The organism is Ochrobactrum sp. WV_118_8 (assembly GCF_039631535.1).
Classification (GTDB): Bacteria; Pseudomonadota; Alphaproteobacteria; order Rhizobiales; family Rhizobiaceae; genus Brucella; species Brucella anthropi.
The window spans coordinates 935,421-993,091 of sequence record NZ_JBDIUZ010000002.1; the positions used below are offsets into that span (position 1 = coordinate 935,421).

Consider the following 57,671-nt stretch of genomic DNA (forward strand, 5'->3'; position numbering starts at 1 on the left):
CGTCTTTTCGCTGGCGCTTGTCTGCCTGTCGCTGGCCGCCTTTCTGGTCCAGCGCTGGATACTGACGCGCCGCTCCTATGTGACGACCGGCGGCAAGCCGCAGGCAAAGGACAAGCGTCCGCTTGGAGCCCTCACAATTCCCGTGGTGGTTCTGTTCGCCATCATCGCCTTTGCTGCGACTGGCATTCCTCTGCTGGCCATTCTGGCGACCGCTCTTTCCAAAACCGTATCTGGCGGGCTAACCCCATCGAACCTCGGCTTCGACAATTTTGCAGCCATTGCCGAAGACAGCGCAGGTGGCATGCGTGCACTGGTCAACAGCCTGTCACTCGGTGTTGCGAGTGCCCTGCTGACAGGACTGCTCGGCGCGGTTGCCGCCTATGCCGTCGTGAAGATGCGCTTTCGCGGGCGTTTCTGGCTCGATATACTGACCGTCCTGCCAAATGCTTTGCCCGGTGTCGTCGTCGCAGTCGGTCTCATTCTTGCATGGAACCAACCCATGCTGCCTGTCTCGCCCTACAATACGCCGCTGATCCTGCTGCTTGCCTATTGTTGCATTCTTCTGCCGCAGCCGATCCGCTATGCATCGGCTGCCTTCCACCAGATCGGCGACAATCTGGAAGCTGCGGCACGTGTTTGCGGCGCAAACAGCTTCACCGCTTTCCGGCGCATCATGCTGCCTCTGATCGCCCCCAGCCTGATAACGGCGATGTTGCTCGTCTTTGCCGTCGCCACGCGGGAACTCGTCGCATCGATACTGGTGGCTCCAGTTGGAATGCAGACCATCTCGATCTTCATCTGGCGTCAGTTCGAGCAAGGCTCAGTCGGCCTCGGCATGGCCATGGCATTCATCGCCATTCTCATCACCACGCTTTTGCCCTTGGTTCTGATGGGGTTGTTGAAGCGCTCCGGTCTCGTTAGAATTTGACCTTCCGTTCCCAATCGGGAAATGCCAACAGCAGGGTCGAAATTCCAGTGCCTTGAAAAGCCGGGAGAACCGTTTTGACGAAACAGGCCGTTGTCTTGAAAAGAGAAGAATGGGCGAGGCGTGATGATGCCTGGTCTGGGCGCGTCGAAGGCAAGAGATTTGGTACTGATGCGTCGATCATATTCTTCTCGACCGATGTTGTAGGGCATGGTCCCAAACTGCACCGGCACCCCTATGACGAGATTTTCATCGTCCGTCAGGGAAATGCCCTGTTCATTGTTGACGATGAACAGATCGAGGTGACGGAGGGACAGGTTGTCTTCGGTCCGGCAAACATACCGCACAAGTTCATCAATCTCGGGCCCGGGCGTCTGGAAACAACCGATATTCACGTTACCCAACATTTCGAGCAGGAAGACCTCGAATGAAATAGGGGCAACGTCTCCCCCGCATTTTGGTAGAATTATCTTGTCTTCGCCTTCAAAGATGATAATTTTAGTCATATTAATGCGACGGTATCCGGACGCATTTCTCACGAAACATGTCCGGCCATGAAGCCGGAATTCCAATGAAACGCTGTCGCATACGGATCGGAACGTTTTGGGCTTCTGGCATTCGATGATCTGGCAAGCCGAAGGCATCCGGGTGGTTGCACCGGTTCAATGGCGCGTGCTGGACGGGCTGGTCAGCGTCTATTGGGAGGCTGAAAGCCAGACGGGGGCCAATGGCTATTTCCTGTCGCACGATCCCCGCATCATGATCTTTTTTCAGGATGTTTCGTCAAACATTCGCATATCGAACGACAGCAGCGTCCTTACCCAGCATCACCGCCCGATGACGCGTGCGATCTACATACCCGCTGGCGTACCGATGTGGACGAATACGGTTTCGCTTCACCGGTTTTCGCACCTGAACCTGCATTTTCACAAGGATCGGCTGCTCAAATATCTAACTCCGACACTCGGCACCTCTATGGCCATGGCCGCCATGCGCAGTCCGGTGGAAATTCAGGACCTTGGCGCCATAGAAATGCTTGCCCGCCTGCTCGTCGATGAAACAGCCAATCCGATAAAACACGGGCTTTTTGCGGAAAACCTCATCGGCAGCATTCTGACCGGGCTTCTCGATATACCGAACGAGGATAACAAGCAGGGCTACGGCCGCCTCACCATGGCGCAGATGAACAAGCTGAACGCACGGTTCGACAGTTGCGGTGACCGCCGGTTAAGCGTCGCCGAAATGGCGGCAGCGGTGGGTCTGTCGGAAAGCTGGTTCGCCAATGTCTTCAAGCAGACAACCGGGAAAACTCCGCTGCAATGGCAAATGGCGAAGCGCATCGATCTGGCGCAACAATTGCTGGCAGATAGCAACCTGACCGTCGCTGGCATCGCAGCACAGCTCGGGTTCACCGATCAGGCTCATCTGACCAAGGCTTTCCGTCAGGTGGTGGGAGAAACGCCAGCCGCATGGCGGCGCTTCCAGTCGAACCGCTGACCAATTTCGGATTGTAAGCTCCGCCGCCTGTTTCCGGCGGAGCTGCTCATCCTACCAGGTGCGGCGAAGCGTTGCCGTGATCTCGCGACCGGGATTGTAGAAATCCGCTCCGAAACCGCCATAGGCGACGTATTTCTTGTCGAACAGATTGCTGACATTGACCTGCAGCGCTGAATTATCGAGGAACTCGTAAGTGAATGCGGCATCGAACACGACATTGCCGCTGGTGCCCGACGTATTGGCTGGCGTGAAGTAATACGCACCAATATAACGACCGCCGACACCGATTGTCATGTCGCCGCGACGACCGCTGCCCTCGATCTTGTAGTTCGCCCAAAGCGAAGCGAGGTGCTTGGAAACAAATTGCGGGCGGTTGCCCTCATTGCCACCGGTACCGTTCTCTACGATCTCCGGGTCCATATAGGAATAGGCCGCGATCAGGTTGAGATTGTTCGTCAGCTCGGCCTTGGCTTCCAGATCGATACCGCGAACGCGAACCTCGCCAATCGTGGATGGCTGAAGTGTGATGGGATTGTTGACCGAGATATTGTTCTTGGTCAGATCGTAAACGGACGCGGTGAACAGGGCCGGAAATGCAGTTGGCTGGTATTTCACGCCGACTTCGATCTGTTCGCCCCGCTCAGGATCGACACCAATGGCCGGAGGAGCGACCGATTCAGCATAGCTCGTATAGACCGCCCATTCATCCGTTACCCGATAGGTGAGGCCGAAGCGGCTGGTGAACTCGCTCAGGTCGCCATCTGTGGTCGTGTTCTTGAGATTGTTCGTCTGCGACAGGTCGAGCCAATCATTGCGCAGGCCCACACTGGCGATCAGCTTTTCGGCGAATGTCAGATCCTGCTGAAAATAGATCGCTTTGGTCTTTTGCTTGGTCGATGTGCTGCCGATCAGCGGCAGACTGACCGGAGCGCCGGTAAAGACCGGATTGGTCCAGTCGATGCTCGGCGCCGGGCCCCAGAGCGTCTTGTTGGTGGCCGAATAATTGTTGTATTCGACGCCCGCCATTGTCCGGCTTTCGAACCGGTCAAAGCTTGTCTCATATTTCAGGTTCACATCGCCCACGAAATTCTCGGCTGAGGCGTCATTTCCGAAGAAATCGCGCTTGGCAATCGTGGAGCCATCGGTCGGTGTGGCCGCGATATAGGCATAGCCGAAATCGGTGTCCTGCTTGCTGTAACGCCCGTTGGCGCTCATGCTCAAACCATTGCCAAAATCATGATCGAACATGGCGCTGACAGTATTTCTGTCAGTGCCGCGATAGTTGAAATCCGGCTCTCCGAAAAAGCGGCTTCGGTTGAAATCGGTGCCGACCGGATGGCCGCCGCTTCCGGGCACGCCATTGCGGTGAAGATGATCGAAGATCACCGTCAAATTGGTCGCATCGCTCGGGCGCCACGTCAGCCCGCCCATGATGAACTTTTCGTCGTCGCGCGAATAGTCATATTCGGCGTCGGAATCCTTGAACTTGCCGGTGAGGCGATAGGACAGCGTTTCGTCGCCGGTCAGATTATCACCGAAATCGAAGCCGACTTCCTTGTGGTTGAACGAACCGCCCGTGACATAGGCTTCGCCAAAGCGTTCGCGCTTCGGCCGCTTCGTCACGTAATTGACCATACCACCTGGATCGGAGACGCCGAAAGCCGTGGAACTCGCGCCTTTCAGAACTTCAATCCGTTCAAATGCATAGGGTTCCTCGCGTATACCGCCAAAGGGACGGCCAAGGGACAGCCCGTCGCGATAGGTGTTGGCATCGAAACCGCGGATCTGGAAAAAGTCAAACCGGTCATCCGACCCGTAAAAATTGGTGGAAACACCTGCAGTATATTGCAGCACCTGCTCGACGGTCTGGGCGTTGCGCTCCTGTATTTCCTTGGCGGTGATCACCGATACGGAGGCTGCCGTATCCATGATATCCGTCGCCATCTTGCCGCCGCCGGTGGTTCTCGTCGCGACAATCGACTTGGAATCGTCGTCGCGCCCGCCAGTCCCATCAACTGTAATGGTCTTGAGCACCGTCGGCGCTTCCGTTGTCGTCGCCTGCTGCGCCAAAGCGAGACCCGGCATGGAAACGACAAGCGCCGTGCACCCCAGAAGAATTGCCCTGCAGTAGCGAACCTGGGTGATTTTCTTCATCTCAGCGGTCTTTTCAATGTCCATGGTCAGGTCCGATATGCAGTTTGCGGCGATCGCTTTCGGCGACGGTTTTCAAAGTGTGGAGACATCGACCAGCGTTGCGATCAACGACCGGATGAACCCGATCATCGAAGCAATCAAGAAACTGAAATTGTCCCCGGATCGCCACTAACTTGAGAAGCTTTGTCCAGTATTGTAAAAAACTGCTTTTTTGTAGGAAATCACGGTTAATTCGCAACAGCTTTATCAAGGTGCGAGCTTCGGCCTTGACGCGATGAGTTTAACTTGAGACTGAAAGGCCACTTTATACACAAGGAGAATGCGCCGGATGACGTGGTCCATTCGCTCTCTCGTTTTCGTTGCTCTGTCCTGCTTGGCGATCATCGCGCCGCAAGGGGTTCACGCTGGTGAGAAAACAGCCTACCCGATTGTTATCAAACATGCTTTCGGAACAACCACGATAGAGAAAAAGCCGAAGCGGATTGTCACCGTTGCCTGGGCGAACCATGAGGTTCCCCTTGCACTCGGCGTGGTTCCGGTTGGGTTTGCGCGAGCCAATTTCGGTGATGAGGACAATGATGGCCTCTTGCCTTGGGTGGCCGCAAAGTTGAGGGAACTCGACGCTGATACGCCCGTACTCTTCGATGAAGGCGACGGGATCGATTTCGAGGCCGTGGCCGAAACGCAGCCCGACGTCATCCTCGCATCCTATTCCGGCCTGAGCCGGTCCGACTACGAGACACTCAGCCAGATCGCCCCCGTCGTTGCCTATCCCGAAGCGCCCTGGTCAACCGACTGGCGCGACATGATCCGCCTCAACAGCGCCGGCATGGGCATGGCGGAAGAAGGTGAAGCGCTGATCACAAAGATCGAAGGCGAGATTGCCGAGACGGTCAGCCAGTATCCGCACCTGAAGGACAAGTCGGCCATGTTCGTCACGCATCTCGATACGACGGACCTGAGCACGGTCAATTTCTACACCACCAACGATACGCGGGTGAGATTCTTCAAGGACCTTGGCCTGAACTCCCCCAAAAGCGTGGTCGACGCCACCAAGCCGGGCCAGTTCTCTGGCTCCATCAGTGCCGAGCGCGTCGACATGTTCGATGACGTGGACATCGTCGTGACCTATGGCAGTCAGGAATTGCTGGATGCCATGAAACACAATCCGCTTCTCGCCAGAATGCCAGTGGTCGAAAACAATGCAGTGGTCATGCTGGGCAGAAATCCGCTTGGAACCGCTGCCAATCCCACACCGCTTTCCATCTCCTGGGTGCTGAAGGACTATGTCGCCCTTCTCGCCGGCGCGGCCGATAAAGCAAAATGACTTTCGCCCGCGTCCGGCGCTCAAACCAGCCGATCACTATATATCGGTCCAACAAAGCAAGGACCGGCTGGCTCGGCGCTGTCGTCCTTCTTCTCGTGATCCTCTGCGTTCTATCCGTGTCGCTCGGCACGCGTGAAGTGCCGTGGCCTGACATTGTCGCGGCCCTGCGCGGCCATATGGATACCGTCGGACAAGCCGCCGTCGCCATGCGCATTCCGCGCACCTTGCTCGCACTTCTCGCCGGAGCAGCACTCGGGCTGGCAGGCGCCATCATGCAGGGCATTACCCGCAATCCGCTGGCGGACCCCGGCATTCTGGGCATCAATATGGGCGCATCGCTCTCCGTCGTCATCGGCGTTGCGTGGTTCAACATCGTTTCTGCACCAGCTTATATCTGGGCAGCAATATTCGGTGCCGGTTGTGCCGCCGTCTTCGTCTATATGGTCGGATCGCTTGGCCGTGGTGGCGCGACACCGCTCAAGCTCGCGCTGGCCGGTGCAGCCACGTCGGTGGCATTTTCCTCGTTGGTTATCGCCATCGTGCTGCCTCGCAACGACATTGCCGGTGGCATTCGCGCCTGGCAGATCGGTGGCGTTGGCGGTGCAACGTTCGACCGGCTCTCTTATGTGCTGCCGTTTCTCGCCGCCGGTTTCATTGTCAGCCTTCTATCGGCGCGCAAACTGAACTCGCTCGCACTCGGCGACGAACTTGCCGCCGGGTTGGGAGAAAAGGTTGCCGTCGCACGCGCTGTTGCGGCGTTCGGCGCAATTCTGCTGTGTGGCGCAACCACCGCCATCTGCGGTCCCATCGGCTTTGTGGGTCTGGTCGTACCGCATCTCTGCCGCCTGCTGGTAGGCGTGGATCACCGCTGGCTGTTGCCATTCTCGGCCCTCAGCGGAGCCTGTCTCCTGCTTGCTGCCGATATTGTAGGACGCCTCATTGCCCGTCCTGCCGAACTCGATGTCGGGATTGTCACCGCCTTGATCGGCGCGCCGTTCTTCATCTGGATCGTCAGACGCCAACGGGTTCGTGAGTTGTGATCATGCTGCATGCCACCGCCGATCTTATCGTCCGAAATCGCCGCACCCGCACCCGCAAGCGCAATCTTGTCATCGGTCTTCTTCTGGTCATTCTCGTCGCCCTCTTCCTCCTCACTTTGATGCTGGGCCAATCTTTCACCCCGCCGAAAGATGTCGTGCGGGTGCTTCTGGGCGAAGATGTTCAAGGCGCAAGCTTCACGGTCGGGATGTTGCGCCTGCCGCGCGCCGTCCTGTCCGTATTGGCAGGGCTGAGCTTCGGCCTCGGCGGTGTCGCATTCCAGCTCATGCTGCGCAATTCGCTCGCAAGCCCTGACATCATCGGCATCAGTTCCGGTGCAAGTGCTGCAGCTGTTTTTGCAATCGTTGTGCTCTCGCTGAGCGGCCCCATTGTTTCGATCTTTGCCGTTGTGGCTGGGCTTGCTGTAGCGCTTGCCGTCTACGGTCTTTCCTTCAGGAACGGGGTCGCCGGAACCCGTCTTATCCTCGTTGGCATCGGTGTGTCGGCGATGCTCGAAAGCATCATCGCCTATATTCTTTCAAACGCGCCCGCCTGGAGCCTGCAGGAGGCCATGCGTTGGTTGACCGGTAGCGTCAACGGCGCAAGGCTGGACCAGATGCTTCCGCTTCTGATCGCCCTGATCGTTTTAGGCGGTTTGCTTTTGAGCCGGTCTCGCGATCTCGAAGCATTGCGGCTGGGCGACGACAGCGCTGCAGCATTGGGAACCAATGTCGGGCGAACCCGGATCGTCATCATCATTGCCGCCGTCGGTATGATAGCCTTCGCCACAGCCGTCTCAGGCCCCATCGCCTTCGTCGCCTTTCTGTCCGGCCCCATTGCAGCACGCATCATCGGCAGTAACGGTTCCCTGCTCGTCCCGTCTGCGCTGATCGGAGCCATACTTGTTCTCGCTGGCGATTATTGCGGACAATTCCTGCTGCCGGGCCGCTATCCGGTCGGCGTCGTCACCGGAGCTCTGGGCGCTCCCTATCTCATCTACCTTATCATACGTGCCAATCGCAGCGGGGCGTCCCTATGACCGACCACACTCTCATCGTGCGTGAGCTGACCACCGGCTATGGCGACAGGCTTGTGCTGGACGGTCTCGATCTTGAAGTGCCCTCCGGCAAGGTGACCGCGATAGTCGGGGCGAATGCCTGCGGAAAATCCACGCTTTTGCGAACGATGTCCCGGCTTCTGGTCCCGCGTTACGGGCAGGTGCTGCTTGACGGCAAGTCGATTCACACCCTCCCCTCCCGGCAACTGGCGCAGACCCTCGGTCTGCTGCCGCAATCGCCGGTAGCGCCAGAAGGCATATTGGTCGCCGATCTCGTCAGCCGAGGTCGAAACCCCTATCACGGCGTTTTCTCGCAATGGACGCGGGCCGATGACGAAGCAATCGCAGCGGCACTTGAAGCAACCAGGACAACCGAACTGGCTGACAGACCGGTAGACGAACTTTCCGGCGGCCAGCGCCAGCGCGTGTGGATTGCGATGGCACTGGCTCAGCAGACCGACATCCTCCTGTTGGACGAGCCGACGACCTTTCTCGACATCAGTCACCAGGTTGAGGTTCTGGACCTCCTCACCGACCTCAACCGGGAGCGCGGAACCACAATCGTCATGGTTCTGCACGATCTCAATCTTGCTGCCCGCTATGCGGATTTTCTGGTCGCAATGGCTAACGGACGACTACACGTAACCGGAACACCCGACGAAGTGCTGACAGAACAAAATGTTCGTGAGGTCTTTCATCTCGAAAGCCGTATCATGACCGATCCAACTTCCGGCCGACCGATCATGCTGCCTTTGGGACGTCATCGCCTCCGTCAAGAACGTCTTGAAAACCAACTCGAGCCTTCAGACGGATAACCGCCTGCGCAGCAATAGGCTTTTACAGACTTCTCCAACCCGTTGGTTTTATAGCGCCGTGATCCGTTGATCGCGGCGTTTTTCGTTCAGGCGCAATCACAATGCAGTGAGTCATTTAACACGCCCTTTTATTATCTATAATAATTTCACTTGAGTTACCGGCACGCATGCGAATAATCTATATTTCATAGATTCTTTCTATTTTTATAGATAAAATGGAGAAGGCATGCTCAATATGGTGCAATCGAACCCGAAAGGCGTTGAGAAAACGGCGTCCAAATCGGAACAAGATGCATGGACGCTCGCAAGCGCGCGTCTGCTCTACGATCTTCCGTTCAACGATCTTATTTTCGAGGCACAAAGCGTTCATCGTGCCAATTTCGACCCGAACCGCGTTCAGCTCAGCAAACTGCTCAACATCAAGACCGGTGGCTGTCCCGAAGATTGTGGCTATTGCAGCCAGTCGGCGCATCATGCTTCGGGTCTGAAAGCCTCCAAATTGATGAGCCTGGATACGGTTCTCGAAGAAGCACAGAAGGCAAAGGATAGCGGCGCAACCCGCTATTGCATGGGTGCGGCCTGGCGCAGCCCGAAGCCGCGTGATGAACCGGCGATTGCCGAAATGGTCAAACAGGTGAAAGCGCTCGGCCTGGAAACCTGCATGACGCTTGGCATGTTGAGCCCTGATCAGGCGCAGACCTTTGCGGAAGCGGGCCTTGATTATTACAACCACAATATCGATACGTCGGAGCGGTTTTATCCGCAGGTCATCACGACGCGCAGTTTCGATGATCGGCTGGAAACACTCGCCCATGTTCGTGAAGCCGGAATCAAGGTTTGCAGCGGCGGTATTCTCGGCCTTGGAGAAACCGAAGATGATCGCATCGATATGCTGGTGACGTTGGCAAATCTGCCGACACCACCGGAAAGCGTGCCAATCAATATGCTGATCCCGATGCCCGGATCGCGGCTGGAGAAAGCATCGCCCGTCGATCCTATCGCCTTTGTCCGCATTATCGCGCTTGCCCGCCTGATGATGCCGCAATCGCATGTGCGGCTGACAGCCGGGCGCAATTCGATGAGCGATGAAATGCAGGCTCTGTGCTTTTTCGCAGGCGCAAATTCGATCTTTATCGGTGACACGCTGCTGACCGCCGCCAACCCGGGCGAAGACCGCGACACAAGCCTTATGCGGCGGCTTGGCCTGACCGCCGATACGCTGGACAACCATGCATAACACGGATCCATTGGCCCGTTACGCAGCCAAGCTGAAAAACCTTGAGCGGCGGCGGCATCGGCGCACGCTTTCGGGCAATAAGGACGCAGACTTCAGTTCGAACGACTATCTGGGCCTTGCCGCATCACCGTCGATCCGCAATGCTTTGATTGCCGAGCTGGAAAACGGCCTTGCCACCGGGTCTGGCGGCTCCCGGCTGTTGCGCGGCAATCACCCGGAACACGAGTTTCTGGAGGCTGAATCTGCGGCCTATTTTCGTGCTCCGTCGATGCTTTATTTCAGCAATGGTTATGCGGCAAACCTCGCAGTTCTCTCGACTTTGCCGCAACGCGGCGATCTGATTGTCTATGACGAACTGATCCATGCCAGCGCGCATGAAGGCATGCGGGCCGGAAAGGCCGAAACCGTTTCCATCCCGCATAACGATGCGGATGCATTCGAGAGAGCGATCCGCACATGGCGCGAGAAGGGAGAAATTGGCACCCCTTGGATTGTGGTGGAAAGCCTCTATTCGATGGATGGCGACTGCGCATCGCTTTCCGACCTCATTGAGATAGCAGACCGCCACGATGCTTTTCTTTTTATTGACGAAGCCCATGCAACGGGCGTGCACGGGCCGGACGGACGCGGCTTTTCTGCGGGACTGGAAGGCCGGCAGAACGTCATCACGCTACATACCTGCGGCAAAGCAATGGGCAGCGCCGGCGGGCTGGTTGGGGCAAATCCAATCCTTCGCGATTTTCTCGTCAATCGCGCACGACCATTCATCTATTCGACCGCGCCCTCACCCTTGCAAGTGTCCGCAACGCGGCTTGCGCTGAAAACCATGATCGCCGAACAACATCGTCGGCTCGAATTGTTCCGGCTTATAGACTTCGCCAACGCGCAATTCGCCAATCGCTTCGGCAAACCCGGCAGCGGAACGCAGATATTGCCGCTCGTCATTGGCCATGCCGACCAAGCCTTGCGCATCGCGCATCGCATGCAGACCGAGGGCTTCGACATACGCGCCATACGCCCCCCGACAGTTCCTGCTGGCACGGCGCGACTGCGCGTCACCATCACGCTCAATGTCGACGAACCCACGATAACGCGCATGTTCGAGCACCTTGCCGCGATCATGGCAGAGGAAATGATATGAACCGCACCTTCATCATCACCGGCACCGATACGGGTATCGGCAAGACTGTGTTTTCTGCAGCTCTCGCGGGTGCGCTTAGCGCCTATTACTGGAAGCCAGTTCAGTCGGGACTGGAAGAGGCGACCGACAGCGAAACGGTTGTCCAGCTTGCCGGGCTTTCACGCCAGAACATCATCCCGGAAAGCTGGCGCTTGAATACGCCTGTTTCGCCGCATCTTGCAGCACAGATCGATGGAGTGGAAATTGACGCGGATGCACTCGAAGTGCCATCGGTCGATGCGCCTCTGGTGATTGAAGGCGCAGGCGGATTGCATGTACCCTTGACGCGGCGCACGACTTTCATCGATGTCTTTGCGCGCTGGCAGAAGCCAGTCATCCTCTGTGCAAGAACCGGCCTCGGCACCATCAATCACACATTGCTTTCGCTTGAGGCATTGAACCGGCGCAATATTCCCGTGCTCGGCATTGCCTTTATCGGCGATCATCAACCGGATACCGAGAAGATCATCCCGGAACTGAGCGGCGTGCGCAGACTGGGGCGGCTGCCCCGCCTTGCGCAACTTGATCCGGACGCACTCCGCCACGCCTTTCGCGGGCATTTCAATATGAACGTTTTTAACGAGGCTTCTCAATGACCGGGCATTCGTCTCCTGTCTGGCATCCCTTCACCCAGCACGCCACCGAACCGGCTTTCCGCAGGATCGTCAAAACCGACGGTGCCTATCTGCAGGATGAAACCGGCTGTTCCGTGCTGGATGCCATATCGTCATGGTGGGTGATTACCCATGGGCACCGCCATCCGACAATCATGACAGCGATTCAAAATGCGCTGGAAGACTTCGATCAGATCATCTTTGCCGAGTTCACTCACGAACCGGCAGAAAGGCTGGCGCGAGAACTGGTCAAACTCGCCCCGCAAGGCCTCGCCCATGTGTTCTATTCCGACAGCGGTTCCACAGCGGTCGAAGTCGCGATCAAGATGGCGCTCGGCTTCTATCACAACAGAAACAAACCGCGTTCACGCATCGCGGTGATGGAACACAGCTATCACGGCGATACGATTGGCACCATGTCCACTGGCGCGCGCGGCGTTTTCAACGCGGCTTATGAGCCGTTGCTGTTTCAAGTCGACACCATTCCGTTTCCATCGGCGGAGCGGGAGCAGGAAACACTCGATGCGCTGGAGCGCTTCTGCCAGAGCGGCGAGGTTGCAGCTCTGTTGATCGAGCCACTGGTTCTGGGCGCCGGCGGAATGAAAATCTATCCGGCCCGCCTGCTCGCCGAATTCCAGCGGATCACGCAACAATACGGAACCCTTCTGATCGCCGATGAAGTGATGACGGGGTGGGGACGCACGGGCACCATGTTTGCCTGTGAGCAGGCTTCCATCACACCGGATATTTCGTGTCTTTCCAAAGGTATTACTGGTGGCGCTCTTCCGCTGGCTGCAACGCTCAGCACGGCTGAAATCTTCGATGCGCATTTTTCGAAAGATCGCAGCCGCACGTTCTTCCATTCCAGTTCCTATACGGCCAATCCGATTGCCTGCGCGGCAGCATGTGCAAATATCGAAGTCTGGCAAACGGAACCCGTTGCGGATCGCATCAAGACATTGGGGCAATTGCACTCGGAAAGGCTATCGCGCTTTCAGGGTGATCCTCGTTTTACCAATCTGCGCCAGCAAGGGACCATTGCTGCCCTTGATCTCGCGGTCGAACAAACCGGCTACCTCTCCGATGCTGGGCCGCGATTGAAATCCTTCTTCCACAAACAGGGTGTGCTTCTGCGTCCGCTCGGCAACGTGATCTATCTGATGCCCCCCTATTGCGTAACGCCACTTGATCTGGACCTTGCCTATGACGCGATTCATGCGGCGGCTGATATGATCGAGACGGCAGCGCGATGAGTATTTCGAGCCGTATGGCGGGTTTCGGCCATTACGTGCCAGACCGCCGAGTTGCAAATGATGAACTGGAGCAGCGTCTCGGACTGGATACTGGCTGGATCGAAAGGCGCACCGGCATTCGCGAACGGCGTTGGGCGGCACCGGATGAAACTCTTACGGACATGGCGATGAAGGCGGGACAAATGGCTCTCCAGGATGCCGGTGTTCCGCACAATTCGGTGGCGCTTGTCATTCTCGCGACATCAACGCCCGATCATCTCCTGCCACCTTCCGCGCCGCTTCTCGCTCACAAGCTGGGGCTGGAAAACTGCGGCGGGATCGATCTTGCAGGCGCTTGCTCCGGGTTCCTTTATGCGCTTGTTCTGGCAGACGGCTTTGTCAAAAACTTCCGCAAGCCGGTTCTGGTCGTGGCAGCCAATATATTGAGCCGCCGGATCAGTATGGAGGAGCGCAACACAGCAATTCTCTTTGCCGATGCCGCTGGTTCAGTCCTGCTTGCACCATCGAACGATCCACATGCTGGACTGCGTGGATCGGCGCTCATGTCCGATGGCGGAAATTACGGGCTGATTTCCATTCCCGCTGCCGAGACAAGAATGACCATGCGAGACGGCAAGGCCGTCTTTACGCAGGCCGTTCGTATGATGTCGCGTTGCGCAACCGACGCGCTTGAACGGGCAGCGCTTAGTGCCACCGATGTGAACAGGTTCTTTCCCCATCAGGCCAATGCACGGATCACCGACACGGTCTGCGACCAGTTGCACCTGCCTGCCTCCATTACCGCCAGATCGATTGCTTTGTTCGGCAACTCGTCGGCGGCGACAATCCCGCTATCGCTATCACTGGCATCGAAATCGCAGCCTTTTCAGTCAGGCGAACGGCTGCTTCTTTCGGCCGCCGGTGCTGGAATGATTGCCGGTGCTGCAGTCTGGGAAATTGGCGATGGTTGAAATCCAGCCATGGCTCGAACTGAAATCGGCATTTCCGTCCTGCCTTAGATGGCCACCAGCGCAGTATCCTCGTCAAACATCGCCAAGAGGCTTCGCAGCGAGTCATCCTTGAAACGCTTTCGTATCTCAAGAAGATTGTTCAGTCCCTTGGCAATGCGCCTGGCATAGCCAAGATCATTGAGAAGCGACCTGAGTTGCATAAGCAGCCCCGCAAGACAGGCAGCCTGCTGTCGAAGCCCTGAACGTGAAGAAGCATCCATTTCTGCGTGTACAGTCTTCAATGTTCGCTGTCGTCCGGGCTGTCAGACCCGACCGCAGATCATGCAACCGGAACTGCCTACGTGCCGGGAACAATCTAGCTCAGTTGAACCACGCGGATCTTGCGAGCGGTTGCCTGCAAAAGTGTGAAAGCCTCGAAACGCTGGTCGTGCCACCTGGCCAGCCCGGCATCCGGCCTGTTAACTTCTCCAAGTTCCGACATGGCGTCCATGGCCGATGCAAGATCAGGGTAAGCCCCCGACGCGACCGCACCCAGCATGGCAGAGCCGAGCAGAACAGGTTCGGGCGAAGTCGAGGCGGCGATGACAAGACCGGTCGTGTCGGCAAGCACCTGTCGCACCAGGTGCGACCGTGCAGCCCCACCCGAGACGACGATAGTATCGGTCGCGATACCCTTTGCTTTCTGGGCCTCCACGATCTGCCGCGCACCATAGCCAAGGCCGCACAGCCCGGCCAAATAAAGTGCAGTAAGGCTGTCGATCCCAGCATCGAGATCTAGCCCGGCAATGATTGCGCGCGCATCAGGGTCCGCGAACGGTGCACGATTACCGAGGAACTCCGGCACGACATGAATGTCGCCAATGATGGCAGCTGCCTCTTCAGGGCCTCCCCTCGCATCGACTTCTGCAGCAAGAATGTCGACCAGTCCCTTGCCTTGGGCGGTTGCCTGCTTCTCCGCTTCCTTCGCGAAAGGATGCATGTGGATCAGATGATCGATAGCGGCACCCGCTGCCGATTGTCCTCCCTCGTTAAGCCACAGGCCCGGAACCATCGCCGAATAATAAGGACCCCATACACCATCCACGAAAACCGGCTGTTCGGTGGTCGTCATGGTGCAGGCCGACGTGCCAAACACATAGGCCATGCGCGACAATATCCGGCCCTCCGGACCGCGTGCTCCGACCGTACCGATCCCGCCCGCATGAGCGTCGATCAGGCCAGCGGCAATAGCTGTGCCCGGCATAAGACCGAGTTCTGCCGCGGCCTGTTCGCTCAAGCCGCCAAGACTCTCGCCACCGGGTCGAACGTCCGTGCCGATGCGGACAAAATTTTCGTCCGCCAGTTCGCCAAGGCCCACTTCACGGAAAAAGGTTTCATCCCAGCGCCTTTCGTGACTGAGATAGGTCCATTTGCAGGTGACCGTGCAGGCCGAACGGGCAAGGCTGCCGCAAGATTTCCATGTGAGAAAATCGGTAAGATCGAAAAACTGCCATGCAGCAGCGAAGGTTTCCGGCTTGTTTTCCTTGAGCCACAACAGCTTCGGCGTTTCCATCTCGGGGGAAATGGTGCTGCCAACGTAGTCGAGAACCTTGGCTTTGGTCGCATTAATGCGTTCTGCCTGGCCAACAGCGCGATGATCCATCCACACAATAATATCGCGCGCTGGATCGTTGGACGGACCGACTGCAAGCGACTTGCCACCCTCGCCCAGCACAACCAGCGAACATGTCGCGTCATAGCCGATACCGGCAATGTCCGTCGGATCAATATCGGCAGTCTTGACGGCTTCGCGCACGCTTTCGCAAACAGCCTGCCAGATATTGACGCTCGACTGCTCAACAATGCTGCCCGCCTCACGCCAGATGGTGATATCGCGCTTGGCCGAAGCAAGCAAGGTACCGCTAGCGTCGAAAAGACCGGCGCGAGCGCTGCCGGTGCCGACATCGACGCCCAGATAATAGCTGGTCATGGTCGCTCCCATTTACAGATCGAGGCTTTGTGGAAGAATGACCAGATCGCGAATGGTAATGTTGCGCGGGCGGGTCAGCATGAACATCACCGATTCCGCGACTTCCTTCGGTTCCATCAGACTGCCATTAGCCAGCGCTTCATCCAGCTTTGCCTTCGGCCAGTCGCTAATAAGTGCGGTAACCACCGGACCAGGCAGAACGCCACCAACGCGGATACCGTGCGGCGCAACCTGACGGCGAACCGTATGAACGAAAGCCTGAACGGCATGTTTGGATGCGGTATAGATTGGCTCCCAGATGACCGGCACGACACCTGCGACAGAGCTTGTCATGATGATATCCCCGGTCTTTCGTTCCATCATATGTGGCAGAACCGCATGAATGGTGCGGAAAGCCGCGTTGATGTTGAGGTTCAGCATGCGGTCCCATGCATCCGGGTCACCTTCCCAAAGAGGTCCGCCAATATAGGCACCCGCATTGGCGTGAAATACGTCGAGTTTGCCCGCTTGGTCGAGTATTTGCGGCATCATGGTGGCGACTGATGCCGGATTGAGCAGATCAATGACCAGCGGTCTGGCTTTATCGCCAAGCTCGGCGCATTTTGCATTAAGCGCCTTCTCGTCACGGTCGACGAGAAACACCGTCATTCCCGCTTCTAACATGTGCTTTGCACATTCGAAGCCGATGCCAGAGGCAGCACCGGTAACGGCGCCGACTTTTCCATTGAGATCCTGAGCCATTTTTCAGTCCTTAAAGTTTTAGGCGCGACCGTGCGACTGGCGCGAGCGGCGGGCGAGGGAGTCGACAATCACGGCGATGGCGAGCACAGCGCCAGTAATCATGTAGCGAAGCGACGATGACAGATCGAGCAGCGTCAAACCGCTGGCAATCGACTGGATGACGATAATGCCAAGTAGAGCCGACCAGGCGCTACCACGTCCGCCAAAGAGGCTAGTGCCGCCGATGACCGCTGCTGCAATCGCGTTCAGGTTGACGTCGCCAGTGCCTGCCTGCTGGCTGGAAGAAGCAAGGCGAGCTGCGGCCAGAATGCCGCCTGCTGCAGCCAGAACCGAACAGGTCATGAAAGCCGACATATAGATAAATTTCACATTGATACCAGCACGGCGTGCGGCTTCGCGGTTGCCGCCGACTGCCTGCATCGCGCGCCCCCACTGGGTACGCGTGAGTGCGTAATTCATCGCGATGACCAGCGCCACGAACAGGCCGAACATCCATGGCACACCACGCGACTGGTTGAGATAAAACACAGCACCGCCGACTATGACTGTGATGACGATGGCCTTGAGCGCTATGCCGACCGACGACGGCGCTGACAGACCGGCTTCACGGCGGCGCTGCGCAGAGCGGAACCCGGTGAAGAAGATCGCAAGTCCGGCAATCAGCACCAACGCATAGGACAGCGGACGCGGCATAACCAGAAGCTGGCCGAAACTCACGAGCCAGGAACCATAAGGCAGGTTGATCGAGCCGGTATTGCCGAGCAGATAAAGCTGAAGGCCAAGCGCCGCCAACAGACCGGCCAGTGTGGAAACAAAGCTTGGCATGCTGAAGCGATTATAGAGGAACGCGTAAAGCAGGCCGATCAACGCGCCGGTGCACAGCGCCGCCAGCATTGCAACGCCAACAGGCCAGCCATGATTGACCCAAAGCACGCCGACAATGGCTGACGCAAGTCCGCTAACCGAACCGACCGAAAGGTCGATTTCACCCAGCATCAAAATGCAGACGATACCCAGCGAAATCACGCCGATAGTCGAACAGTCGAACAGCAGGTTTACAAGATTGTTGCTCGACAGAAAAACCGGGTTCAACGTCTGGAAAACGGTCCAGATGATGACGAGACCGATGATGACCGGCAGCGATCCAAGATCGCCCGACCGGACACGGTCGAAGAAATTGCGCAGCGCGCCCGAAACGCCTTCATCATGGCGCACGCGGGTGTCCTGGCGATCGAGAGGGGTATTTCCGGTTGCCTGGTTCATTATGCTTCTCCCCGATCATGGGCCTGACCGGTTTCATGCTGCGCCTGACGCCGTTCGGCACGGCGGGAAACGGAATTGCTGCTTGCGCCGGTGATGGCTGCGACCAGCTCCTCGTTTGAGGAATCCGGGTAAAAAACACCATTGTTTCGGCCAAGCCGCAGCACGACGATGCGGTCCGCGACAGCACGAACGTCTTCCATATTGTGGCTGATCATCAAGACACCGAGCCCACGGTCACGGACGCGCTCGATAAGATCGAGAACCTCAGCAGTCTGCGCAACGCCAAGTGCTGCCGTCGGTTCGTCGAGCATAATGAGCTTGGGATCAAGCAACAGCGAGCGCGAGATCGCAACCGTCTGGCGCTGGCCACCAGAAAGGGAGGCGACCGGCTCGCGTACACTCGGGATGCGGGCGGAAAGCTCGTTCAGAAGCTTCCACGCCTTGATCTCCATGGACACTTCATCAAGCCGATAGGGGCTCATTTCGCGGCCAAGGAAAATATTGGCGACCACGTCGAGATTCTCGCACAGCGCCAGATCCTGAAAGACTGTCGCAATGCCGAGATCGAGCGCAACGCCCGGCGACGAAAGCACAACCTTCTCACCATTAAATTCGATACTGCCGGATGTCGGTTGATGGACACCTGCCAGTGTCTTGATCAGGGTGGACTTTCCTGCTCCGTTATCACCGACAAGAGCGACAACTTCGCCCGGAAAGACTTCCAGATCGATATCTGTCAGCGCTGAAACGGCACCGAAATTCTTGGATATGCCGCTTAGACGCAGCACTGGCTGCCGCGACGACGCAGCGGCTTCGTGATCTTGGGACATGATCTCACTTTCCCTGGCATATTGCAGGATATGCCATTGCACATCAAACTGCCCGACCGGATAACCGGCCGGGCGCGTCGTTGGTCAGTTGGTGATGCCAAGCTTCTTGCAGCCGTCAGCATAACGGTCGACGCAAAGCGTTTCTGCGGAAACGATGTTCTTGTCGATAATTTCAGCCTTGAGGTTTTCGGCGGTCACCACCACTGGAACGAAAAGCTTCGACGGAGTGTTATAAAGCGTGGCTTCGGCCTTCGGAGTTTCACCGTTCAGAAGCTGACCCGCGACGCGCGCGGCTTCTGCGGCAACAATTTCAGATGGCTTGTTGATCGTGTTGTACTGATCGCCCGAAATGATCAGCTGAAGTGCTGCAATCGTCGCATCGTTGCCGGTAACCGGTGGTAGCGGATCGATGCCTGCCGCCTTCATGGCTGCGATCGCACCGCCTGCAGTGCCGTCATTGGCAGCGACAACGCCGACGATCTGGTCATTGAAGCGGGTGATCTGGCCACTAGCCCACTGCTGAGCCTTGCTCGGCGCCCATTCAGGCGTGTCATATTCGGCGAGCGTCTTGTAACCGCTGTCCTTTAGACCGGCGTGAATACCGTTCTTGATGAGACCGGCAGCGGCATCGGTTGGCGAACCGTTGATCTGCAGAACGCCGCCCTTGTCACCCGCGACACCCTTGTCCTTCAGGTGCTTTACCAGCGATTCCGCAATCGACTTGCCGATGGCTTCATTGTCGAACGACACGTAGAAATCAGACGTCGCATCCGGGATCGGACGGTCATAGGCAATGACCTTGATATCCTGCGACTGGGCGAGCTTGACCAGCGAGGCTGCCGCTGCCGTATCGACCGCGTCGAGCACTATCACTTTTGCACCTTGCGATATGACCGAGTTGAACTGCTGCTGCTGCTTGCTCGCATCACCATCGGCATTGAGATAAAGCACCTTGCAGCTTTCACAGATTTTCTTCATCTCGGCAGCGAAGCCCGGATAATCGCGCTCCTCATAGCGCGTCGATGCCTGGTCTGGCATTAAAAAGCCGACCACTGCGTCCTTCACTTCCGCCTGAGCATTGCCAGCGAACGACGATAGCACCACCGCAGCAAAGGCTGCCTTACCAAACATATTTTTCATGTCTCACTCCCATTGGGTTTTCAATTTTGTATTTTACACAATCTTGCAGACAAACTTTATATCGCTACTCCACCCCATATGTTCTCCCTATAGCGACCTCCAGTTCCCTGGAGTTCCGGCATTTTGACGCCGCATTGCTTTGCGGCGCACCAATCAAATCGAGCAATGCTGACGGGGCTTGTGACGCATGATGGGAAGCCGTTCCTGGCTTCGGCATGTGTGCACCGCTCCTCTCGGCATACAATCATGTTGCACCATCGATAGTGCAACATAACCATCGCTCAACATCCTGCATCTGGTCAAGAGGAAAATGACAGAGGAATAGATTGGATTACGCCTTCCCCTACTTGCAGCAAACGCTATCGCACCGCTAAGATCGGGACCCGACCCAGACGCAAAGCAGGCCTGATGAGCATCCCCCGGAAAGTAACCATTTACGATATATCGGAGCGCGCTGGTGTATCCGCGTCGACCGTTGCTTCGGTTATGAATGGTTCATGGGAAAATCGAAGAATTACCAAAGCAACAGCCGACCGAATTCGAGTAATAGCAAGCGAACTCGGTTATACCACCAACCTTCAGGCACGCGGGTTGCGCATATCCAATTCCGGCATGATCGGCATGATCTTGCCTATGCTGGACAACCGATACTTCAGCTCCATGGCCGCATCGTTTGAGACGGTGGCGCGCTCACGGAATCTTATCCCCGTTGTAGCCAGCACATTACGCGACCCGCAGCAGGAACGCAGCACCGTGGAAACATTGATTGCCCACAATGTCGACGCCTTGTTGATCGCGGGCGCAACCGATCCGGACAGTGTCGCCGAACTCTGCGAAAAGGCTCATCTGAAACATATAAACGTGGATCTTCCCGGAAAGCATGGCGCATCCGTAATCAGTGACAACTATGACGGTGCCCGCGTACTGACGCATCAGATTGCCAGCCGCAGGTCTCATCGAACGGAAAACAGCTTCTACTTCATCGGTGGCGTGGATAGTGACCACAACACCCGCGCACGTGTGCGCGGGTATAAGGATGAACTGGCTGCGCTGAACTTCCCCGTTCACTCCGACGCCATCATCACGAATGGTTATGGTCCCGATGCCGCCGCGAGAACCATCCGCGATATTTATAACAAATTGAATGGATTGCCAGAGGCACTGTTCGTCAACTCGACGAGCCCTTTTGAGGGCGTCGTCAGTTTTCTCAAGACGCTGCCGGTTGACGAGGTCCGGGAGTGCTCCATCGGATGTTTCGACTGGGACCCCTTCATCGAAGTTCTCCACTTCCCGGTTGTGATGGTCCGGCAAAATGTTCAGGCAATGATCGAACGCGCCTTTGAACTTCTGGACGAGTCCGTTCAAACGAACAACCCGCCCGAAATGATACCGACAGAGCTCATTATTCCGCGTGGTCTTTGAACCTCATTCCGTGGATAGGAGAAACATGCCATCCACGCGATCACCGATTGTTTTGTTTTTTCAGATAGATAAGCTGAGCTGTCAGTCCTGTGATGAGGATGATCAAAAGACTGCCCTGCGCGCCCAGCAACAACGGGGATTTGAGATCGGTCACAAATGGATGACCATCTGGTACGCGCCGCAATACCTCGCTTACCGCCGGCACCATTAGCAGGAAGGCAGTCAAGCTTAGAAAGACTGTTTCCAGATAGCGGGTCGCACGACCGAAGACTGAACTGTAACCGATTGCATAGCCAGCAATCAGCAGAACCATCGTCGCAGCACCGATAACATAGCTGACCTGCTGGCGTGCAACGAGAAATGTTGTGCCAGCACCTATAAGCATCGAGACAAAATAAAGGCCGCCGGATTTTGACCGGGGCAAAATGCGCCCGTAGCGGACGAACATGTAGATGGCCAGGGGAATGGCAGGCAAACTGCCGATCGTGTGCACCCAGCCGAGCGGGGAAATTCCAAACATAACCAAAGCTCCTGTAAAGATAACAACCTACTAGTAGATAGGTTTGAGGGTAAACCCGTTCATTGATTAGGACGGTCGATTAACCATTCCAGCCACACTGATTGCATCCATCCACATTCACCACTGTCATCCTTCCCAAAATTCGCTCGGCGTTCCGACAACTGGCCGACGAGAAGCACCGTCGTGACAGCGACATTCCAGAAACAGGCACGCAACATTTCGATATTCATTCCAGGCATTGCCTGCGCCCGGCATGTTTCGAAATATCAATGCGATGATGGCTGCAAACTGGATAACGGGGTCGCCGCATTCACCTCCCTGCCAATTGATAGCCTGACTACCGAGCATGATCAGGCTTTGATCGAAATCACTGTGCCGCAGCCAGTCTGCGAAGCATTGGTTCAACTATAAGCGAAAACATCTTCGGATCGCTGTGGGCTCTCGCTGACAACATCCCTCCGTGAACGGTAGCAGCAAAGGCTTCTGCCTCGATGTCAGGGGAGTCGATCAAGCGAATGCGGCCCTGTCTTGCGCCACGTGTGAGGACTGATGTCAACCATCTCGATAACGATCTGAAATAGTTTTGAATCTCAGAAGCAAGTTCCTGTGGCAATACAGGAATTTCGCTTGCCAGAAGCGCCCCTACACAGAATGGCGCACTCCCGTCTGTGATACACGCACTCCAGTATTGAGTATAAGCCTGCAGTTGCTCCAGCGGATCATCGACTTTGCTCTCGAGATTGGCAAAACCTGCTTCTGTATCTTCACGATGCCGCACGATTAGTGCCTTTACCAGATCGACCTTGCTCGGGAAGTGATGATGGATACTGGCCTTGCGAATGCCTACGACGCTGGCGATATCCGCGTAGCTGAATCCATTATACCCACCCGACATGATCAAGGTTTTGGCGCAAGCGAGAATATCATCGGAAGTGGTGGACAAATTGCTCATACTCAGTACCTACCTTCCAGTAGGTTGAATGTCAAGATAGATCAAAGTGAAGAGATTTGTCACACGGTCGAATTTTACCTCGTGCAGAACGCGATCCCGTCGACACAGTTCATATGTTGCAACAGTCCGGGGCAAACGGCACGAAATGGATCGGCTCTGGACTTCGCAAACAGGTTAGTGCCGGAAGTCTTGACCGCGGTCGAGTTTCTGGCTCTGACGTATCGCTGCAATTTCCTGGGCCCTGGCGGTCGAAACTGTTTGCTGCAAAACCTTCAACTTGTCCTGAAGCCCCTCGAAGACGGAATGTTGTGCCGGAGGCACGCGACTGACGTTGTCACTGTCGCCGCGCAGGATTGCGTTGCGCCCGAACCTGAGATCAAGGGCGCGGCTGACGCTTGTAAACTCCCGACGAATATGCGGTTCGAGCGAACCGGCGAGGATATCAGGCCGTGCGTTCTTCTTTTGCATCGCGGCTGTGATGCGACGCAGTTCCCGGCTGGCCTCTTCTGACAATCCGGGAATGGCGGTCGCCATCTGCTGACGCTCTGCGGCGATTGCTGTTGTTACAGCCTTCAGGGCTGACGCCCAGCTCGACCCCAGCGAGCGAACACTTGCCTGCACATCCGGCACGACTTCCAGTGCTGTCTTTCGCTCGCGGCCAACGGCCAGAAGCCTGTCCCTCAGCCGACCGGAGCCGCGCAGGGCGCCATAGGCCGCAGGATCATTGGCAATGGCTGCCGCAATCCGATCACCGGCAATGCCTTTCCGGATCAGTGCCTCGATCGTATCGACGGCACTGGTGGGTTCCCGCCAGAGATAAGAGGCCGTTTTGGCAAGTGCTGTTCGGTTATGGCGGTAGTGGGCTGCCGCGGATGCCCTCGCGCGCGCCTCAACCTCAACCGGGGTTGTAAACTCTGTCACGGCGGCAAGCAGCGGCGGTATGTTGCGAGCTTTCGAGCCTTGCCCGATATTGCCAGTCGGCCGGATGTGGGACGAACCCGGAGAATTTCGATCCACGGACATCTGGGCTGTCGGATTCTGCATGGGAAATCTTTCGGATTGCCTCTCATGATAAGAAACCCTGCGTTCCCGATCGATTGCCAAACCGAGCGCCACACTTGCCCTCTCCCGGAGATTTGCCACCTGCTGGCGCTTTTGTGCCAGCCACGCCAGCTGGCGTCTCGCCCTCGCCCCTGTTTCGGCCATCACTTCGGCAAGTGTGTCGATGCCACGCCTGCGGGCAAAGTCCCGCACATGTGCCTGGTAGCCCGCCTCGCCAGCAAAATCCAGCGTCGTGGTTTTGGCGCCCGAACGCCCGAGGCGTCTGGCCAGTTGCCGGAACAATTCCGGCGTGTGGCTTTCCCCTTCAATGCTTTTGCGGCGGACATCTGCGGTTTCATGCAGCTTGGCCGTCCAGACATTGCGTTCGACCGTGTGCTCCTCAAAGCGCCTTTCACCGCCTTGCGCATCAGGAACTGCAACCTTTACCTTCACGGTCTCGACGCCATCCTTGCGAAGCGTAACCGTATCTCCTTTTGAAGCTCCCGCAGCCGACAGGGCTGTCGGCAGACTGGCACCCCAGAGGCGATGGACCTTCCCGCCCTCAACCTGCAGATCAGCATAGGGCGTGTCATTCGTATCCTCATCCCCGGGCCGGAATTTTGTCACCCCGGCTTCAACCAGTTCGCCGGTGATCCCCTTCGCGTGGTCAACAGGGGCCCTGTCCTTCCGTCCGGGCCCGGGCCCGGGCCTGAAGTCCTCGCGCGCAGCATAAAGATCAGCCCTGTGACGATGACGGGTCATGGACACATAGGTCAGGTGCATGTCCATCATGCCGCTGGCAAGCACAAGGGTCCGGTCGACAGTCGCGCCCTGCGACTTGTGGATTGTCACCGCATAGCCGTGATCGATGTTGCGGTAGCTGTCCTCGCTCAGAACAATCTCGCTGCCGCTGTCGAGCCGGACAGAAAGCAGCGGCGCGCGGAATGCGTTGCCGGTGGAGACCACCGTGCCGAACATGCCGTTCCTGACGTATTGCGGATTGTTTCCCCCTGCACGCGGTTCAAGGAAACGGGCGTTCTCAAGAAAGATGATCCGGTCGCCAGCAGCAAACTCCCGCATGCCCCGCTCTGTCCGGAAGCTGCGCGCGGCATCGAGCGCTCCCTCCTCCCGCATCACCTTGCGCAAGGCTTCATTCAGCCTGTGGACATCCCTGTTGGTGTGCGCCAGCACCAGCAACGCATCACCCCGCAGCTGGCCACCACCGTTTAGCGCTGCGATCCCCATCCCTGGCCGCACGCCCCGTCCCGGCTGTGATGGCATGATCATTTTCCGCCGCGCATCGGCCCAGTCACTGACCAGACGGCTGACCAGTTCATCCCGGGTTTCCGCCTCGACCAGATGCCCGCGTCTGGCGTAGATCTCCAGTCCGCCCGCGGTGTCCCCGCGAGCGAGGCGACTTGAGGCATCGCGGGCCCATTGGTCCTGTTGGCGACGCACACCGGCAAGTTCGGCAGAACCGATCCGTTCCGCTATTGCCCGGAAAGCCGCACCGGCCCCGATCGGCTGAAGCTGCATGGCATCACCGACCAGAACAACCTTTGCGCCAGCCTTTTCTGCAGCATCCAGCACACGTGCCATTTGCAACGAGGAGACCATGCCTGCCTCGTCGATGACGAGGACGTCACTGCGCATCAGCCGGTCGCGCCCGTTATTCCAGGCATGCTCCCATGCAGCAAGCGTTCGCGACCTGATACCGGAACTCTCCTCCAGCCCCTCGGCAGCCTTGCCGGAAAGGGCCGCACCCAGGACACGATGATGCCCGCTCTCCCAGGCAAAGCGCGCAGCTGCAAGCAATGTCGACTTGCCCGTACCGGCAAGACCGACGACAGCAGCGATACCGCTGTCGCCCGTCACATGCCGAATGGCTTCAATCTGCTCAATATCCAGCCTGAACGGCTTCAGCGGATTGTCCCCTTCGACGAAACGCACTGCGCCCGCGCGTCCTGCGTCCGAAATCCCGAACCCCCTCCTCCCCGATAGGGTATCGGCTGAACACATCATGTCATGTTCGGTGCGCAGGATCTGGCGGGTGGTGAAGATTGCCGGTTCCCTTGCCTCGCCAGTCACACAACCACTCACCCGGCCAGTCATCGGGCCAGTCGGCGGATCAGTCATCGGATCAGTCGGCGGGCCACCCTGCTGCGGTTTGAGCAGCACCAGATCGGGAGAGGCCATCAGCCGTGCACGGATATTGGCAAAGTCTACCGGATCATCGACATAGCGGTGGATGACCCTTGCGATATCCTTCTCGTCAAAAGTGGAGCGCTCATTGCCAAGCTGCCTGAGGAGAGGCCCCGGATCGGCAAGCAGCCGGGCGGTCATTTTGCGCCGACGCGCCAAGTCGGCGGGTGCAAAATACATCTCGACGCCCTTGCGCATCATCGCCGACTTCCCGGGTCCCAGATGCCTCTGGGCAATCCCCTCAAGTCCCTGTTCGGCATGGGAACGACCGTCAAGGCGGATGTCACGGCCAGCCAGTGCCAGATACCGGTTGGCCGTCTGCGCCCAGGCGATCTTCCACGCCTTCATCGTCTCCCTGTTACCCGCCCAGACTGTGTAGACGATCCTGCCCTTCGGCTGGTCCCCTGCCGCCACACGCAGCGGCTTTCCGCCATCGCCGGGGACAGGCATGGCCTTGAGGCCGAACCCTTGCGCTGTCAGGGGCCTGAGCGTTGTCAGAACATGTACATGCGGATTACCGTCCCTGTCGTGATAAACCCAGTCGGCGATCATGCCCCTTGCGGTCAGCTGGTCTCTCACGAACTCACGCACCAGGGCGATGTTTTCCTTAAGCGTCAGTTCCTCCGGCAGAGCAATAATCAGTTCACGGGCAAACTGTGCGTTCACACGCGTCTCAAATGCGTCAACCGCATTCCACAGTGTCTCGCTTGCCGCAGCCACCGTTTTCCCCTCGATAGCAGTCTGCAGCCACGCTGGAATATCTTCCGGCAACGCCAGTTCTTCATGGACCAAATCATCGTCGCCGCCGCGATAGTTAAACAAGGTTCCGGTCTGTTCGTCTCTCATCCGGGTGCGATGACGATAGGCGGCAGCCGAGATGATGTTGCGCCCCGCTCCCCTGCCGATCATCTGCGCTCGCACGAACATGATTGCCACAATGTTCTCCTGACCGTCAGTCAGAATCCGCCAAATGGCCAACCGCTGATAATGCAACTGCGCGGCCTACGGATGCGAAGGCATCATTAAGCATCATATGTATGTGAAGCGCCGGATAAGAGTACCCGGCGCGGCCACCAAACGTGCCTTATTTCGCGTCCACGATTTCTTTTGGAAGCGGTGTACCATGATACTTTTGGTAGATCTCGTTTAACTTGCCATTTTGGAGGTTTGCCACAATCCATTCGTCAAGTTTGGCGAGCAATTCAGGTTCATTCTTATTCACACCAATTGCAAGGTTCAAAACGCGGATCGTTATCTTCGGCTCGAAAGCCAATGTTGAATTCTTGTCGTGAATCTGTTTCACGAGCGTGGCTGATGTCGCAATCGCCTTGGCCTGACCTGACACAGCTGCCGTAACCATCGTCGCGTCATCGTCGTAGCGGGTGACAGTAAAACCATGCTCGCCTGCGAGCTTCGTCAGTTCACTATCCTGTGTCGTACCACGTGTTACGGTTACTGATTGTCCCTTCAGATCTGCCCAATCCTTGATCGGAGATGCTGCCGGGGCGGCAATTACCGAGACCAGTCCCGCATATGGCTTCGAAAAATCTATGACCTGTGCTCGCTCCGGGGTTACCGACAGCGTTGAGATGACGATGTCAGCCTTGTTCGTTTGGAGGTTCGGAATACGCGTGGCGCCCGTTGTCTGAATGAACTCCAGCTCAACACCCCAGTCCTTTGCGAGAAGCTGCGCGGTTTCAACATCGGAACCCACGGGTTTGAGATTGGCATCAAGCATGCCGGACGGCGGAATTGCCAAGTCCGTCGACACCCGAATTTTCTTTGCTGCGATGATGTCGGCGTATGTATCGGCCATGGCCGGAACGCCTTGAGCAGTCAGCATCGCCCCTACGATGCCTAATACGAGAAACCTCTTCAACATTACATTCTCCTCCATTTTGTTTTATCTCATAGATCGTGGCTCAAGAAGTCCTCGAGCTCCAATGTCATGGGTGCATTCAAGATCGATGCGTCCCCCTCCTCGTGAACGAGCCCGCGGTGCATGAAGATCACACGATCGGCGACCTTGCGTGCGAAGTTCATTTCGTGGGTAACCATGATCATCGTCATCCCGCTTTCTGCGAGTTTTTCGATCACTCGTAGCACCTCTCCGGTCAGTTTTGGGTCGAGGGCGGAAGTGACCTCATCGAATAGCATCACTTTCGGTTCCATCGCGAGCGATCGCGCGATAGCGCCTCGCTGCTGCTGTCCGCCCGATAATTGCTCGGGATAGTGGTTAGCCTTCTCATCGAGCCCGACGCGTTCGAGCGCAGCCCGCGCCATTTCGCGCGCCTCATCCTTCGGGATTTTCTTCACCGAGCGCGGCGCAAGCATGACGTTCTCTTCGATCGTGAGATGTGGGAAAAGGTTGTAGCTTTGAAACACGATGCCGACGTCAAGGCGGAGTTTGTGGAGATCAAGCTTTGGGTCATGAACCTTGTGGTTGGCCACGATGATCTCACCGCTATCGATCACTTCGAGACGATCGACGCATCGCAGCGCGGTACTCTTTCCGGAGCCGCTTGCACCGATCAGTGCCGCGACCTGCCCCTTCTCTACGGAAAAACTTACTCCCTGAAGGACGGGAACCGCGCCGAAGCTCTTCTTGACTTGATTTAGTGCGATCATGACCATGATCACCCTCCCTGGATTGCTGTACCCTGTGCTTCCGGCTCTTTTCGAATGCGCCGTCTCGGCCCCATGTTCTCAAGCCGTTGGCTGAATGCTGACAGAGGGAAGCAAAGGCAGAAATAGAGGGCGGCAACGATAAGATAGATGAGAAAGGGCTCGAAAATCGAGTTGTTGATAAGCTGCCCCGCTCTCGTCAGTTCAACGAAACCGACGACCGATGCGAGCGACGTGTTCTTGACGATCTGAACACTGAAGCCAACGGTTGGTGGGGTTGCGATCCGAACCGCCTGTGGAAGGATCACTTTGAACATGCGCTGTGTTCGAGAAAGCGCAAGGCACTCAGCCCCCTCCCACTGCGCCTTTGGTACTGATTCCAAGCAACCCCGCCAAATCTCTCCAAGGTAGGCGCTGACATAGATTGTCAGTGAGATGCCGGCTGCAAACAATGGCGTGATCGACAACCCAAGTGTCGGCAGTCCGAAGTAGATGATGAACATGATGACCAAGAGCGGCGTGCCCTGGATGAGCTGGACATAGGTCACCGCAATGAGGCGGAGTGCACGCGATGGCGTGATACGACCGAGCGCAACGATGAAGCCAACAATTCCTCCTCCGATAAATGCCATTCCGGTAAGGATTACGGTCCAAAGAGCGCCTTCGAGAAGGAACATCAGATGGTTGTGGTTGAATGCGGTGGTCACTGCTCGCCTCCCTTACAACGGCGTCCCGAGCCTGCGGCGGCGCGGGAAAAATGCCATGCCCAGCCCCCAGAAAAGCGCTCGCATCCCGAGGGAAAGGAAGAGGTAGATGACTGCGATGACGAGATAGGTTTCAAACGGTCGGTAGGTTTCCGACTGGATGAAGTTGCCGGCAGCGGTGAGTTCTTCGGCAGAAATCTGGGAGGTCACCGAGGAAGCAAGCATCAGCAGGATGAACTGACTTGTGAGGGCTGGATAAACCCGCTCCATCGCAGGACGAAGCCCCACATGCCAGTAAAGCTGCGTTGAAGACAGGCCCAGACACTCCCCCGCTTCCCATTGCCCCTTCTGGATAGAATCAAACCCTGCGCGCATGATCTCGGCGGTATAGGCTCCGACATTGACTGTCAGAGCTACGACGGCCACGAAAATTGCGCCGAACGAATACCCAAGGCTGGACAGGCCGAAATAGATCACAAATATCTGGACGAGGAACGGCGTATTACGAATGCTTTCGACATATGTGGTGGCAAACCTGCGCAACACCGGTCCGCCGGATCGGCGCGCTATCGCACATGCTGTCCCAATAATGAAGCCGGTCACTGTCGTGATCAGGGCCAATTGCGCCGTCAGCGCCATGCCATCGACCAGCATTTGCCAGCGGAGGAGGACGACTGAGAAATCGAAGGTCATGGTCTGACTGCCATGTGTCGCGGCAGGTTCTGTCCCGTCATCCGGTCATAGACCCTGAAAAGCGCTTGGTTGCCGTTCGATCCTTCGCCATGCGCCCTCGCCTCGACATATTGCGAGGTGACAAGCGACGTAGCAGGAAGCGGAACATCCTTCTGTCCCGCCATTTCCAGGACAAGTCGGAGGTCTTTGAGCATCAGGTCGATGCGGAACCCAGCGCTGGCATCTCCAGCGATCATCGCCGGACCGAGCTTGTCGAGCATCCAGGAGGAAGCTGACCCGCCGAGCAGGACATCTCGCATCTGATCAAGATCGACGCCGCTGGCACGACCGAGAGCAAGAGCCTCGCAGACTGCCTGGATGTTGACCGCGCAGACGAGCTGGTTGCAAAGCTTCACGGTCTGGCCAGCGCCCGGGGCCCCGACATGCGTCACGGTCGCACCCATGACTTTGAACACCTTTTCGGCGCGTTCGAAAGCAGCCCGCTCGCCTCCGACCATGATCGATAATGCAGCGTTCTTTGCACCAATCGGCCCCCCCGAAACCGGGCCGTCGAGCATGAAGATGGATTTGGCAGCCAAAGCCGAAGCCATGGCCCGTGTAGCCTCCGGTGAAATCGTACTCATGTCGATGTAAATTCCCCCACCAGGCATGTGATCGATTATGCCGTCCCGATATACGACTTCTTCAACCTGAGGCGTGTTGGGAAGCATCGAGATTACGATCTGTGCATCGCATACCGCGGTGGCGACACTATCCGAAGCAATGCCCCCCTGCTTTGCAAGTGCTGAGACAGCATCTGACGAAATGTCATAGATTTTCACCGGATAACCAGCCGTGATGAGATGACGGACCATCTCCCGACCCATCACGCCGAGCCCGATGAACGCGATCTTTGGAAAGTTGCTAGTCCCCATGTCTGCTCTCCAGTCTTTCGGTCACGCGACTGAATGCGCATTTTCCAACGCGGAAAGTTTTTCGACACGGCGGACGAAATCTTCGTTGCGGTCGAACCGAGCGTTCAGATAGGACACGACCAAGTCGCGAGCGAGCCATGACCCGACGATTTTTGCGCCGATGCACATGACATTCACGTCATCATGCTCCACGCTCTGGTGCGCGGAATGGACGTCGTGGCAGACGGCTGCGCGGATGCCGTTGATCTTGTTTGCCGCGATGGCGGCGCCAACGCCAGTCCCGCAAACAAGAACGCCACGTTCGGCAGAACCATCCCGCACCTTCTTGCAGAGCAGGCCTGCTATGTCAGGGAAATCGACAGGATCCGGCGTGAAGCTACCAATGTCTTCCACCTGATGACCGAGCTCTTTGAGAACCTCAATCACGTCAGCTTTCAACGGAAAGCCCGCATGGTCGCTTCCAACGACAATATTCATGAATATCCTCCCTGATGAATGAATGAACTAGTCTGAAACACTGGTTCCCTTTGCCAGTTCGTACAGACTCGCCCGGCGCCGAAAATCGGCTCCGATTTCGAAGTGCTGATGCAGCAGATCATCGGCCTGAACGCGATCGCGGGCGGCAAGGGCCTCGAGGATCAATCGATGATGATCAATCAGGAACTCCTCGATTCCTTCGACTTGAATTATCTTCTCGCGGCGTTCCAGGTGCGAGCGCATCATGAGCTGCGATATCGAGGCATAGATCGTGACCAGCGTCGGCGAGTGTGACGCAGTGACGATTGCCTCGTGGAATTTGAAGTCTGCAGTGCCGCCCGCATCCGGATTCTCTATCGTCTCGATGATTTGCCGCAACGCAATTGCGATATTCGCAAAATCCTGTTCTGTCGCTCGCTGACACGCCAGACGGACGGCGTGGTGCTCGATGGCCTTTCTGGCCTCCATGATGTCACTCGTGATATCCGAGCCATGTGCGAGCATGAAGCTAAATACATCGCCCAGTGCCGATGCGTCCGGCCTTTTAACAATCGTGCCGACGCCATGCCTGATCTCAACGGCGCCGATCATGGAAAGCGCGCGAAGGGCTTCCCTGAGCACAGGCCGGCTGACGTTAAGCATGGCTGCGAGTTCTCGCTCAGGCAAAAGGCAATCGCCAGCCTTCAATTCCCCAGACAGCAACTGGTCGCGAAGGAATGCAGAGACACGGTTATGTGCACCAGCTTCCTGCGTTTCGCGTCGGATTGATTTCTTTTCTGTCATCGCGTGTCCAAACCGTGGTCTTACCACTAATCTATCCACAGCTATCATACTGTCAAGCAGCTTGGATCGAATTTCTGCTAAACCACTGTTCCAGATATCGTTTGGTTGACGCCGCCAAGCCACAGGAGTCAGCTAAAAAGACACCTGGACTACACTTAACCTAGATTTCGGAGCCACTGCTTACAGGTATTCGGCGCGTATAGTTGCCGAATAGGAGTCTGCAGTCGTAAGCTATACGCCTGAATCTCGTGTTCCGACGACACTGCTCAAAAATTGCCGGGCGTGCATCCTATCCGCACTTAGTTTTGAATGACCGGATTGGGGCCGTGTGCGGACTGGCAGGTTTGAGGCGGGCGGATCGGAAAGCCGCCCGTACAAGGGCGCTTAACGTGCGAAAGTCTCTTGCAGGGAACGGCCATCCAGTTTGTATTTCGATGATTGATATGCAAGTGGACTAGCCTCATGTTGGGGGCTTAATTCTCCATAGATTTTGCTTTTTTGCATAATGCGCCGAGGTAGGATTTGGCTGGGAATAGAACGATAAAATTTACCGCTATAACGCGCGCTGGATACGAGTACCAAGACCTAGTCGGCATCGAAATGCTCATTCGGCATTATCGTGATCCAGCTTTATTCGAGTGGGTGCAACTTGAATCCGACGATCCGAGCGTCAGATCGCTCGACGACGTCGTGGCCAAGCGCATGGATGGGTCAGTTGAATACGTTCAAGTCAAGTTTACTGTAGATCCTACTGAATATGCACTCGATTGGGACTACCTCCTTTCGAAGAAAGCAAAAGGCACAAGCATGTTGGCCAAGTGGGCGAAGTCGTTCGCTCGCGCGAAGGCAAACGGACCCGTTCACAGCGCACAGCTAAAGACCAATCGTATTCCTTCTCCCGATTTTGCGGGTTGCATGAACGGCCCGCGCATCGATCTTGCGAAAGTGCCTACAACTACTCTTGCATTAGTCGAAGCCGAGTGCGGAGGCGCATCGGCGGCTGCTGACTTCTTCGATGTGTTCGCCTTCGATACTAGCCTTCCCGACTTAGACCGTTACGAAGCTCAACTGCGCGATCACCTCGTTCCGACCGACACTGATTCCGCCGGCTGGCTACTATTGCGAAATGAGGTCACACGCTGGGCCATTTTGCAGCGCGAACCTCCACCAGACGGCAAGATCCTAAGAGAGCATGTCGTTAGGCTAATTTCGAAGAAGAGGCCGCGTCCGCTTCGGCAGGACTTCTTCGTGCCCGAAGGGTACGAGCCGCCAAGCCCGACCTTCGACAACGACCTGCGAAAACGCGTTGCAGATCCTGCCACTCCGCTGACAGTTTTGTGGGGCACGCCGGGCCGCGGAAAAAGCACGTACCTGAGCTATCTCTCGCAGGAATTGCACACCGCCGGCGAAGCGGTCATTCGGCACCATTACTTCTTATCGGCGGAAGACTCGAGTGCAAACCGTACCTCATACACCTATATAGCGATGTCGCTGTACGAGCAGCTTCTCAGCCGGTATCCCGAATCTACGGCTGGCGTGACAGAGGATCCGAACAATCTAAGGCAAGGTCTTGCGACCGCTGCCGATAACCTGGCCCGCGAAGGTAAGCGTCTATATCTTATCGTTGACGGTCTCGACCACGTTTATCGCGACACGCACCGCACTGATCAACTAAATCATCTTTTCAACGCTCTGTTTCCGCTGCCCGACAATCTCGCGTTGATCGTCGGAACGCAGCGGGTTGCAGACGACCAGCTTCCTTCGAAGCTGTTGCTCAACGCCACGCCACCCGACTGGATTGATATCCCCAGGATGGATGAAGTTGCCGTCCGGCGTTGGCTCGAGACGCAAGATGGATCCCGGCCGATCGCCGTTCGTTGGAGCGACCGCCGCGCGGAAGAGATCGGCAAGATCGGCGCGGCACTTTTCAAAATCAGCCAGGGTCACCCTCTTCATCTAATATATGCTTTCGAAGGACTTGTTCGGTCCGGAGAACCATTGGACGAAGAGGTCGTCTTGGCGCTACCCCCTTGTCCGGACGGAGATATCCGCACCTATTACAAGAGTCTGTGGATCCGGATCGGTGAACGATCGCGCGCCGTTTTACATGCGCTCGCAGGATCCGACTTTTTCTGGCCAAGCGTGGGCATCCGTCAGTGTATAGGCGAATTCGGCGAGATCGCCTTTCTGCTGGAGCCGCACAACTCGGGAATAATTCCCTTCCATGGAAGTATCTTTGCCTGGGTTCGAGAGCGCGACGATCACAAAGAAAGCTACGAAGTCCTTTTGCCGAAAATCGTCGCGTGGCTCGAGAAAGACGCCCCCGAGTACTGGAGATGGGGATGGCTTTGGCTCACACAGGCTCGTGCGGGAAACACAACCCCTCTTCTGACAGGCACCACTAGAGCTTGGGCAGTAAACTCGCTCGCTTGCGGCTGGCCTGAAACGCAGATTCAAAACATCTTGGCCGCGGCAGAAGCGGTGACGTTTGCAGCCTTCGATTTTGCAGCAACCGTTCGCCTGCGCTCGCTAAAAACGCGCGTGAGCAACGTCCGCGAATACCAGGCCTGGGACTTCGGGGCTTTTAGAGGGGCCGCCTTGTCGATTGCGGATAATCGGCAACAGTCGCTCAACCTTTTGGATAACTTGGAGGAGCTAACCAACGAAGAATTGGCAGCGCTCGCTCGTCACGGTCCCGGAGCTCTGCGCAATGAGCTTGTCGAAGGCTGTTTTACGGAGCTGATCCGGCGAATAAATACGTGGATCGTGCTTCGTCATCGTCCCTTTGACGATTTCGAAAAGCTCACGAGGGCATTTCTCGAAGTCGCTGCGCTCGCCGGCGCAGAACGCGTGCCGCGGGTGATGAAGTTCATTCGCGGCTACAAGAAGCCCGAACCCTACGTCGCTCGATACGTAGAACTGCTGGCGCGAGTGCATAACCTGGAAGCTCTGAGCGATGTCGGCGACTCCTTGGAGGGCGCTAGATGGGCAGCGCTCAGACGAAAAATCCAAGAGCACATTCTTCGGTCCGCATTGTTCGTCGGCGCCGACCCCCTGCAAATGATAAAGAAGGGCCGCTTTAAGCAATCTCCCTTCGTCGCGGGAATGCTATCCTACAAGGCTCCGACACATAAGTGCGAAGTCGAGATCCCGCCTCCTCCGGCGGATCCGCTTCGCGAGCGTTCTACACCCGCTGACAACGTCGATCTACAAAGGCTCTACATTGACTTTTTCTGGAGCGCGCTTCGCGACGAGATTGCCTCGCCGGGGGGACCGTTCACTTACCCTGGTCTCACACGCGGTGGCTTAGGGTTCATAGATACGGCGCTGGACTGCCTCGAGGATTGCGCCAAAAGTCTCGTCTCCGGCGCGATGCCATGGACCTTTTCGACGCCATTCTTAATGGCTGCAGACGTTCCGAACATACCGTTCGCGGGTCGAACCGAGTCGGTCCATGCTCACTATCTAGGTTTTCGGAGTGCTCTCAATGTAATCGCCTTGGATGTGCATCTTGCGGGCCTACCCGATAAGAACTTTCCCGGCATACCTCCGGACGAGCTCGCGGCTGCGCGCGGCTCGGTGCACTGGATCGACGAAGTCTGGATCGATGTGAATGCAGAAGATCGCATCCGCTATCTCAGCGCAGAAGCGGCTGACGACCTTCTAGAAGAGTTGACTCAAAATCTCTCGGAAACTTTGTCCGAGTTCAACGAGAGGGCGGATCGGTGGACCAAGTACGCCTCACTATCGCATCTCTATAGGGTGGGCGATCCAGGATTGCTAATGCAACGAGCGTCGTCGTGCTTGCTTGGATATGGATACCGTAAGGATCTTTTTGCCTTCGAAGTCCTGCATAGCGTTCGAGACATGCACGCACACGATCCGAGCGAAACCGAACGCTGGATTGGGACGCTCGCCCCGATTGTCGATGCCATAGTCGACTTCACGGACGGCGACGAAACAAGGCATGCGCGTAGCGAGATCATCGACGTCGTCGCGAAAACGCAGCCGCACTTGCTGCCGAAATTCTATGTGCATCACCTCGATGCCGACGAATGGTATTTGGCCGACAAGAGCCTCGAGAGCTTCATTGATATCGCCGACCTGGAGGGTCCTGAAGCGGCTGCGCTCGCAGGGACGTTGCTCGATCCTGGAACGCTCGACGAACTTAGCAAGCGCGCACAAACGTCCGCCACGGCGCAAGCGCTTCTGGAGCGGCAAACGGCGTTTCTAGGCGGTTTACACACCCCCCGGGAGCGGAGCTATTCGACACCTGACAGAGAGCTGACACCTGAAGAGAAAAAGGTAACGGAGCAGGATCCAACCGCATTCGCTTCGAACGATTTCGCAGGGATAGCCAATGCCGTGGGCGAGCTGCATTTTCACTATTCCAAGAAGAAGGATTTTCTTTCCCGCTGGCTTCGCCATTGGCATGCCAAGGGTAAGTCTCGAGACGCCCTTGCGTCGATAAAGGCATATTTCGACGCGGGGAAAAGGACGTATGGCCTCGATGAATTGCTCGACGTTGCCTTCGAGGTGAGCTTGGAGGTCGAAGGCAAGGATGCCGCTTACCCCTGGCTGGTCCTAGCTCATACACGCCGTCATGGGTGGTCGAGCCACTACACTTCCGATGAGGAAGTTGAGGCCCGTCTCAAGACAGCCGCGCGCGTTTATCCGGACCGCTGGAAGGACTTCATTCGCGACACATCGGCGCCGGAGGAATATTTCGCTAGGCGCGGCGCCAGTTTCTCGATAGGTTTTCACCATTTAGTCCGTTATCTGCTGGTCGCCGGGCAAATAGCCGAGGCGATGAAAGTTACGGCTGCATTCGTTTCGACTTTCAAAGAGGAGACCGAAGACCAGCCTATCCCGGAGGCAACATGGCTTCGGTAACGGCACGCCACACTATGGCTATCCTCATGCAGCGGCTAAAATGGCCGGTGCCGATGGTGCGATGGCGAGCGGCCCGCGAGATTAGAGGATTGCTCCAGTCGGACAAGACGCGTGCCGACATGACGGCGGAGCTCTTGAACTTCCTGGATCTTTGCACGACGGAATCGGACGTATGCTCGGTATTGTGCTTGCTTTTCCTAACCGAGAGCAAAGCCCGGCCGAGTCGAGACGAGGTCGTCGAAAGGGTAAAATGCCCATCGATCCTCGCCGACATACTTATTGAGAAAACGTTCGGACCCGGTGCCAAGCTCGGCGGCTGGGAGAGCGCTCACTCCGGCGAAGCGCCCGGCTGGTTCGAGCCGGACAAGTATTTTCTTGATCACAAAGGGGCGCATATCCCACCCACGTTTTACAACGAGCTGGGAAAAATCGAGCGCTCGACCGGCCTGCCTCTCAGACACCAATGGGCGTGGGAGTGGCACAATCTACGCGAAAGACTTGGAACCCGTCTTACGTCGTATGCGCATTATTTCGACGAATACGGCGAGACTCAGTCCGGTGTGAAGGGACAGTATCTGCAACGGCAAACGGAAATCTTTCGCTCCGCGCATATTCGCACCTTCGCATTCGCAGTTTCCGAATGGGGCATGCCGCTAAGGCTGGCAGGCGATTACATGCTTGAGCATATTCCAGCAGTCGGGGGAATATTCGATCTTGATCCAAACCCAAAGCCCGAAGCCCTGCGCGACCTACCTAAAAAGGCTTCTGCAGACGGAAGCGATCTGGAGGGCGTGCTGGCCGAGTGGGTCGAAGCTAACCGAAACGTCGAGATGCCTGCCGTGTCTTTCAAGACTCCGACTCCTTTAGACCTGGCTAAGTACGGCGACGTAACCGTTGGCGCTTATTTCGTTTCCCCCGGTTTCGAGATGAGAGAAGACCACGGACCGTTTGAACCGATGGACTTCACGCTCATAACGAACTCGCTAACAATCGACGGTGTGGTGCGAGACGTCAACGCCGATGACATGAAGCGCGACGGAAAGGCCGGTTGGTGTGTGCCAGTATGCTCGTCGCTTTTTCCGATGCCATACGGGTTCTGGAGTTCTGACTACTTTGCTATAGGCCTCCCCCTCGTGACGCCGTATTGCCTCAACGAGGAAGCTATTATCCAGGCGAAGGCTGGAGCCTTGGAGCTTACGTCAAGGGACGCGATACTCTCACGGACGCGCATTTGGAATGACGTATGGACGCCTTCGTATGTCGGTGGAGGACATACGCGTTGTGGAGCAATCGCGGAACTTGAGAAGGCAAAATTCAAGGACCTTCCGCATCGCGCCCCTGATGGATCGAAGCTCGCTTGGTACATTGAAACCCGCATTTGGAAGCGGGCAACTGGGCACGGAGAATACGCGATGGAGAAGCGACGCGCGCTGATTATGGACGATGTGGTCTAGCTGTATTCGGCTCATCTTCATTACCTTGCGATGGGGTCAAATCAAGTGGGGGCGCGAAGTGAGCGATTGGAAACGCCGTCCGCTTGTGGGCGTCGCGTTCCGGACGCGACAACCCGTGAAGCGGACCGTCGGCTTTTAGTCCTTCGAAGAGGAAGCGCGAACGTCCAAATTGAAAGCGCAAAGCAGTCAATATCCGCCGAGCCCTGAAACAGACAAGCGTTTTCTGACAAGCTTTCAAGAATCGCCAAGTCGAAATGAAACTTGCAGAGGTTGAACATTTTTTGGGAGGGAAACGGCGACCAATAATCGCCGGGCCTCATATTGTTCTGCGGCTTATCATCTGAACCCTAGACCGAGTCCCGGTAGTCCTCTTGATATACGTTCTACAAAACTGGTCCTTCAGGCTTATGCTGCGGTGACCAATTCATCCAGCCAATCTTGGTCGATGATAAGCGCATCAACGCAATTGAAAGACTGTCAAGTTTTGCTCCGTTGCACCAAGCGAAAAGCGTCGCTTTAATCAGAGGCATCCAAAAGCTCTTTCCGCACGTCAAGCAAACCGTATCCTTTGATACCGCGTTTGATCAAACTACCCCGGAAGTCATTCGCCGTTTCGCGCTTCCGCGTGAATTCCACGAGCGTGATTTAAAGCGATATGGCTTTCATGGCCTCTCCTATAAGTCGATAATCGGCAGTTTTCCCAGAAACAGCCACAGCTTGCTGTTGGAAGGATCGTAGTCGCACATTTAGGCAGCGGAACCAATCTTTGCGCCATCAAGGCCGGCAAAAGCATCGATACAAGCATGAGCTTCCCAACACTGGACGGTATTCCGATGGCAACCCGCTGCGGGGCACTCGATCCGGGCTTGCTTCTTTATTTTCTGCAACAAGAGAACATGCTTCCAGACGCGCTATCAGATTTGCACTATCATCGCTCGGGCCTTTTCGAACTTTCGGGAATAAGCGGTGATACGCGCGATCTCCTTGAATGCAACACACCACAGGCCTGTGAGGCTCTTGAAGTATTCACTCTGCGTATAGCTGGTGAAATTGCCCGTCTTGCTTCCACTCTTGGCGGTCTCGACTCACTCATTTTCACTGCCGGAATTGGGGAACATCAGCCAGAAATTCGCGCTTTGGTTTGCCGACGCCTCTCTTGGCTTGGCATCCAACTCGACACCAGCGCCAATTCTCGAAAACCTCCGCCGCCTAACGGAGCCGGATATCGCTACCGATGCGAGGCGGCTCTAGCGGTGCCACCGCCGTCAATGCGCATCCAAAATCGCGCTTACGCATCATCCGCACGGTATTTGCGATGAGCATTTTGATCAGATTTTCACAACCCACTGTCCTGTCCTTTTTGCTTATCATGGCTATCCTTATCTAATTCACAGGCTTATTTATAAGCCCGCCAACCACCCTAACGTCCACGTGCAAAGCTTCATCGAAAAGGGGGCAACGACAACGCCTTTCGATATGGCAGTTCTCAACAAACTGGACCGCTTTCATCTGGCGATTGAGGCGATAAGACGTCTGCCATTAAATAACGAGGTAGCGCTACCTCTGATTGCCAACTTCGAGGAAAAACTGACATTGCATAAGAAATACGTTTGCGAGCATGGCGAGGACATGCCGGAAATCAGAGATTGGAAATGGCCTTACACCAGATGAACCAATCATCCTCAAAACGGCCCACGGAAGCAGCAAAGAACGATTAAATCCTCTGGCTCCTTAAGAACGGAGACAAACTGTTCTGAAGCTGCTTCTGCATCCGCGAGTATGTTGGAATAAACGTACGCGGCAAAAATAAAGCCTATCAGGTTGATAGAGTTGAAAAGCGTTGGTTGCATCTATTATAGTGGTTCTAAGCAGTTCTTCACTGAACGAATGTTGGCCAAGCATACGCTCTTAAAGGAGACTAGAATGTTCAAACATATTCTTATTGCGACGGATGGCTCCGAACTTGCAGAACGATGTGTTGTCCAAGGGCTCTCATTGGCCCAATTCCTGCGATGTAAACCCAATTCCTGCGATGTAAAGTAACTATTGTAACTGTAACAGCACCATATAGCAATTCGGGCATATTTGGAGGTATGCTTGATGATGAGGATATTGTCGTTAGATATAATCAAAGCTGGGAAAAATTTGCCTCCAAGGTTCTGGGTCACGCCAAGGACTTAGCAAACGATCTACGGGTTGAAACCGATGTTGTGCATCTTATAAATCCCATTCCATCGGATGCAATAAGCACGGCAGCTGACTCGCTCCACTGTGACCTAATTGTGGTTGCAACTCACGGTTATTCGGGAGTTCAACGCCTTGTTCTGGGCAGCCAAACCAATGAAATCATTGTGCAAGCGAGAACATCAGTGCTCGTTGTTAGGTAGTAGCGAAAGGCTTTCAACGACCAGCACGGCGTCTCCGCAATTGGGATTATTGGTTCATTTTCATTCAAAAGTGATGGCGTTGGCCGCATAAGAGCCCTTGTGTTTTTCGCCGACCTTCAAGAATTGCCATACGGTTAGCCGAAACTGACTCCGTTGCGATACAGGATATATGCCGCAACAATGAAGATTATCGTGGCGAATATTCGGTTTAAGACGTTCTTGTATGCACTCAATCGCGTGGCGAGCATCATTCCGAATACCCCTCCTATAATGCCACCTCCGATAAACTCAGCTGCAAGCCACCAGTCGATTAGACCGGAACTGGCATAGTTCAAAGCCGTGGCCAGTCCAAAAGCGCCCACCGAGAGAAGGGACGTGCCGATTGCGTTGATCATCGGCATACCTGTTGCCAACATCAAACCGGGCACAATCAGGAAGCCCCCGCCGATACCGAAGAATCCGGATGCCGCGCCAGAGGCAAGAGCTATAGCTGCTGTAACGAGACACATTCTTAGGTCGACCGGGCGGCGCTCGACGTCCAATCTCTTTTTGGGCTTCAACATGAACAGTCCAACGACGATCATGAGGATGCCGAACAGAAAGATGAGACGATCACCGTCTAAAGCTTTTCCAAGACTGGAACCGATAAGTGCCCCGATAACGCCTAGTGCAGAGAAGACAGCGCCACAGCGCCACCAGACGTTCCCCTTCAGGGCATGGCTCGTAAAATTCGCGAACGCGTTGACCGAAACAGCAAGTGCACCCGTACCGATGGCGACATGGGGCTGGCTCACACCGACAACATACAAGAGTAGCGGTGTTGCCAGGATTGAGCCGCCGCCACCGAGCAATCCCAGCATGAAGCCCACAACACCTCCGGAGCCAACTGCCGTAAAGAAAGAGCTACTCAACTCCGTCTGCTCCCAGTTCTATCATGCACGATCATCCCCACCAGCATGGCGATGACGAACAGAACGGTTTGTGGCAGCCCAACCGCAAGCGACGCAATAGCGGGACCGGGACAAAAGCCGCCAATGCCCCATCCCAGACCGAACAGCGCCGAGCCTATGATAAGAGGCGCGTCGATACGCCGGTTCGTTGGCACATGAAAACTGTCGTCGAACGCAGGATGCCGCATTCGTTTCGTTATCTGAACGCCAACGAAGGCAACGATGACGGCTCCACCGAGAACAAAGGCAAGACTTGGGTCCCATGCGCCGAAAATGTCGAGAAAGCCCTTGACGCGGACGGGGTTGAGCATTCCGGACAACGACAGTCCGAAGCCGAAAACAACACCTGAGGCAAGAGCCCCGCAGAATTGATAAATCTTGCGGTTCATAGACCCAGACCTCTCAGCACTGTAACAGCAATCACCCCGGTTGTCAGAAAGGTCGTAACCGCTACCATGGATCGCGGTGACAGACGAGCCAACCCCAAGACACCATGACCGCTGGTGCAGCCAGATCCCATGCGCGAACCAAAGCCGACAAGAAGCCCGGCTACGATGATCAGCGGCCACCCGGCAGTAGTTTGAACAGCTGGCCAATTACCGAACACCATCAGATATATGATTGGCCCTAATACGAGCCCCAGAACAAAGGCGAGGTTGGTCGACAGTGTACTTCCCTGTACGAGGCGTCCGACAATTCCGCTTATTCCCGCAATCCTGCCATTGAGGATCAGAAGCATCGCGGCGGAAGTGCCGATCAACATTCCTCCAGTAAGCGAAGACAGGTATGTGCTCATTTTGCCTTCTCCACGCAGAAGATGTCGTAAAGGGAGGCGACCAGGTGCGCCGCCTTGTCTTCGGTGAGCCGATAAAATATCTGCTTTCCTTCCCGACGCGTCTCAACGATTGAGGAACTGCGTAGCACTGTTAAATGCTGCGATAGATGCGGTTGATGAACATCGACTTTTTCCTCCAGCTCGCCAACGGAATATTCGCCTTCCACCAGGCTGCAGACAATCATCAGACGGGCTGGATGGGACAATGTCTTTAGCAAGTCAGCCACTTCGCCCGCCCGCAAGGACAGTTCTGCCGAAGATAGTCCGGCCTTCATCATTACCGTTATGTCTTTGGTCATTCCCATACAGCTCCTTCCAATGCATCCAGTGGAAACTTCAGGTAGCGCTTGCCGTTGGCTTCTGGCTCAGGCAGTCGTCCGCCGCGTATGTTTACCTGTAGCGCATGCAAGATGAGCTTTGGCATTGGCAGCGTTTTGTCGCGCTTGGTCCGTAAGGCAACGAAGGCCTCTTCCGATGCGCCCGCCAGGTGCGAATTGTACTTCTTTTGATCCGCCACAGTGCTTTCCCAACGCGGCGCACGCCCCCCCGGCTGGTAATCATGTCCGGTGAATATCCGTGTCTCATCTGGAAGTGCTAGGATGTTCTGGATCGACTTCCAAAGTGCTCTCGCATCGCCGCCGGGAAAATCCGCACGTGCCGTACCGCTGTCAGGCATGAAGATTGTGTCATGCACAAAGGCGGCATCGCCCACCACGTAAGTGATGGAGGCGAGCGTATGCCCCGGCGAGAACAGAACCCTGGCATCAATGGAACCGATCCTGAACGTCTCGCCATCGGCAAACAGCCGATCCCATTGTGAGCCATCGGTGGCAAGCTCGGGCCAGTTATATATTCCCTTCCACAGCTTCTGGACGTCGGTTACATGCTCACCTATCGCTGTTTTCGCGCCGGTTCTCTCCTTCAGATACTGGGCTGCAGAAAAATGATCGGCATGTGGATGGGTGTCTAGAATCCATTCGACAGTCAGGCTGTTATCGCGAACGTAATCGAGAATTGCATCGACATTGATCGTCGCCGTTGACCCCGACTTTTCATCAAAATCGAGAACGGGGTCCACTATTGCGCACATACCAGTTGCCGGATCGGACACCACGTACTGAACGCTGGAGGTTCTCTTGTCGAAAAAGCCTTTTACCTGCGGTCGATGGTCAGCAAAGTGTAGGAGCCACGATGCTGCGACACTGGTATCAAAGCCGAGCTGATGTCCGAATGGTACGACGTCTTCAACAGACATGCGTCCATCCAACACCTCTCCGATAAGATGAAGGTTGAGCGAACGCGTACCTGTTTTGCAATGCGCCAGCACGGGGCCGTCAGATTTTCTGACCGCCGCCTGAAACGCACGCACATCGGCTTCAGTGATCGTATTCATTGTGGCTGGAATATATGCATAAGAGAGATCGCATTGGTGGGCTGCATCGCATTCCGCTTGGCTTCCGGGCTGGTCTGCGCTTTCATTATCGGGACGGTTGTTGATCAGCGTTTTGAAGCCGCTTCGATCGAGTACACTGAGTTCTTGCGCGTTTGGCTGCGAAGACACCGACAGCTTCTCAGTTATTTTGGTGACGGGCATCTCTACCTCCGACGTTAATATTATATAATATACTATAATGTATAATATTAAGCTTTTCAAGCCTCCCTCGAAAAGGAAGATTCTCAAAACCTGCGCAGAAACTCTAACGAAAAAGGCAAAAGCCCAATCGCCGGAGAAGAATTCTATAACTTCAAATTTTCAGTCCACTGGCAAAGGGTCTCGATAGCGGTATGATGATATGAATCCAACGTCCGGAGGTAGCTCAATGAGCCGATTGCATACAGAAAACCACCTCGTATCTCGGATCGGATGGCTTCGCGCAGCGGTACTCGGCGCCAATGATGGTATTGTCTCAACGGCCAGCCTCATTATAGGCGTCGCATCTGCTTCGACGGGAACGACGCAGATAGTGGTCGCTGGCATCGCGGGCCTTGTCGCAGGCGCGATGTCCATGGCGGCGGGTGAGTATGTTTCTGTCAGTTCTCAATCCGATACGGAGTTGGCAGATCTTGCCAGAGAACGCAAGGAACTCGAAACTCAGCCCGAAGCAGAGCTCGATGAATTGATGCAAGCCTATATTGATCGCGGCCTAACCCCGGAACTGGCGCGGCTGGTGGCAGTACAGCTGACCTCACGCAATGCTCTGGAAGCGCATGCCCGTGACGAGCTGGGAATTGTCGAACACATGGAAGCACGGCCTGTGCAAGCCGCGCTGACCTCAGCGGCCACGTTCTCGATCGGGGCCGCCCTACCCTTACTGATGGCGGTCATCGCGCCTCCATCCATCTTGCTTTACGCGGTTGCTATCTCTTCCTTGTTGTTTCTGGCGTTTCTAGGCGCTATCGGCGCCAAGGCGGGAGGAGCTAATATGCTTAAGGCAACCGTTCGCGTCACCTTTTGGGGCGCATTGGCCATGGCAATCACGGCTGGTATTGGGGCTCTGGTCGGCACAGCGGTCTGATGATCGCTGTCAAACTTTTTGGATCGAGTTTTACCAAGAAGAATGATCATCGTTGGCAAGACGCCGGACAATGCGCATTATAATACGCTCATTCTGTAGCTTGGAAGACCACAAAGATGCGGTACTTGGGTGAAGATCGATCAAAGACAATCCTTTTGATTTTTGCCTTGTGCGGACTTGTGATCGGGCTTGGCTTGCATTTCTCCGGTTACTCATACGGGGCACGGCTAAGTTGGACTATAGCCACTCTGCCTGTGCTAGCGGCTTTGCTCGTCGAAATTCTCCGAAGTCTATTGCGAAAGGAGTTCGGGCTGGACATCGTCGCGGCGATGTCGATGTCGGCCGCTCTGGCATTTGGGGAAATGCTGGCAGCTTCGATTGTCGCCCTTATGTATACCGGCGGGGCCTTTCTTGAAAGCTTTGCCGAAGGACGGGCACGCCGTGAGATGCACGCTTTGCTGTCTCGTGTACCCCGAACGACAATGCGTTATATCGATGACCATCTCGACGAGATTGCCGTTGATACTATTCGCCCGGGTGACCGCCTTTTGATCCGTCAGGGAGACGTCATCCCCGTTGACGGAAGTGTAACTTCAGTAAAAGCTTTCGTAAACACGTCTGCTTTGACGGGAGAGTCACTTCCGATTTCGCTTACATCCGGAGCCGATGTGTTGAGCGGATCAGTGAATGCTGGCGATGCCTTCGATATTGTTGCCAGACACGAAGCAAAAGATAGCACCTACGCTGGCATCGTTCGCCTCGTAGAAGAGGCCCAGCATTCGAAAGCCCCAATGTCGAGGCTGGCAGACCAATGGTCTATCGGCTTTCTGATAGTGACTGTCTTAATCGCCTTCTGCGCATGGTTTTTCACGGGAGACCCGATAAGGTCGGTCGCCGTTCTCGTCGTGGCGACGCCATGTCCTCTCATCCTGGCGGTACCTGTCGCTCTTGTTGCCGGACTATCGCGCGCCGCTCATTTCGGCGTACTGGTGAAGGGTGCTCGTCCATTGGAGAACATGACTCGTATCAACACGTTGGTGCTGGACAAGACTGGAACACTGACAGACGGCCGCCCACAAATTACTTCAATCAACGCGCAGCCAGGATTGAGCGAAAATGATCTACTGCGTTTCGCCGCCTCCCTAGACCAGGTATCCAAACATCCGATGGCGCAGGCTCTTGTACTGGCCGCTCAGCGGCGCGGTATAAATCTTGTATTGCCGACCGACGTCAGCGAACTGGCAGGAGATGGCGTGGCTGGCAGGGTTGATAGCAAAAGCGTCGTTGTCGGCGGAAACAGCTTCGTTGAGAGACAGGTCAATGCGAAACTGAGTGAAATCCCCCATACAGAAGCTGGAGCGGCACTGATTGCAGTCGCGATAGATGGCAGCATCGCGGGTTATATCATTATGGCCGATCCCTTGCGCGGCGAAGTGGTCGATACGTTACGCGGCTTACGCAAGGACGGCGTAAAGCGATTAGTGCTGGCGACAGGTGATCGTGCTGCAGTGGCCAAACGCATTACCAAGGGCTTGGGGCTTGATGCCATCTACTCCGAGCTTTCACCCGATCAAAAGGTACTGACCGTGCTCAGCGAGCGTAAGAACGGCCCCGTGATGATGGTCGGAGACGGGGTCAACGACGCGCCCGCACTTGCAGCGGCTGATGTCGGCGTTGCCATGGGTGCGAGGGGAACGGCGGCCTCGGCAGAAGCGGCCGATGTCGTTCTTCTCGTAGATAGAATAGACAGACTTCGCGCCGGGATTGAAATTGCCAAGCGATCAAGGCGTATTGCTGTCGAAAGTGTTGTGGTTGGGATTGGTCTTTCTGTAATCGCCATGATCGTAGCAGCGTTCGGTTATCTAAAACCTGTTCAGGGTGCATTGCTCCAGGAGATAATTGACGTCGCTGTCATCCTCAATGCGCTTCGGGCGTTGAGAATCTCACCCAACATCGGCAAATGGACGTCATGGTAAATCAGAATGTGAACTGGTGAATAAGTCACCTACAGCTTCACACCGAATTGCTGTTCCTCCAGCACGCAATAAGAACAGAGCATTGAAGCGTAACCGCCTTGCCAGTACCGCGCCGGTCTTCGGACCAAGCACCATTAGCGCTGTTGCCCATGCATCCGCTTCGGCACAGGTACCTGTCACGACGGTGACTGACGCCGGAGGCCCCATCAAGGGAGCACCGCGACTTGGGTCCATGGTGTGCGACAGGCGGTAATCGTTGACATTAATCCAATGCCGATAATCGCCCGAGGTGGCGACCGCCGCATCCTGAAGGGCGAGAACCGAATGAGCTGCCCGACGATCATAGTCAGGAGCCTCTACTGCAATCGACCAAGGACTGCCATCTGGACGCAACCCGAGCGTCCGCACCTCCCCATCGATTCCGACGAGGCCGGACGAAATCCCGAAAGTCAGCAACCCATCCGCCAGACGATCCACGCCATATCCCTTGGCAATTCCATTGAGATCGAGCGAAACGGGAGCTGTCTTTCGCACCATTCCTGCCTCGATATCCAGTTCCAGGATTTCATGAGCGGGTCGGCGCTTGCGCTCAAGCGCTGCCCGTATCTGCTCCCGGTGAGCCTCCGAAGGCCCGAAACCCCAAGCGCTCACGGCGTCGCCCATACCAATATCAAACGCGCCGCCTGATGCACGGCCAATGTCGAGCGCAAGGCGCAAAACGTCCAGCAGTTGCTGCGGCACCTTTATCCAGCGTCCCACCGGCGCGGCGTTCAACTGCATCAGTCTGCTATCGGGCTTCCACGTGGACATTGCACCGTCCACTGCGTCCACTGCCGCCTGAAGTGCGACCCGAACGGGTTGGGGATCGAACCCCGCTGTTTGAGAGAACAATGCCGACCAACGTGTACCCATGGTAGGCCCGCTCAAAGCGTAACGTTGCATCTCAGTAGACGTCTTCGACATAACGTCCCTCCGCCTTGAGATTGGCCAATGTCTGCCCTGTGGAACCCAGAATGTCGACAAGAACCGACGAGACTCCGTTGGCCATATCGCGTCCGCCACACACCATGATCCGCGCCCCCTCCTGAATCAGCCGAGTGACTTCATCGGCTTCCTCCCGAAGAGCATGCTGCACATAGCGCGGCATTTTCCCGCGTGAACAACAAGAGCTAATCTGCGCAACTTGCCCCTTCTGCTTCCATTCGCGGAGTTCGTCGCCATAGAAAAAATCGCTATTCATCCGGCGCATTCCAAAGAACAGATGGATCGGGCGATGCCGCGTATTGGCGCGGATGAAGCCCGCCAAAGGCCCGATTCCGGTTCCGGCACCGATCAATATCAGGGGCGTATGTGTTCTATCCTCCGCATGGAAATCTGGATTGCGACGCAGGAAAGCGCTGATCGTGTCTCCAGGCTCCAGTTCCAAGAGCTGGGAAGAGCATAGCCCTCCCGGATGTTTTCTCACGACGATCTCGACAAAGCCATCGTTGCGTCCAGAAGCCAGTGAGTAAAACCGGGGAACGGTTGATCCCGAAGGAACGATGGCGAGGAGATCGCCGGCCACAAAGCGCCCCAGTCCGCAGCCACGCAATTGCTGCCAGAAGGAAAGCCTCGGCAAGGCAAAGCGCAGGATTGCTGCGGGCGCTTGCACTTCGGCACCATAATCACGGCGCGACACAAGCGTAAGCGGGACGGCGGCGGGTTGAACGGCCTGGTGCGTGAGTTCCAGGTCTATGCCCACCGCAGCACCGAGTTTCCGCCCCCATCGGGCAAAAGCCTGCGGCGACTGACGGTCCACTGTGTCAAAGGGTATGAGCATTCTCCATCCGGCGGCATGCGCCGTCTCCGTCACCGCCCGCGCGAAACCGCAGTAGGCAGGAAAGCTACTGTCGCCGAACCCGAGCACAACCAGCGGAATTGCCGAATCCGCTGCCTGAAGCGAGAGCCTTTCAACGAACCCCTTGGCCGAAGCGGGCGCATCGCCTTCGCCATAGGTAGCGGCCAAAATGATAATGCGCCGGACCTGCCGATAACGGCCTGGATCAAAGGCCGACATCGGCGCAGCGTGAACCGTCTGGCCAGAATTGGACAGCGCCGCATGCAATGTTGCTGCAAAACCCCATGTGCTACCGCCTTCACTGCCGACGAGAATGATTGTCTCCGCTCGTCCTGCTGCACAGTTTTCGTGAATGCGCGGCCTTCCGCGACGCCCGTCGGACCAGAGAAAAACGCCCGTACCCGCCATGACCGGAACGCCAAGAGCCATCAGGCCAAGGAGCAGCCCCAAAACGGAAGCCCCCCGTCCTGTATGCAGCATATAGATTGTTTCCGACAGGCGTCGCCACCCAGTCAGATCGCTCCAGCCGAGAAGCGCGCCCGTGCCTTGATCGATATAACCGGTTCCCCGGTCGGTCTTGAGGGTGAGAATGTCCGTGGGGTCAGACGGATCGGCGAATGACAGGCTGCGCAATTGCGCAACCTGAATCTGCCGCAACGGTTCCATCGTAGCCGGTAGCGCTCCGGTCCGGCCGCTTGCCTCGGTCTGCATGACCGGCGACACCGCGCCGTCCGGCAAGAGATCGAAGGTGGAAGCCGTCATCCACAGGGCCGTTGCAGACGAAAGGAAAAGTCCCGCTACGGCCAGCCGAGCGATTTCAACATGCAGACGCCCGGAAAGCGGGCCACGCAGGCGCGAAAACCAGCGCTGCCAGCCTCCGACCCGTCGTACGACAAGCGCCACCCCGGTCAGGTTCAGCACCAGCATGGCGGCAGCACCAGCAGCCATGACAATGCGGCCGCTATCATCGAGAAAGAGCGAACGATGCAGACTTGTCAGCCAACGTTCGACCGGATTGGGATCGGCGGACGCGGCACCCTGACCAGTAGAGGGGTCAATGACCGTCGCCCGGGGCGCACCGTTATCAAACCAATAGGCCGTCATCCGGCCGGACGGCGTCCGCCGGATTTGCTCTACTTGCGGATAGACCGCTTGAACACGCGCCGCCAGATCGGCGGTCGAAAGTGTCAACTCCCCCTGTGGAGACGAGACACTTTCGACAGCGGGAAAGATCGACAGGGCTGCACCGCTGATACTGAGCACAATCAGGAGCAACGCGGGAAGAAGTCCCACCCAACGATGGATAACTCGGAACATGGCGGTCACCGATTATAGAGAATAATCGGCTGTTGCGATGTAACGCCGTCCTTGGACTGGAGCTTTCGCACCGCCGGATGTGAGTGGTATAACCACCTCATTGGGACTGTCGCGCATGTCTTCCACAGCAGCGTCGACGTGCAATGTGTAGCCCGCATCAAAAAACGCGTCGGCCAAATCAACTGTGATTTCAAGCGTACGACCCGCACCGACACTCGCGCCGGTGATACCGTTGATCTCGCTCGTATTACCACCCGTTGCACGATACCATCCGGACAGGTGTTCGTAATATTTGGATTTGCCGCCAGCCATCCAAAGGCTACCGGCATATTTACCCTCAGCATCCATGATGTAATAAGCGAGATACGCGCCGTCACCGCCATAACTGTTCAGCGTCGTTGTCAGTGTTACGGACCGGGCCATTGCGATATCCGGAAGCGTAAGCGCCGTGGTCATTGCCAATGCTGCAAGAAGTGCTTTCATGCCAGTCTGCCTCTTTCAAAGAAACGGCACGCGGACCTCGATCGATCCGCGCTTATGCCCGCTACTCTCGCAAGAAGAGCTGAACACCACCTGACACCGATGCGGTTTCTGCTTCAGCGCTTTGTAAGAAATGAACCGCTCCAAACCGCGATAAACGAAAACGGCGGACCTGCCAGCAGGTCCGCCGCGTCAAGCATTTACAGTAAATCCGCCAGCTATCGGTGCAGCGACATACGCTTAAGTGTACCGTCGCGAAGAATGAACTGGTGCCATATCGCTATCAGCGCATGAAGGCCGGCCAGATAAAGAATAATGGTGCCGGCATTCTCATGAAATTCGGCGATCAATCCGGGGGAGCCTTGCATTGGGGCCGTAATGGCCGGCACGGAAATACCGAAGAAGGATATCGCTATTCCCATCCGCGAGGCGGCATACCAGCCGCTTAGCGGCAAGGCGATCAGCAGCAAATAGAGGATTGCATGGCCCGCCTTTGCCGCAAGGGCAAGTGTGCCTTGCGCCGGAGATTCTGACGGCGCTGCACCGGAAAGCCGCAAAAAGAGACGAGGTAACACAAGCACGAGTACGGCAAGCCCTAGAGAAAAATGCAAGAAAGGCGGATTCTCCGCCATACTGCGTCCACCCACCGACGTGAACCATGCTCCGAGGATCAACGCGGCGGTGAGCCAGTGAATCACAACCATGCTTTTTGAATAACGATCAGGACTGCGAGGCATCACAAGTCTTTCCTTGGATGAAGGCGCTCTCAATGGTAAGCGCGATGGCTTATTTCACGACGACATTTGGCAGTGAGTTTTTCTCGAGCAAGGGGCTGGAGGGCGTGTCCGGCACAGCGCCTGACCGCTGTTCTTCGTCATGTCTTGATTTGCGGTGGCGGTCATCGTCGTGATCGTATTCGCGATCCTTGTGTTTCATTTTGACTATAGCAAGCGTAGCCGGATCAACTTTAGCCCTGAAAGCAATTCCGGTTTTGTCGGAGCCACGGACCTCATAACAGCCGTCATCGATTTTGATCCGCGCCACGGTCCAGCCGCGAGAAGTAGCCATGGCCTGAACCGCGTCCCTGGATTGCCACTTGTCCATCGATACATGGCAGTCATCATCGGCTCGCGCCACGCCGCTTCCTGCTGCGATCAATAAAAAGGAGATTGCCGCAAGGTAATTTACCATCATATCATTGTTCCTGATCAATGCGCTTTGAAGAGAACAATGCCAGCCATTTCTGACGAACAGCTGAAGCTGGCAAGGATATGACGTCAGAGGAATGACAGCTTACGGCTTCAGTTAGAATATGTTCGCATCTGACCAGACGACACGGGTTCCCGTTTTCTATCGAATAAAAGGTGCTATTGGATGCGCGTCCTGTTGATCGAAGACGATATAATCCTGGGCAAGGCCGTTCGCGACCATATCGCTGTCAACCATTCCGTGGATTGGGTGACCCGCCTCGACGACGCAACCGAGCATGTCGGCTCGGCAGTCTACGACCTAATCCTGTTGGACCTGATGCTTCCCGACGGGCTGGGTATCAATTTTTTGCGCAATCTTCGCGCCAAAGGTAGCGTCACGCCAGTCATTATTCTCACGGCGCTGGATCAGATTTCCGACCGGATCGAAGGTCTCGACGCCGGGGCCGACGATTACCTGATCAAACCGTTCGATCTGGCAGAGCTTTCGTCGCGACTGAACGCTGTTGCACGACGCTATAGCGGCAATCCCAACCCTTTGGTCGAAATGCGCGACCTCCAGATCGATCTGGCCGCCAAGACAGTGAGGCAAGGAGGACGCACCATTGAACTGACCAGCCGCGAATGGGCGCTGCTGGAAACCTTCTTGCAGCGACCCGGCATTGCATTGACCAAGTCGCAACTCGAAGACCGGCTCTATGCCTTCGGTTCGGAAGTTGAGAGCAATACGATTGAGGTCCATGTCAGCCGCCTCCGTAAAAAGCTTGGGCACGGGATCATCGACACGGTTCGCGGCATCGGCTATCGGCTTGGAAACGCGAAATGATACAACCGAAGAGCCTGCAATGGAGACTTTCGCTCTGGCTCGGACTCGGTGCGACCCTGCTGTGGGTCATTACCACCATTGTGACAGCGCAGCTTCTGCGCCACGAACTGAATATGGCCTTTGACAGCGCCCTGGAAGAAACGGCGCAGCGCATTCTGCCAGTCGCAGCGCTTGAGATACTGGGACGCGATGCCGACGACACCGAACAGCGGGTTGCCACCCTGCGCCAGCACGACGAATATTTCACTTATGTGGTCCGTGACGCAGCCGGAACCGTACAGATGCGTTCACATAATGCGGATGTGACCATTTTTCCGCCCTATTCAATAATGGGTTTCAGCAGCACGCCAACTCACAGGCTCTACTCCGACGCCGCAATGCAGGGTAGCCTCACAATTACTGTCGCTGAACCCCTCTCCCACCGGCGCGAAACGGCGATGCACATATTATACACGCTTGCCGTACCTCTCGCCCTAGCCGTCCCCCTTGGCTTGATCGGTGTCTGGCTCATCGTACGTCTTTCCATGGCTCCGGTGCGCAGTTTTCGCGATCAGATCGAGGCACGTGGCAGCGGAGATCTTGATCCGGTCGCCGTCTATGGCCTTCCCTCCGAAATTGACACTGTCGCCAAAGCAGTAAATCGGCTGTTGGAGCGTTTGAAACTGACTCTGGAAGCCGAACGCAGTCTTGCGGCCAAGTCGGCCCACGAGTTGCGCACCCCACTGGCAGCGGCGCTCGCTCAGTCGCAAAGACTGATCATCGAGGCGCCCGATGCCACCACGCGCGAACGTGCGCACGACATGGAAACAGCGCTGCGCCGCCTCTCTCGCTTGACAGAAAAGCTGATGCAGTTGGCAAGAGCCGAGGGCGGACGGCTCCTTGCCGAAAAGCCAGTAAATATTGCTGCAATCCTTCGATTAGTTGTAGGCGAGTTCAACGGATCTACCGATGCTGTCGGTCGCATTGAGTTGGCTCTCCCTGATTACCCGGTGCTTAAGAGCATAGATGCGGATGCCTTTGCCATACTGGCGCGAAACCTGATCGAAAACGCACTCAAACACGGCGCACAGAATATGCCGATCAGCGTATTCCTAACCGCCGAAGGTGTTTTACGTGTTATCAATGCCGGCCCCACCGTGCCTCCCGAAACACTGGCTCGGTTGAGCGAGCCGTTCGAGCGCGGCCAGGCTCTGGTGCGTGGTGCGGGGCTTGGTCTTGCCATTGCCAGAACAATTGCAGGTGGAGCAGGCGGTCGGTTAGAACTATTCTCCCCTGCATTTGGCAAGGAAGACGGCTTTGAAGCAAAATTCATATTTTCCAAATGAACTCCTAGGCCGTGCTTCCCGACATCAGCAGAAATATATCTTTCCCTCAAGCGTGAGGCAGCATTTGAAGCTCGATTGTCCACGTAGAAGTGACTGATATTGAAACTATATTTCGCCCAACCTCTGGGTTAAGCCAACCCGCAGCCACCCGTGGGTTGGACGGGACAAAAGAATAAACCGAACCAAGATTGACGACCGTCAGTTTGTCGGACGACGACATCTTCTCCTTCATTTCATAGGCCATGACGCCACCAAGGCCGGCACCGAGCACAACGATGTGGGACAAGGGCATTTCCTCCTTGCGCGAGACGGCCCAGTTCCGCATTTTTCCATATGTAAGGCTATCGGGACTTGATTTGGCTCAAATGCAGGAAAGAACAGATAGCCCAGTGCAACTCTGAACGCCAATACAGGCCGACCGCTCTCCGACAAGAATAGGCTTACCGACAGAATGGATTAAGCTTGGTCAAATTCATTCACCGGGTCTGCGAACTGTGGCATTAGAACTGGGAAAGCCAGCATTGCTGCCGTGTCACGCCGATTACAGTGCTGTGCCTCAACAGACCGGCATCGACTCAGCTCTGGTTTGTACGTACCCGGAGACACTTGACACTATCATTTCGCCTGCGTTCGCGGGTATGTGGCACTTGACCCAGGTCAAGGTAACCCGCTTTCAAGGCAGGTTAGTCTGGCCCATGGATTTCAGTATGTCGCGAGCGTCCATGCTCAAAAAGTGGAGCTGTTTATGGAACCCGTATCCGTCAAGGCGGGCACCCTGCCGTTCCGATCGCACGCCCTCCCGGTAGCGGCTGTTGCCGACCATTTTGATGTGGACGTGACAGTTGGCCTGACTCAGGAGGAGGCAGACCGGCGGCTTGACCTTTTTGGGTCGAACAAAGTTGCTGCGCGCAAGCCCGTCACCGACTTGGCTCTGATATTGCGACAGTTTGCCAGTTCCGTTGTGGTCTTGCTCGTGAGCGCGATGGTGCTCTCGCTCGTATATGCGGAATGGAAACAGGCCGCGGCAATTGCCGCCGTACTCGTGGTCAATGCGGCTATAGGCTATTGTATGGAGCGACAGGCCTTGCGTTCAATGGAAGCGCTGAGGCAACTCGTGACACGCAACGCGCGCGTGCGAAGGGATGGCCAATCCCGTCAGGTTCCCGCCGACGTGCTTGTACCCGGTGACGTAGTGATTCTCGAAGCTGGCGATGTCGTACCGGCCGATATGCGATGCGCAAGCAGTTCAGCATTAAGCGTTGACGAGTCTGCACTCACCGGTGAATCCCTCCCGGTAGACAAAGGTGTCGATGCCAATCCCGAATTGGCTGTGCTCGCCGATCGGAGCGCCGTGCTGTTCAGAGGCACGCATGTCGTGCGCGGTAGCGGAGTGGCCATTGTTACCGGTACAGGACAGGCCACCGAAATCGGACGTATCGCCGATCTTATCGAGGGGGCCGAGAGTGGCGAATCCCCACTGGAGGGACAACTGGCGCTCCTCTCCCGTCATCTGATCTTGCTCACACTCGTGCTTGCCACCGTAGTGGCTGCGGCCGGGGTCTATTCCGGGAAGCCCATCTTTGTGATGGTGGAAACGGCGATAGCGCTCGCCGTAGCGGCGATCCCAGAAGGTCTGCCTATCGTTGCCACACTGACACTTGCGCGTGGCATGCTGCGAATGGCTGCAAACAACGCAATCGTAGAGAACCTGGCGGCAGTGGAGACGCTTGGTTCCACGACGCTCATTCTTACCGACAAGACGGGTACTCTGACCGAGAACCGGATGGAGGTTGAGAGAGTCTTAACCCCTTCGGGCGAGTTCATGATTGATCACTCGCGCGCCATTTTTCTGAAAGACGAGAAACCGATCGATCCCGCCAACGATCAGGGGTTGCTGCGCGCACTACTGATTGGGGTGCTCTGCTCGAACGCAGAATATGAGCGCCATGGCGCTTCTGGCACAGGAGACCCGATGGAAGTGGCACTCCTGCGTGCCGGGGGTTTTGCAGGCCTCCATCGCAGCGAGCAGCTCGACGACTATCCGGAAGTCGCTGAAGAACCCTTCGACACGGCGACAAAGAGAATGGCGACTATACACCGCCACGACGATGGCCACTTGGCAGCCGTCAAAGGTGCGCCGGAAGAAGTGCTGGCGTCAGCTGATCGGATCGGTATCGAGGTGGAGGCACTGGATGACACTACACGGGCAGTATGGTTCGCTCGTGCCGAGCGTCTGGCGGCCGATGGCCTGCGTGTGCTCGCCGTCGCCATTGATCCGGTTGCAGAGCTGAACAAACCAGTTGCCCGGGGTCTCTCCTTTCTCGGTCTTGTGGCCTTTCGCGATCCTCCACGGCACGATATCGCGGAAGCTGTGGCTGCCTTGCGCAGTGCCGGTATCCGCGTCGTGATGGCGACCGGCGATCATCCCGGCACAGCGCTCAGCATCGCCCGTGCTGTCGGCATTTCAGGACCCGATGCAGTTGTGACAATCGGGACAGAACTGCCTCAGCTTGAGGAAACATCGGAAGTCGGAGGTGATAAAAAAGTCAACTGCAACGTCTTTGCGCGCGTGACTCCAGAGCAGAAACTCAATCTGATCGACCGGTTTCAGCGCCAAGGCCAGGTGGTCGCCATGATCGGCGATGGTGTTAACGATGCGCCAGCGCTAGCCAAAGCCAATATCGGCGTCGCCATGGGCCGCAGAGGTACCGACGTGGCGCGCGAAGCGGCCGACATGGTGCTGCTCGATGATGCTTTCAGCACCATTGTCCACGCGGTTCGCGAGGGGCGGATCATTTTCGACAACATTCGTCGCTTCTCGATCTACCTGCTCTCCTGCAATCTCGCTGAGGTGCTGGTGATCGTGCTTGCCATATTTGCCGGCCTGCCGTTGCCAATGACGCCGCTACAGATATTATTCCTCAATCTGCTGACCGATGTCTTCCCGGCCTTCGCGCTCGCCACAGGTAAAGGAGAAGGGGACGTCCTGGCCCGTCCGCCACGTCCACCGAAAGAGCCGATGCTTTCGGCCGCACAGTGGCGTAGGGTCGTTGGCTATGGTCTGGCGATTGCGGTAAGCACATTAATCGCGCTCATCGTCGCGACCAAGGGCTTCAGTTTTGAGGCGCAGGAGGCGACGACGATCTCCTTCCTCACTATCGCGTTTGCCCAGCTCTGGCACGTCTTTAACATGCACCACAGCCACAGTGGTCCATGGCGGAATGCAGTGGTACGAAACCGCCTCGTCTGGTTTGCGCTCCTGCTTTGTCTCAGCCTCATACTCGGGGCCGTTGTGTTGCCTGTCTTCGCTGCTGCTCTGCAAATTGCGCCCATTGGTTCCAAAG

Annotated in this window: 51 protein-coding genes and 2 pseudogenes (2 of these 53 cut by a window edge); 24 read left to right on the top strand and 29 right to left on the bottom strand. The window is 56.3% G+C overall.

Going from position 1 to position 57,671, the window contains the following annotated elements; translation table 11 throughout:
• From ABDF71_RS18370 to ABDF71_RS18380, 3 genes are all read left to right on the top strand, one after another.
• Nucleotides 1-928: the 3' portion of an ABC transporter permease gene (locus tag ABDF71_RS18370; protein WP_258124547.1), read on the top strand. It extends 752 nt beyond the left edge of the window; 928 of the gene's 1,680 nt are visible here — the last part of the coding sequence; its start codon lies off the left edge, out of view; the stop codon is at nt 926-928.
• Between the two features lie 74 nt (nt 929-1,002).
• Entirely contained in the window at nt 1,003-1,356 is a 354-nt protein-coding gene (locus tag ABDF71_RS18375) for a cupin domain-containing protein (protein WP_258124548.1), read from the top strand.
• A 172-nt stretch (nt 1,357-1,528) separates the two neighbouring features.
• On the top strand, nt 1,529-2,422 hold the full coding sequence (locus ABDF71_RS18380) for a helix-turn-helix domain-containing protein (RefSeq protein WP_029928254.1): 894 nt from the start codon (nt 1,529-1,531) through the stop codon (nt 2,420-2,422).
• Nucleotides 2,423-2,473: 51 nt separating this feature from the next.
• Here the strand turns inward: ABDF71_RS18380 and ABDF71_RS18385 are convergent, their stop codons facing one another.
• Complete coding sequence (locus ABDF71_RS18385) at nt 2,474-4,600, bottom strand: TonB-dependent siderophore receptor (protein WP_258124549.1); 2,127 nt, start codon at nt 4,598-4,600, stop codon at nt 2,474-2,476.
• Here ABDF71_RS18385 and ABDF71_RS18390 point away from each other — a divergent pair.
• The 10 genes from ABDF71_RS18390 (at nt 4,593) to ABDF71_RS18435 (ending at nt 14,047) form a co-directional block, all read left to right on the top strand.
• Entirely contained in the window at nt 4,593-4,748 is a 156-nt protein-coding gene (locus ABDF71_RS18390; RefSeq protein WP_155997894.1) for a hypothetical protein, read from the top strand. The two genes, ABDF71_RS18385 and ABDF71_RS18390, sit on opposite strands and share 8 nt — an antisense overlap.
• Before the next feature lie 156 nt (nt 4,749-4,904).
• The gene (locus tag ABDF71_RS18395; RefSeq protein WP_258124550.1) at nt 4,905-5,903 is read left to right on the top strand and encodes an iron-siderophore ABC transporter substrate-binding protein; all 999 of its coding nucleotides are present in this window, start codon (nt 4,905-4,907) and stop codon (nt 5,901-5,903) included.
• Nucleotides 5,900-6,943 (top strand): FecCD family ABC transporter permease, encoded by a 1,044-nt coding sequence (locus ABDF71_RS18400; RefSeq protein WP_258124551.1) that lies wholly within the window; start codon nt 5,900-5,902, stop codon nt 6,941-6,943. Before ABDF71_RS18395 ends, ABDF71_RS18400 begins: the two co-directional genes overlap by 4 nt.
• Before the next feature lie 2 nt (nt 6,944-6,945).
• The gene (locus tag ABDF71_RS18405; RefSeq protein ID WP_258124552.1) at nt 6,946-7,980 is read left to right on the top strand and encodes a FecCD family ABC transporter permease; all 1,035 of its coding nucleotides are present in this window, start codon (nt 6,946-6,948) and stop codon (nt 7,978-7,980) included.
• Nucleotides 7,977-8,813 carry an ABC transporter ATP-binding protein gene (locus tag ABDF71_RS18410; protein WP_258124553.1) on the top strand — a complete coding sequence of 279 codons (837 nt, stop codon included), beginning with the start codon at nt 7,977-7,979 and terminating at the stop codon, nt 8,811-8,813. Before ABDF71_RS18405 ends, ABDF71_RS18410 begins: the two co-directional genes overlap by 4 nt.
• 226 nt (nt 8,814-9,039) lie before the next feature.
• Nucleotides 9,040-10,050: a biotin synthase BioB gene (gene bioB / locus ABDF71_RS18415; RefSeq protein ID WP_258124554.1), complete on the top strand. Its 1,011-nt coding sequence runs from the start codon at nt 9,040-9,042 to the stop codon at nt 10,048-10,050.
• Nucleotides 10,043-11,191, top strand: a complete 1,149-nt coding sequence (locus ABDF71_RS18420; protein ID WP_258124555.1) for an 8-amino-7-oxononanoate synthase — start codon at nt 10,043-10,045, stop codon at nt 11,189-11,191. The genes bioB and ABDF71_RS18420 overlap by 8 nt, the downstream gene beginning before the upstream one ends.
• On the top strand, nt 11,188-11,826 hold the full coding sequence (gene bioD, locus ABDF71_RS18425) for a dethiobiotin synthase (RefSeq protein WP_258124556.1): 639 nt from the start codon (nt 11,188-11,190) through the stop codon (nt 11,824-11,826). The genes ABDF71_RS18420 and bioD overlap by 4 nt, the downstream gene beginning before the upstream one ends.
• Complete coding sequence (locus ABDF71_RS18430) at nt 11,823-13,097, top strand: adenosylmethionine--8-amino-7-oxononanoate transaminase (RefSeq protein WP_258124557.1); 1,275 nt, start codon at nt 11,823-11,825, stop codon at nt 13,095-13,097. The genes bioD and ABDF71_RS18430 overlap by 4 nt, the downstream gene beginning before the upstream one ends.
• The gene (locus ABDF71_RS18435) at nt 13,094-14,047 is read left to right on the top strand and encodes a beta-ketoacyl-ACP synthase III (protein WP_080641737.1); all 954 of its coding nucleotides are present in this window, start codon (nt 13,094-13,096) and stop codon (nt 14,045-14,047) included. The genes ABDF71_RS18430 and ABDF71_RS18435 overlap by 4 nt, the downstream gene beginning before the upstream one ends.
• Before the next feature lie 44 nt (nt 14,048-14,091).
• Here the strand turns inward: ABDF71_RS18435 and ABDF71_RS18440 are convergent, their stop codons facing one another.
• The 6 genes from ABDF71_RS18440 to ABDF71_RS18465 all read right to left on the bottom strand — a co-directional run bounded on the left by ABDF71_RS18440 (nt 14,092) and on the right by ABDF71_RS18465 (nt 19,981).
• Complete coding sequence (locus ABDF71_RS18440; protein ID WP_160292308.1) at nt 14,092-14,247, bottom strand: hypothetical protein; 156 nt, start codon at nt 14,245-14,247, stop codon at nt 14,092-14,094.
• A gap of 155 nt (nt 14,248-14,402) precedes the next feature.
• A complete protein-coding gene (locus tag ABDF71_RS18445) occupies nt 14,403-16,016 on the bottom strand; it encodes an FGGY-family carbohydrate kinase (RefSeq protein ID WP_151612697.1) in 1,614 nt (537 codons plus the stop codon).
• Between the two features lie 12 nt (nt 16,017-16,028).
• Complete coding sequence (locus tag ABDF71_RS18450) at nt 16,029-16,757, bottom strand: SDR family oxidoreductase (RefSeq protein ID WP_029928279.1); 729 nt, start codon at nt 16,755-16,757, stop codon at nt 16,029-16,031.
• An 18-nt stretch (nt 16,758-16,775) separates the two neighbouring features.
• The gene (locus ABDF71_RS18455; protein ID WP_010660774.1) at nt 16,776-18,020 is read right to left on the bottom strand and encodes a sugar ABC transporter permease; all 1,245 of its coding nucleotides are present in this window, start codon (nt 18,018-18,020) and stop codon (nt 16,776-16,778) included.
• Nucleotides 18,020-18,850, bottom strand: coding sequence for an ATP-binding cassette domain-containing protein (locus ABDF71_RS18460; RefSeq protein ID WP_029928283.1), 831 nt, complete (start codon nt 18,848-18,850; stop codon nt 18,020-18,022). The genes ABDF71_RS18455 and ABDF71_RS18460 overlap by 1 nt, the downstream gene beginning before the upstream one ends.
• Nucleotides 18,851-18,934: 84 nt before the next feature.
• The gene (locus ABDF71_RS18465; RefSeq protein ID WP_235817422.1) at nt 18,935-19,981 is read right to left on the bottom strand and encodes an ABC transporter substrate-binding protein; all 1,047 of its coding nucleotides are present in this window, start codon (nt 19,979-19,981) and stop codon (nt 18,935-18,937) included.
• A 621-nt stretch (nt 19,982-20,602) separates the two neighbouring features.
• Here ABDF71_RS18465 and ABDF71_RS18470 point away from each other — a divergent pair.
• Nucleotides 20,603-21,412, top strand: a complete 810-nt coding sequence (locus ABDF71_RS18470; RefSeq protein WP_235907500.1) for a substrate-binding domain-containing protein — start codon at nt 20,603-20,605, stop codon at nt 21,410-21,412.
• A 40-nt stretch (nt 21,413-21,452) separates the two neighbouring features.
• Here the strand turns inward: ABDF71_RS18470 and ABDF71_RS18475 are convergent, their stop codons facing one another.
• From ABDF71_RS18475 to ABDF71_RS18525, 11 genes are all read right to left on the bottom strand, one after another.
• Nucleotides 21,453-21,932 carry a hypothetical protein gene (locus tag ABDF71_RS18475; protein ID WP_029928289.1) on the bottom strand — a complete coding sequence of 160 codons (480 nt, stop codon included), beginning with the start codon at nt 21,930-21,932 and terminating at the stop codon, nt 21,453-21,455.
• A 59-nt stretch (nt 21,933-21,991) separates the two neighbouring features.
• Nucleotides 21,992-22,162, bottom strand: coding sequence for a hypothetical protein (locus ABDF71_RS18480; RefSeq protein ID WP_155243279.1), 171 nt, complete (start codon nt 22,160-22,162; stop codon nt 21,992-21,994).
• A 137-nt stretch (nt 22,163-22,299) separates the two neighbouring features.
• Nucleotides 22,300-22,884 carry a TetR/AcrR family transcriptional regulator gene (locus ABDF71_RS18485; protein ID WP_029928293.1) on the bottom strand — a complete coding sequence of 195 codons (585 nt, stop codon included), beginning with the start codon at nt 22,882-22,884 and terminating at the stop codon, nt 22,300-22,302.
• Between the two features lie 174 nt (nt 22,885-23,058).
• Nucleotides 23,059-27,063 carry a Ti-type conjugative transfer relaxase TraA gene (gene traA, locus ABDF71_RS18490; RefSeq protein WP_258124558.1) on the bottom strand — a complete coding sequence of 1,335 codons (4,005 nt, stop codon included), beginning with the start codon at nt 27,061-27,063 and terminating at the stop codon, nt 23,059-23,061.
• 148 nt (nt 27,064-27,211) lie between these two features.
• Nucleotides 27,212-28,009 (bottom strand): transporter substrate-binding domain-containing protein, encoded by a 798-nt coding sequence (locus ABDF71_RS18495; protein ID WP_094514982.1) that lies wholly within the window; start codon nt 28,007-28,009, stop codon nt 27,212-27,214.
• A gap of 26 nt (nt 28,010-28,035) precedes the next feature.
• Nucleotides 28,036-28,761, bottom strand: coding sequence for an amino acid ABC transporter ATP-binding protein (locus ABDF71_RS18500; RefSeq protein ID WP_094514980.1), 726 nt, complete (start codon nt 28,759-28,761; stop codon nt 28,036-28,038).
• Nucleotides 28,762-28,763: 2 nt separating this feature from the next.
• Nucleotides 28,764-29,459: an amino acid ABC transporter permease gene (locus ABDF71_RS18505; protein WP_258124559.1), complete on the bottom strand. Its 696-nt coding sequence runs from the start codon at nt 29,457-29,459 to the stop codon at nt 28,764-28,766.
• A gap of 12 nt (nt 29,460-29,471) precedes the next feature.
• Nucleotides 29,472-30,149: an amino acid ABC transporter permease gene (locus tag ABDF71_RS18510; protein ID WP_094514979.1), complete on the bottom strand. Its 678-nt coding sequence runs from the start codon at nt 30,147-30,149 to the stop codon at nt 29,472-29,474.
• Complete coding sequence (locus ABDF71_RS18515) at nt 30,146-31,063, bottom strand: NAD(P)-dependent oxidoreductase (protein WP_094514977.1); 918 nt, start codon at nt 31,061-31,063, stop codon at nt 30,146-30,148. Before ABDF71_RS18515 ends, ABDF71_RS18510 begins: the two co-directional genes overlap by 4 nt.
• 21 nt (nt 31,064-31,084) lie before the next feature.
• Nucleotides 31,085-31,540, bottom strand: coding sequence for a ribose 5-phosphate isomerase B (rpiB, locus tag ABDF71_RS18520; protein WP_094514976.1), 456 nt, complete (start codon nt 31,538-31,540; stop codon nt 31,085-31,087).
• 27 nt (nt 31,541-31,567) lie between these two features.
• The gene (locus ABDF71_RS18525) at nt 31,568-32,323 is read right to left on the bottom strand and encodes a FadR/GntR family transcriptional regulator (RefSeq protein WP_094514975.1); all 756 of its coding nucleotides are present in this window, start codon (nt 32,321-32,323) and stop codon (nt 31,568-31,570) included.
• A 600-nt stretch (nt 32,324-32,923) separates the two neighbouring features.
• On the opposite strand from ABDF71_RS18525, the gene ABDF71_RS18530 reads away from it, so the two are divergent.
• The 5 genes and pseudogenes from ABDF71_RS18530 (at nt 32,924) to ABDF71_RS18550 (ending at nt 41,057) form a co-directional block, all read left to right on the top strand.
• Entirely contained in the window at nt 32,924-37,216 is a 4,293-nt protein-coding gene (locus ABDF71_RS18530; RefSeq protein ID WP_258124560.1) for a P-loop domain-containing protein, read from the top strand.
• Complete coding sequence (locus ABDF71_RS18535; RefSeq protein WP_094514972.1) at nt 37,204-38,670, top strand: hypothetical protein; 1,467 nt, start codon at nt 37,204-37,206, stop codon at nt 38,668-38,670. Before ABDF71_RS18530 ends, ABDF71_RS18535 begins: the two co-directional genes overlap by 13 nt.
• Nucleotides 38,671-39,084: 414 nt before the next feature.
• A pseudogene (locus ABDF71_RS18540) lies at nt 39,085-39,860 on the top strand (acetate/propionate family kinase); the annotation flags it as partial.
• 106 nt (nt 39,861-39,966) lie between these two features.
• Nucleotides 39,967-40,341 (top strand): annotated as a pseudogene (locus tag ABDF71_RS18545) (phosphoketolase family protein); the annotation flags it as partial.
• A gap of 374 nt (nt 40,342-40,715) precedes the next feature.
• A complete protein-coding gene (locus ABDF71_RS18550; RefSeq protein ID WP_255411960.1) occupies nt 40,716-41,057 on the top strand; it encodes a universal stress protein in 342 nt (113 codons plus the stop codon).
• A gap of 134 nt (nt 41,058-41,191) precedes the next feature.
• Here the strand turns inward: ABDF71_RS18550 and ABDF71_RS18555 are convergent, their stop codons facing one another.
• Genes ABDF71_RS18555 through blh form a run of 5 tightly spaced genes read right to left on the bottom strand, consistent with a single transcriptional unit; the run spans nt 41,192 to nt 44,436 of the window.
• A complete protein-coding gene (locus tag ABDF71_RS18555) occupies nt 41,192-41,968 on the bottom strand; it encodes a sulfite exporter TauE/SafE family protein (RefSeq protein WP_094514969.1) in 777 nt (258 codons plus the stop codon).
• Complete coding sequence (locus tag ABDF71_RS18560) at nt 41,965-42,396, bottom strand: YeeE/YedE family protein (protein ID WP_063620591.1); 432 nt, start codon at nt 42,394-42,396, stop codon at nt 41,965-41,967. The genes ABDF71_RS18555 and ABDF71_RS18560 overlap by 4 nt, the downstream gene beginning before the upstream one ends.
• Entirely contained in the window at nt 42,393-42,803 is a 411-nt protein-coding gene (locus ABDF71_RS18565) for a YeeE/YedE family protein (RefSeq protein ID WP_063620592.1), read from the bottom strand. Before ABDF71_RS18565 ends, ABDF71_RS18560 begins: the two co-directional genes overlap by 4 nt.
• A complete protein-coding gene (gene bigR, locus ABDF71_RS18570; RefSeq protein ID WP_094514968.1) occupies nt 42,800-43,147 on the bottom strand; it encodes a sulfite-sensing transcriptional repressor BigR in 348 nt (115 codons plus the stop codon). The genes ABDF71_RS18565 and bigR overlap by 4 nt, the downstream gene beginning before the upstream one ends.
• Nucleotides 43,138-44,436 carry a bifunctional sulfur transferase/dioxygenase Blh gene (blh, locus tag ABDF71_RS18575; protein WP_063620593.1) on the bottom strand — a complete coding sequence of 433 codons (1,299 nt, stop codon included), beginning with the start codon at nt 44,434-44,436 and terminating at the stop codon, nt 43,138-43,140. The genes bigR and blh overlap by 10 nt, the downstream gene beginning before the upstream one ends.
• Nucleotides 44,437-44,662: 226 nt before the next feature.
• On the opposite strand from blh, the gene ABDF71_RS18580 reads away from it, so the two are divergent.
• Together ABDF71_RS18580 and ABDF71_RS18585 are read left to right on the top strand one after the other, a co-directional pair.
• Complete coding sequence (locus tag ABDF71_RS18580; RefSeq protein ID WP_500061699.1) at nt 44,663-45,358, top strand: VIT1/CCC1 transporter family protein; 696 nt, start codon at nt 44,663-44,665, stop codon at nt 45,356-45,358.
• Between the two features lie 116 nt (nt 45,359-45,474).
• Nucleotides 45,475-47,334 (top strand): heavy metal translocating P-type ATPase, encoded by a 1,860-nt coding sequence (locus tag ABDF71_RS18585; RefSeq protein WP_094514965.1) that lies wholly within the window; start codon nt 45,475-45,477, stop codon nt 47,332-47,334.
• Here ABDF71_RS18585 and ABDF71_RS18590 read toward each other — a convergent pair.
• The 5 genes from ABDF71_RS18590 to ABDF71_RS18610 all read right to left on the bottom strand — a co-directional run bounded on the left by ABDF71_RS18590 (nt 47,326) and on the right by ABDF71_RS18610 (nt 52,162).
• Entirely contained in the window at nt 47,326-48,297 is a 972-nt protein-coding gene (locus ABDF71_RS18590; protein ID WP_063620596.1) for an FAD:protein FMN transferase, read from the bottom strand. The genes ABDF71_RS18585 and ABDF71_RS18590 overlap by 9 nt on opposite strands.
• Nucleotides 48,278-50,488, bottom strand: coding sequence for a PepSY domain-containing protein (locus ABDF71_RS18595; RefSeq protein WP_258125276.1), 2,211 nt, complete (start codon nt 50,486-50,488; stop codon nt 48,278-48,280). Before ABDF71_RS18595 ends, ABDF71_RS18590 begins: the two co-directional genes overlap by 20 nt.
• Nucleotides 50,489-50,500: 12 nt before the next feature.
• A complete protein-coding gene (locus tag ABDF71_RS18600; protein ID WP_094514963.1) occupies nt 50,501-50,971 on the bottom strand; it encodes a DUF2271 domain-containing protein in 471 nt (156 codons plus the stop codon).
• A gap of 215 nt (nt 50,972-51,186) precedes the next feature.
• Nucleotides 51,187-51,705 carry a cytochrome b gene (locus tag ABDF71_RS18605; RefSeq protein ID WP_094514961.1) on the bottom strand — a complete coding sequence of 173 codons (519 nt, stop codon included), beginning with the start codon at nt 51,703-51,705 and terminating at the stop codon, nt 51,187-51,189.
• 49 nt (nt 51,706-51,754) lie between these two features.
• Complete coding sequence (locus tag ABDF71_RS18610) at nt 51,755-52,162, bottom strand: PepSY domain-containing protein (protein WP_235819934.1); 408 nt, start codon at nt 52,160-52,162, stop codon at nt 51,755-51,757.
• Nucleotides 52,163-52,342: 180 nt separating this feature from the next.
• Here ABDF71_RS18610 and ABDF71_RS18615 point away from each other — a divergent pair, with 180 nt between their 5' ends.
• The gene (locus ABDF71_RS18615; RefSeq protein ID WP_036586921.1) at nt 52,343-53,002 is read left to right on the top strand and encodes a response regulator transcription factor; all 660 of its coding nucleotides are present in this window, start codon (nt 52,343-52,345) and stop codon (nt 53,000-53,002) included.
• On the top strand, nt 52,999-54,327 hold the full coding sequence (locus tag ABDF71_RS18620) for an ATP-binding protein (protein ID WP_094514960.1): 1,329 nt from the start codon (nt 52,999-53,001) through the stop codon (nt 54,325-54,327). Before ABDF71_RS18615 ends, ABDF71_RS18620 begins: the two co-directional genes overlap by 4 nt.
• Before the next feature lie 46 nt (nt 54,328-54,373).
• On the opposite strand, the gene ABDF71_RS18625 is transcribed toward ABDF71_RS18620, so the two are convergent.
• Nucleotides 54,374-54,613, bottom strand: a complete 240-nt coding sequence (locus tag ABDF71_RS18625; protein ID WP_143851086.1) for a hypothetical protein — start codon at nt 54,611-54,613, stop codon at nt 54,374-54,376.
• A 459-nt stretch (nt 54,614-55,072) separates the two neighbouring features.
• On the opposite strand from ABDF71_RS18625, the gene ABDF71_RS18630 reads away from it, so the two are divergent.
• Nucleotides 55,073-57,671, top strand: partial view of a cation-translocating P-type ATPase gene (locus ABDF71_RS18630; RefSeq protein WP_094514959.1) — the 5' portion only. Its footprint extends 137 nt past the window's final position; the window shows 2,599 of its 2,736 coding nt (coding positions 1-2,599); it begins with the start codon at nt 55,073-55,075; its stop codon lies beyond the right edge, outside the window.

Bases quoted from the DNA above. Each gene is read 5' to 3' on its own strand.
- ABDF71_RS18500 (WP_094514980.1), bottom strand. From the start codon at position 28,761: ATGGTCATGATCGCACTAAATCAAGTCAAGAAGAGCTTCGGCGCGGTT.
- ABDF71_RS18460 (WP_029928283.1), bottom strand. From the start codon at position 18,850: ATGTCCCAAGATCACGAAGCCGCTGCGTCGTCGCGGCAGCCAGTGCTG.
- blh (WP_063620593.1), bottom strand. From the start codon at position 44,436: ATGCCCGTCACCAAAATAACTGAGAAGCTGTCGGTGTCTTCGCAGCCA.
- ABDF71_RS18395 (WP_258124550.1), top strand. From the start codon at position 4,905: ATGACGTGGTCCATTCGCTCTCTCGTTTTCGTTGCTCTGTCCTGCTTG.
- ABDF71_RS18560 (WP_063620591.1), bottom strand. From the start codon at position 42,396: ATGAACCGCAAGATTTATCAATTCTGCGGGGCTCTTGCCTCAGGTGTT.
- ABDF71_RS18510 (WP_094514979.1), bottom strand. From the start codon at position 30,149: ATGACCTTCGATTTCTCAGTCGTCCTCCTCCGCTGGCAAATGCTGGTC.
- ABDF71_RS18525 (WP_094514975.1), bottom strand. From the start codon at position 32,323: ATGACAGAAAAGAAATCAATCCGACGCGAAACGCAGGAAGCTGGTGCA.
- ABDF71_RS18400 (WP_258124551.1), top strand. From the start codon at position 5,900: ATGACTTTCGCCCGCGTCCGGCGCTCAAACCAGCCGATCACTATATAT.
- ABDF71_RS18405 (WP_258124552.1), top strand. From the start codon at position 6,946: ATGCTGCATGCCACCGCCGATCTTATCGTCCGAAATCGCCGCACCCGC.
- bigR (WP_094514968.1), bottom strand. From the start codon at position 43,147: ATGGGAATGACCAAAGACATAACGGTAATGATGAAGGCCGGACTATCT.
- ABDF71_RS18600 (WP_094514963.1), bottom strand. From the start codon at position 50,971: ATGAAAGCACTTCTTGCAGCATTGGCAATGACCACGGCGCTTACGCTT.
- ABDF71_RS18440 (WP_160292308.1), bottom strand. From the start codon at position 14,247: ATGCAACTCAGGTCGCTTCTCAATGATCTTGGCTATGCCAGGCGCATT.
- ABDF71_RS18430 (WP_258124557.1), top strand. From the start codon at position 11,823: ATGACCGGGCATTCGTCTCCTGTCTGGCATCCCTTCACCCAGCACGCC.
- ABDF71_RS18605 (WP_094514961.1), bottom strand. From the start codon at position 51,705: ATGCCTCGCAGTCCTGATCGTTATTCAAAAAGCATGGTTGTGATTCAC.
- ABDF71_RS18470 (WP_235907500.1), top strand. From the start codon at position 20,603: ATGATCGGCATGATCTTGCCTATGCTGGACAACCGATACTTCAGCTCC.
- ABDF71_RS18410 (WP_258124553.1), top strand. From the start codon at position 7,977: ATGACCGACCACACTCTCATCGTGCGTGAGCTGACCACCGGCTATGGC.
- ABDF71_RS18465 (WP_235817422.1), bottom strand. From the start codon at position 19,981: ATGTTTGGTAAGGCAGCCTTTGCTGCGGTGGTGCTATCGTCGTTCGCT.
- ABDF71_RS18420 (WP_258124555.1), top strand. From the start codon at position 10,043: ATGCATAACACGGATCCATTGGCCCGTTACGCAGCCAAGCTGAAAAAC.
- ABDF71_RS18535 (WP_094514972.1), top strand. From the start codon at position 37,204: ATGGCTTCGGTAACGGCACGCCACACTATGGCTATCCTCATGCAGCGG.
- rpiB (WP_094514976.1), bottom strand. From the start codon at position 31,540: ATGAATATTGTCGTTGGAAGCGACCATGCGGGCTTTCCGTTGAAAGCT.
- ABDF71_RS18580 (WP_500061699.1), top strand. From the start codon at position 44,663: ATGAGCCGATTGCATACAGAAAACCACCTCGTATCTCGGATCGGATGG.
- ABDF71_RS18610 (WP_235819934.1), bottom strand. From the start codon at position 52,162: ATGATGGTAAATTACCTTGCGGCAATCTCCTTTTTATTGATCGCAGCA.
- bioB (WP_258124554.1), top strand. From the start codon at position 9,040: ATGCTCAATATGGTGCAATCGAACCCGAAAGGCGTTGAGAAAACGGCG.
- ABDF71_RS18530 (WP_258124560.1), top strand. From the start codon at position 32,924: ATGCTCATTCGGCATTATCGTGATCCAGCTTTATTCGAGTGGGTGCAA.
- ABDF71_RS18495 (WP_094514982.1), bottom strand. From the start codon at position 28,009: ATGTTGAAGAGGTTTCTCGTATTAGGCATCGTAGGGGCGATGCTGACT.
- ABDF71_RS18515 (WP_094514977.1), bottom strand. From the start codon at position 31,063: ATGGGGACTAGCAACTTTCCAAAGATCGCGTTCATCGGGCTCGGCGTG.
- bioD (WP_258124556.1), top strand. From the start codon at position 11,188: ATGAACCGCACCTTCATCATCACCGGCACCGATACGGGTATCGGCAAG.
- ABDF71_RS18455 (WP_010660774.1), bottom strand. From the start codon at position 18,020: ATGAACCAGGCAACCGGAAATACCCCTCTCGATCGCCAGGACACCCGC.
- ABDF71_RS18435 (WP_080641737.1), top strand. From the start codon at position 13,094: ATGAGTATTTCGAGCCGTATGGCGGGTTTCGGCCATTACGTGCCAGAC.
- ABDF71_RS18565 (WP_063620592.1), bottom strand. From the start codon at position 42,803: ATGAGCACATACCTGTCTTCGCTTACTGGAGGAATGTTGATCGGCACT.
- ABDF71_RS18480 (WP_155243279.1), bottom strand. From the start codon at position 22,162: ATGAATATCGAAATGTTGCGTGCCTGTTTCTGGAATGTCGCTGTCACG.
- ABDF71_RS18595 (WP_258125276.1), bottom strand. From the start codon at position 50,488: ATGTTCCGAGTTATCCATCGTTGGGTGGGACTTCTTCCCGCGTTGCTC.
- ABDF71_RS18475 (WP_029928289.1), bottom strand. From the start codon at position 21,932: ATGTTTGGAATTTCCCCGCTCGGCTGGGTGCACACGATCGGCAGTTTG.
- ABDF71_RS18385 (WP_258124549.1), bottom strand. From the start codon at position 4,600: ATGGACATTGAAAAGACCGCTGAGATGAAGAAAATCACCCAGGTTCGC.
- ABDF71_RS18585 (WP_094514965.1), top strand. From the start codon at position 45,475: ATGCGGTACTTGGGTGAAGATCGATCAAAGACAATCCTTTTGATTTTT.
- ABDF71_RS18445 (WP_151612697.1), bottom strand. From the start codon at position 16,016: ATGACCAGCTATTATCTGGGCGTCGATGTCGGCACCGGCAGCGCTCGC.
- ABDF71_RS18485 (WP_029928293.1), bottom strand. From the start codon at position 22,884: ATGAGCAATTTGTCCACCACTTCCGATGATATTCTCGCTTGCGCCAAA.
- ABDF71_RS18450 (WP_029928279.1), bottom strand. From the start codon at position 16,757: ATGGCTCAGGATCTCAATGGAAAAGTCGGCGCCGTTACCGGTGCTGCC.
- ABDF71_RS18590 (WP_063620596.1), bottom strand. From the start codon at position 48,297: ATGTCGAAGACGTCTACTGAGATGCAACGTTACGCTTTGAGCGGGCCT.
- ABDF71_RS18390 (WP_155997894.1), top strand. From the start codon at position 4,593: ATGTCCATGGTCAGGTCCGATATGCAGTTTGCGGCGATCGCTTTCGGC.
- ABDF71_RS18620 (WP_094514960.1), top strand. From the start codon at position 52,999: ATGATACAACCGAAGAGCCTGCAATGGAGACTTTCGCTCTGGCTCGGA.
- ABDF71_RS18615 (WP_036586921.1), top strand. From the start codon at position 52,343: ATGCGCGTCCTGTTGATCGAAGACGATATAATCCTGGGCAAGGCCGTT.